The sequence below is a fragment of the Rhizobium sp. ERR 1071 genome, assembly GCF_007828675.1.
Taxonomy (GTDB): domain Bacteria; phylum Pseudomonadota; class Alphaproteobacteria; order Rhizobiales; family Rhizobiaceae; genus Rhizobium; species Rhizobium dioscoreae.
On record NZ_VITM01000001.1, the window covers coordinates 963,015 to 1,019,327 of the forward strand.

Consider the following 56,313-nt stretch of genomic DNA (forward strand, 5'->3'; position numbering starts at 1 on the left):
GAAAGTGTCAAGGCGGCCATTGGCGCCGGCAAGGAAGCCTTGGTCGATTGCGAGCACTTCTTCGACGGCTACAAGGCCAATCCGACCTATGCGCTTGCTTGCGCCAAGACGGCCTATGATGCCGGAGCGCGCTGGGTCGTGCTCTGTGACACCAACGGCGGCACACAGCCGCCGGAGATTCGCGCCATCGTCGAGGCCGTCATCGCCTGCGGCGTTCCTGGGCACTGTCTCGGCATCCATGCCCATAACGATACCGGCCAGGCGGTCGCCAATTCGCTCGCGGCGGTCGAGGCCGGCGTGCGGCAGATCCAGGGCACGCTGAACGGCATCGGCGAGCGCTGCGGCAATGCCAACCTGATCACACTGATCCCGACCCTGGCGCTGAAAAGAGCCTATAGCGAACGCTTCGAAACGACGATCGACGCCGAGCGGCTGGTGGGCTTGACCGGCCTTTCGCATGCCTTCGACGAGCTTCTGAACCGCTCACCCGACTATCAGGCGCCCTATGTCGGTGCCTCCGCCTTTGCCACCAAGGCTGGTATCCACGCCTCGGCGCTGCTGAAGGACCCGCGCACCTACGAGCATGTGCCGCCGGAAAGCGTCGGCAACTTCCGCAAGGTCATGGTCTCCGACCAGGGCGGCAAGTCGAACTTCATCAATGCGCTGAAGCGGCGCGGCATCGAGGTCGGCAAGGACGATCCGAAGCTCGACCAGCTGATCCACATCGTCAAGGAACGCGAAGCGACAGGCTATGCTTACGAAGGCGCGGATGCGAGCTTCGAACTTTTGGCGCGCCGCACGCTCGGTACCATCCCGGAATTCTTTGCGATCGATGGTTTCCGCGTCATGGTGGAACGCCGCTTCGATTCCCACGGCCGAGTGAAAATCGTCTCGGAAGCCGTCGTCAAGATCATCATCGATGGCGAAACCATCATGTCGGTTGCAGAGGGCGACGGCCCGGTTAATGCGCTCGACCTGGCGCTGCGCAAGAATTTCGGCAAATACCAGCACGAGATAGACGATCTGGAACTGGCCGACTTCAAGGTGCGTATCCTCAATGGTGGCACAGAGGCCATCACCCGAGTCCTGATCGAATCCACCGATAGCGATGGCGTACGCTGGTGGACGGTCGGTGTCTCCGAAAACATCATCGATGCGTCGTTCCAGGCCTTGATGGATTCCGTCATCTACAAGCTGATGAAAAACCGGCATATGGCAGGCAGGATTGCGGCGGAGTAATCCGCCGCCCATCAAAAAGCTTGACGATGCCGTCAATGAAATGAATTAGCCATGCCGCATGCATTGGGGTAATCCCGTCTCAAATAACAGAGAATGACGGGAAAATTCATGGCCACTGACGCGGTCAAACCTGAAATCAAGAACAACGACGCTATCCGCGGCTTCGGCTTTGCGATGACGGCCTATCTCTTCTGGGGCGTTCTGCCACTCTATATGAAGGCGTTGGCGCATATCCCGGCTTTCGAAGTCATCGCCCATCGCATCGTCTGGTCGGTTCCCGTCGCCGGCATCGTGCTGCTGGCGCTCGGCCGCCTGGGTGACGTGAAGGCGGCGTTTCGCAACCCGCGGACAATCGCCATGGCGTCGCTGACGGCAGCGCTCGTCACCATCAACTGGGGAACCTATGTCTGGGCCATCGGCGCCGGCCATTCGCTCGATGCGGCCCTCGGTTACTTCATCAATCCGCTGTTCAGCATCGCGCTCGGCGCCATTCTGCTCAAGGAAAAGCTGGCGCCGACGCAGATCGTCGCGATCTGCCTTGCAGCCGCCGCCGTCATCATTTTGACGGTGAAAGCCGGCACCCTGCCCTGGGTCGCGTTGTCGCTGACCTTCTCCTGGGGCTTCTATGCCTTTTTCCGCAAAACCCTGCCTGTTGGAGCCAACCAGGGCTTTTTCATCGAGGTGCTACTGCTCTGCATCCCGGCAGCATTTTACATCCTCTATCTGGAAGCGCGCGGCGAAGGCCACTTTTACCAGACCGGCCTTTCGGATACCGGGCTCCTGCTCGGCTGCGGGCTCGTGACGGCGCTGCCGTTGATGATCTTCGCCAATGGTGCGAAGCTTTTGAGGATGTCGACCATCGGCATCATGCAATACATCGTTCCCACAATGGTCTTCCTGATCGCCGTTTTCCTGTTCAAGGAACCCTTCGGCACGACACAGCTCGTTGCATTCTCGCTGATATGGGCCGGTCTCGTGCTCTACAGCTGGTCGATGCTGCGTCAGAGCAGAGGAGCATAACCAGGCGATATGGTTAGCAAATCGCTATTTGTGGCGGTTTGGCTTTCAAGAAAGCCGTGAACCGCCTCGTCCCTTGTCATCACGCAGCCCTAAGCGAAAACCGCTGCTCGTTTGCCGGAACAGCTTTTAGAGCTTGGAAATCACGGCCTCTTCTCCGCCGCGGTCGCCGCGCGTCTCTGCGGCATGCTTGCGGATGGCCGGAATGATATCGGCCACCTTGTCGATCACAAGCGGCTGGACACGATGGGCGGTATGGATGAAGCCCTCGTCCCGCATATGACGGACGATTTCCATCATCGAATCCCAAAAGCCGTTGATATTGGCAAAAACCATCGGCTTTTCGTGACGGCCCAGCTGGCCCCAGGTCATGATCTCGACGATCTCCTCCAGGGTGCCGATTCCGCCCGGCAAGGCCACGAAAGCGTCGGCGCGCTCGAACATGCCATGTTTGCGCGTATGCATGTCCGGCGTTATGATGAGTTCGTCGAGCTGACCGAGCGAGTGGCGCGTCGCTTCCATATCGACCAGAAATTCCGGAATGATGCCGGTGACCTGACCGCCGTGCGACAGCACGCCGCTTGCGACAGCGCCCATGATGCCCTTCGTTCCGCCGCCATAGATCAGGCGCAGGCCGTTTTCGGCAATGCTTTTGCCGAGTTCGCGGCCAGCGGCCATGTAGGAAGGATCGCGTCCCGGCTGTGAGCCACAATAGACGCAAATGGTTCGAATTGGCGCGGAATCGTCGGTCATGGATGCAAAGAACTATGCTGCAGGTGCGCAGTCAAGATTTTTCAAAGGAAAACTTGTGTCGGAACATGCGAAAATGGCTGAGAAAGCTTGTAAAAGCAGGCGAAATCGCTAGCAATTTCAGGAGTTGCGATGACTTCGCCGCGTGGAGATGAATGATGATGAAGAACCGTGCCGGTTGGCTGGCTCTGTTGGTGTTGGCAATTGCGACCTTGTTGATGGTCTTCTTCGTGATGCCGCGCATCAACGGTGACAAGACCCCGATCGGCAACGTGGTTAATCAAGCCGGCAATGCGGTGAAAAATACGATCGACCAAAACGCGCAGAAGGCTGGTGAGACCGCCGAGAACGCAACCAAGGCCACGCAGAATGCCGTGTCGACCGCCGTCAATACGGCAGACCTCGCGAAAAAGCTGACCGGCCTGACCGACGCGGCAACCGCTTCGCTGGCCGATTTGAAGGCGCTCTTCAAGGATGGCAATGGACCGGCCCAGGATGTCTTCACGGCTGCGAAGACAAAGGCGATTACTGCCCTGCAATCGATCGTCGGCTTCGCGCTTCCCGAAGGGATCGACGCAACGACAACGGGACTCGTTAAGAAAGCGCAGGACGGTGCAGGCAAGGCTCTCGCCATCATCCAATCTCTCCCCGAGAATGCTGCCGAAGCCAGTGCGGCGATCGACAAGGCTCTTGCAACGCTGACAGGGCAACAGGCGCCCGGGACCAACTCGGCTGCCAATCCTCGCGTACCATCATTCGACGTATTGCGCGTCGAGCCGGATGGCTCCACTGTTATCGCAGGCTCAGCCGAGCCGAATGCCAAGCTAGAGATCGTCGACGGCGAAAAGGTTGTCACGACGACCAATGTCGGCCCGAGCGGCGACTTTGCCGCCGTACTCGACAATCCGCTGCCGCCTGGAGACCACGAATTGGTGCTGCGCGCCACCGGCAAGGACGGTAAGGCCGTCAGTTCCGAGGAAATCGCAACCGTCTCCGTGCCGAAGGACAATTCCACCCAGGTTCTCGCGATGGTGTCGAAGCCAGGCGCTGCAAGTCGCATCATCACCGCGCCTTCCGCCAAGCAGGGCCGCGTGACCGCCGGCGAACAGGACGCGTCCGCAGCCGGCACTCAGGCCAAAGCGACCACGACAGATGCCAAGCCGCAACAGGATGGTACGGCGGTCGCATCCGCCAATCCCGCGGCAGGCACGGCAACACCGCCAGCAGCGAAGGTAGAGGCGAATCCAGACGTCATGGTCAATGCGGTGGAGATCGAAAACGATCATATCTTCGTTGCCGGCACCACGAAGCCGAATGCCAAGGTCCGCGCCTATGCCGACGACAAGCTCATCGGCGAGAACGTCGCGGGTGCGGACGGTCACTTCGTCGTGGACGGCCCCATGCCTCTTGCCGTCGGCGATCACAAGATCCGCGTCGACATACTCGATGGCGCAGGCAAAGTCGTCGTGCGGACCAGCGTCAACTTCACGCGCCCCGAGGGCAATCAGGTGACGGTCGCGGCGCAGACACCCGCCGCCGCAAATGGTCAAGGGCAGACGGCCACGGCAAACATGGTGCCGCTCGACGAGGGCGAGCTTGCCAAGCTCAAGGAAGGCGCGGGCAAGGCTTTTGCGCTGCTCAAGGGCCTCTTTACCGACGGCAAGCAGCCGAATACGGAGCAGCTCGCAGCCGCCCGCTCCGGCACGGAAATCGCGCTCAAGTCGCTGTCTGAATTCCGGCCGACCATCAACGCCAGTGCTGCGTTGAAGAAGGCTGCTTCCGACGCTTCGAGCACAGCCTCCAAGGCGCTTGCCACCTTGCTGGCTTTGCCGAAAGATCCGAAATCGGTCGGCGCGGCGCTGCCTGGGCTCGAACAGATGATCGCTGTTATCACGCAGCCTGCTCAGACGGCACCGGCGCAGCCGAACACAGAGGTCTCATCCAACGACAGTGGCCCGAAGACGCTCGAACAGGCACCGCTGTCGCAGGACACCAATGCCGTCATCATCCGTCGCGGCGATACGCTGTGGCAGATATCGCGCCGCATCTACGGTGCGGGCGTGCGCTACACGACGATCTATCTGGCCAACGAGGACAAGATCAACAATCCGGACCGCATCCTGCCGGGTCAGGTCTTCGGTCTGCCGAAGGATGCATTGCCGAATGCCGAGGAGCTTCACCGCAAGCGGCTTTCGGGCGAGCACCTCTAGCGCAACGACCGCCCATCGTGAACATTGGCAGCGCCCAGGCTCATCAACGCCTGGCCGCTGCTTTTATACCGCATGAAAATAGTATAAGCGTCGCCCGACCCCATAGCCTTCCCACAACGGCCATGTCTTGGCTATGAAGGCTTGCCAGTCGGCTGTGCAAACGCTGCCACATCCGGCTGCCCAATCATTCGCCGGAGACGGACATGGCAGGCCAGAAGAAAACCATATCGGCGGATTCCAGCAATCCATTGAACACGATCGTCAATCTCTGGCCCTATATGTGGCCGAGCGGGCGTATGGATCTGAAAATGCGGGTGGTCTGGGCAACCGTCTTCCTGCTGGTCTCGAAATTTTTCCTGCTGCTGGTCCCCTACTTCTTCAAATGGTCCGTCGATGCGCTGAACGGCAAGCTCGACATGCAAGGCATTCTGCCTGCTTTCCTGGTCGGCGCCATCGCTTTGATCATCGCCACGAACGCGACGCGTCTGATCCAGCTCGGCCTCAACCAGCTGCGCGATGCCCTGTTTGCGAGCGTCGGCCAATATGCGGTGCGCCAGCTCGCCTACAGAACCTTCGTGCACATGCACGAGCTCTCGCTGCGTTTCCATCTGGAGCGCAAGACCGGAGGCCTCTCGCGCATCATCGAGCGCGGCACCAAGGGCATCGAGACGATCGTCCGCTTCACGATCCTCAACACGTTTCCGACCTTCATCGAATTCCTGCTGACCGCCATCATCTTCTGGCGCGGCTATGGCTTTTCCTATCTCGCCGTCACGGCCGTCACGGTCTGGCTCTACATCTGGTTCACCGTCAAGGCGAGTGACTGGCGCATCTCCATCCGCCGGACGATGAACAACAGCGATACCGATGCCAACACCAAGGCGATCGATTCGCTGCTGAACTTCGAGACGGTCAAATATTTCGGCAACGAGGAGATGGAAGCCAAACGCTTCGATCAATCGATGGAGCGATATGAAAAGGCAGCCACCAGCGTCTGGACGTCGCTTGGTTGGCTTAACTTCGGCCAAGGCTTAATCTTTGGCCTTGGCACGACAGTGATGATGGTCATGTCGGGCTGGTCCGTCCTGAACGGCCATCACACGGTCGGCGACTTCGTCTTCATCAACGCGATGCTGCTGCAGCTCTCCGTACCGCTCAACTTCATCGGCTTCGTCTATCGCGAAATACGCCAGGGCCTGACCGATATCGAGGAGATGTTCGACCTGCTCGAGGTCAAGCCCGAGGTGGTCGATGCGCCTGACGCCAAGGAGCTCGTCATCGGTAATGGCGCAATCGCATTCAAGGACGTGCATTTCGCCTATGATCCCGCGCGGCCGATCCTGAAGGGCATTTCCTTTGAGGTGCCGGCTGGCAAGACGGTCGCCGTGGTCGGGCCTTCAGGCGCCGGTAAATCGACGCTGTCGCGCCTGCTCTATCGTTTCTACGATGTGCAGGACGGCACGATCACCATCGACGGCCAGGATCTGCGAACCGTCACGCAGAAGAGCCTGCGCAAGGTCATCGGCATGGTGCCGCAGGATACCGTGCTCTTCAACGATACCATCGCCTACAACATCCGCTATGGCCGTCCGAGCGCCAGCGAAGGGGAAGTTACCGCGGCCGCGGAGATCGCGCAGATCGGCGAGTTCATCCGCAATCTGCCGGAAGGCTTCGAGACCAAGGTCGGCGAGCGTGGCCTCAAATTGTCTGGCGGCGAGAAGCAGCGCGTCGCGATCGCGCGCACCATTCTCAAGGCGCCGCCGGTCCTGATCCTCGACGAGGCGACCTCGGCACTCGACACGACGACCGAGCGCGAAATACAGGCTGCCCTCGATGTCGTCTCCAAGAACCGTACGACGCTTGTCATCGCTCACCGCCTGTCGACCGTCATCGGAGCAGATGAGATCATCGTGCTGAAAAGCGGCGTGATCGCCGAGCGCGGCACGCATGCCGAGCTTCTGGCGCGGAACGGGCTTTATGCGTCCATGTGGAGCCGCCAGCGCGAGGCAACGCAGGCGGAGGAGCATCTGAAACAGGTACGCGAAAACGACGATCTCGGCGTTGTCGACCGACTGGCGCCGGCAAGCTGAGAAAACCCGTAGAAGCATGGAATTCCGCCGCCCATGACAGCATCGGGTGCGCAGCGGTTATGCACCGATTGTTGTCACGAGACTGAGATGACAGCTTGCTAGGTACGAGGGTCTTTTCAACGGAGCCCCTCAAATGCGTAGTTTTGCCAAAGCTTTCAGCCTGTTGCTCATCGTCGGCCTCGCCTCGCCGGTTTTCGCCGAAGATGCCAAGCCTTTCACCGATGCCAAGGAGATCAACCTCCTCGATCTGCTGCCGCCTCCGCCCGCCAATGATTCCGCACAGATGAAGGCTGAGCTCGGCGAAATCCTGACGATCCAGGTGACCCGCACGCCGGAAATGGCGGCTCGCGCCGTGGCCGATGCCGAAGAGAACGTCTGGCGCTTCTCCGACGTCATCGACAATCCGAAATTCACCAAGGAAAACCTGCCGAAGTTTTCGGCCTTCTTCGATCGCGTCGTCGAGACCGAAGGCGCCGTCGTCGATCCCGCCAAGGATGTCTGGAAGCGTCCGCGTCCGCATCTCTACAGCGACCTCGTCAAGCCGATCGTGCCGCTCTCCAAGTCCGGCTCCTATCCGTCCGGCCACACCACGGTCGGCACGCTGATGGGCATTGTGCTTGCCAACATGGTGCCGGAAAAGCGCGCCGCCATCATGGCTCGCGCCTGGGAATACGGCCACAACCGTATCGTCGGCGGCATCCACTATGCTTCCGATATCGAAGCTGGCCGCATTGCAGGCACCGTCATCGCCGAAACCATCATGACGCATGAGGACTACAAGACCGAGTATGAGGGCGCCAAGGCTGAACTGCGCGCTGCTCTCGGCCTCTGATTTCCGATCGGCCGACGCGGGACACAGGAGGCCGCCGCCATCGGCGGCCTTTTCATTGCGTCCCGCACGGGTTTCCACAGGCTGCACTTTTCAAGTCAGGGGAACGTTGGCATCTTGCTCGACGCGGATTGCGTTGAGGACGAGCGCGCGAAAGCATTGCCCATGACAGAGTTTGCCTGTAGTCACGCTCGACTGGTATTCAGAGCAAGACCGCTTATCTTGTTCTCATTCTTTTGACTGGCGTGATCTTGCCGAAGAACCGGAGCCCGGTTCCTGGTGAGCATGCCCTAACGGAGTAGGCCATAGATGAGCTTGATGAACAGCGTACGCAACGTCATCGTTCCCATACACAAGGAGGGCTATCCCTTCGTTGCAGGCTTCTTCGTCGCGTCGCTGGTGCTCGGTTGGATCTTCAAGCCGCTCTTCTGGATCGGCCTGATCCTGACGCTGTGGTGTGCCTATTTCTTCCGCGATCCCGAACGCATGACGCCTCAGGACGATGATCTGGCGATATCGCCTGCCGACGGCAAGGTTTCGAGCGTGCAGATGGTGACGCCGCCGGCCGAGCTCAATCTCGGCAGCCAGCCGATGCTGCGTATCTCGATCTTCATGAATGTCTTCGATTGCCATGTGAACCGTTCGCCGATGCGCGGTCGCATCACCAACGTCGCCTATCGCCAGGGCAGCTTCCTCAATGCCGAACTCGACAAGGCCAGCGAACAGAATGAACGCAACGGCCTCGTGATCGAAACGAAGCATGGCGAAATCGGCGTGGTGCAGATTGCCGGCCTCGTTGCCCGCCGCATTCTTTGCTTCGTCCATCCGAACGAGCCGCTGGATGCCGGCGAGCGCATCGGCCTCATCCGCTTCGGCTCGCGCCTCGATGTCTTCCTGCCGGAAGGCGCTGCGCCGCGCGTTGCCGTCGGTCAGCGGGCGATCGCCGGCGAAACCGTCATTGCCGAATTCGGCTCGGCCAAGGGCGCAACCCTTAGCCGCCGCAGCTGAAGTGTAGGAACACGAGCGAGATGAAGACGCCTTTTCCGCCTTTCGAGCCGCACGGGCCCAATGACGAAGCGCGTGGACCGCGTCTCCGGGAAATTCCGTTGCGGCTGATTGTGCCGAACATGATCACCGTGCTGGCGATCTGCTCGGGCCTGACGGGCATTCGCCTCGCTTTCGAAAACCGTTACGAGCTCGCCGTCGTGGCGGTGCTGGTTGCCGCCTTCCTCGACGGCATCGACGGGCGCGTCGCGCGGCTGATGAAGGCCACCTCGAAATTCGGCGCGCAGATGGATTCGCTCGCCGATATCGTCAATTTCGGCGTTGCGCCGGCCCTTGTCGTCTACGTGTTCCTGCTCGACCAGGCCCGCTCGCTCGGCTGGATCGCGGCGTTGATCTATACGATCGCCGCCGGATTGCGGCTCGCCCGCTTCAATGTCATGGCTGAACGCGAGCATAAAGCCTCGTGGCAATCCGAATATTTCGTCGGCGTACCGGCGCCTGCCGGCGCCATGCTGGTGCTGCTGCCTGTTTATCTCGGCTTTCTCGGCCTTACGCCGGACCGCACCTTCGCCTTATGGGGCGCAGCCTACACGGTTCTCATCGGCTTCCTGCTGGTCAGCCGTCTGCCCGTATGGTCCGGCAAATCGGAAGGCAACGGTGTAAGACGTGATCTGGTACTACCGATCATGCTCGGCCTCGTCGTCTATGTCGCGCTGCTGATGAGCTATACGTGGCATGTCATGGTCGTGACCGTCGTCATCTATTTGCTGTCCCTACCCTTCGGCGCGCGCTCCTGGGCAAAGAAATACGGCACCTATACCATCAATGGCCCCGCCGATCCCAATGTCGACGATTCCAACGACGACATCGGCCGGCATATCTAGCGCCGGCATATCAAACCGCTGCACAACAGTCCTCTGGCGGCATCGCCGGGCTGCAACCGCTAGTCTGTAAGTCTCCCTTATCAATCAGAGACATGACGGTCGCTCATCGGCGCAACGGAAGGCCAGCTCGGCGCGACATTTCCGCAGATTCAAACATTGCGGCAGTGCGGATTCTACACGAGGTTTCGGCGCTAATCTCTCGAAATATGGTCGTTGTTTACAAAAGCTGATTGGAAAACGCCTTCGATTTGTCATGATTTACGACAAAAAGCACTACTCGACTGTGAATCGAAAAATGCTCCGTGGGAGCATGGTGAGGAGTGAAACATGACGCAGAAAAAGGACCAGCCGGCACAACCGCAGGCAAAGATCGATCCCAGCAAGCATTATCGTCCGCTGGGGCTGAAAGCCGTTCTTGCAGCCCATCTGATGCTGAAGACAAAGCCTCTCAAGAAGAAGATCGCCTGAGAATATAGTTCTGCCCACCGCCGACCAATGCCGGCAGGCAGCATTTCCGCTCACTGGCCGCTAAAATGGCGGCCGCTCAGAGAAGGCTTAGTTGGCCATCGTCCGGATCCGTTTTCTTCGGCGGTTTCCTGACCGGATCGAGCACCACAGGTGTCTGCACATCCGGCCCCATATTGGCAACTTTGTTGACGCGATCCGAAACCGGGATCGCCTCGAAAAAATCTTCCTGGACCGGCTTCATCAGACCAAGCACCTCGCGAGGCTCCTGCGTCTTGCAATCGAGCCAGCGGGCGAAATCCTCCGGCTTGATGACGACGGGCATGCGGTCATGGATGGATCGAATGGCGCTGTTTGCCGCCGTCGTCAGGATCGCACCCGTATCAACTTCCGAACCGTCGGCCGACGACCAGGTTTCCATCAGCCCGGCAAAAGCGATGACGCCGCCGCTACGGGGGCGGATCCAGTAGGCTTGCGGCTTCTCGCCGCTTTCCTTCGGCGGCCGATGCCATTCGTAGAAGCCGGATGCCGGGATGAGGATGCGGCGATGGCGCATGGCCGCGCGGAAGGAGGCCTTGGCTATTGCCGTTTCCGCCCGCGCATTGATCAGAAGCGGGAAATCCTTGGGGTCCTTCACCCAGTCGGGCATAAAGCCCCAGCGCACGAGCAAGGCGCGACGATCCGGCAGATTGCTTCCCGGTCGCTGCCGATCGCCCAATATCACGACAAGGATCGGCTGCGTCGGCGCGATGTTGTAGCGCGCGGGAAAAGCCTCGTTCAGCAGGACGCCGAGCGCTTCCCCCACGTGATCTGCCGTCGATGTCAAAGCGAAACGTCCGCACATCAGGCCTGTGTTGCACCCGAAAAGCGGCTGGTCAAGCCTAACGTCAGCCGCGCGGACCGAGCAGAATGACCGCCGCCCCGACAAGGCAGATGACGGCGCCCGAAATATCCCATCGGTCCGGTAGCCGCCCTTCGGCGAACCAGAGCCAGAGAATGGAGGCAACAATATAGACGCCGCCATAGGCAGCAAAAGTGCGGCCGGCCGCCTCGCTCGGCACCAACGCCAGCAGCCATGCAAAGAGCACCAGCGAGACAAGGCCAGGTGCAAGCCACCAGACGGGCTTCGACAGACGCAGCCACGCCCAGAAAGCAAAGCAGCCCGCAATTTCGGCAAGAGCCGCCAAAGCATATAGCCCGTAAATCATTCCCGATCGTCCCCGTATTCGGCGCATTCAGAATCGCGGCTTCCGCTGGAAGCGAGTTAAGGGGCTTTCCCATGGGACAGCAAGCGCCGTTTCCTGTAGAAATGGGCCGCAGATGGCTCCTTGCCATCGCGCATCGATCTTCATCCGAATGCAAAGTGATCCATGACTTCCAACCCTCGCCCTGCCTCCTCCGCCATTCTCGAACGCAACGGTCGCTTCCTGCTTGTCTTGCGCAGCAATCCGCCGTCCGCCGATATGTACGCCTTTCCGGGAGGGCGGGCCGAAGACGGAGAGACACCGGCCGACGCGGCGTTGCGCGAGTTCAAGGAGGAGACAGGCATCTCAGCCCGCAATCCTCGCCTGTTCGAGACTTACGATCTCCGCTCTCACGCGGCGGACGGAACGTTGACGAGCCACTTCCTGCTCTCGGTCTTTCTTGTGGATGCCGATGAGGACGCGGTCGCCGAAGCCGCCGACGATGCAGCCGCCATTGGCTGGTACACGCTGGAAGAGGTGCGCACCCTGCCCGTTCCCGCCAGTGTGCTCGAATGCGTGGAACGACTTGCTGCAGAAAACGCATAGCTCGGCGCCGAAATTAACGATGCTGAGCAATATCGGCGTGGAAACCGCCCCTTGCGCCTTGTTCCCGTCATGCTTGTCCGGTCAACATGGTTACATGATTCATAACAGCCTTGGCCGACCGCTTCTGATCTGCATCGCGCTTGCCGCAGCCCTTCCCGCTGCCGCACAGCCAGCAGCAAGCGCGCCACCGGCACAGGCTGCCGACAATGCGAATGCCGAGCAGCCTGCGCCCTATGACGAGCAGCTTTCCCGGCTCTCCGAAATTCTCGGTTCGATCGACTATTTGCGCAATCTATGCAGCCCGACGCAGGAAGACGGATGGCGCGGCGACATGCAGCACTTGCTCGACACGGAGACCAAGAGCGAGCCGAAACGAAAGGAAAGGCTCACTGCCGCTTTCAACCGTGGATATCGGTCCTTTGCATCGGTTTACACGAATTGCACGCCGCAGGCCCGCGTCGCGGAAGAGCGATACCGTAACGAAGGTGCAACACTGGCGGCAGAAATCACCGCACGCTTTGGAAATTGACGATTTATTAACCTCTTTTCATAGCGAGCCGTGTCGTTTTGGGAAAAGGCTGATAGAGTTATTAAGCAAGTGGTAAGGACATGAACGTCTCGAGGAAAGAAACAATGGAAACCAGCCTGAACGAAATCGACGACATGATCGTTCATGAAAAGATGCAGGCAGCGCTGGAATACCAGAATGAAGCTTGGGCCGACGGCATGGCGGATGGCATCGAGCCCGAAATCATCGCCGACGCCGCCATCGCCCACGCGATTCGCGAGACGATCCGGAATCAAGGGGAACAGGGCGCCGAAGCCTTGCTCGAATCGCTGCGTGAACGCATGCTCGCTGGCGAGTTCTCTCCGAACCGTACCCTGCAATAACACTCAGAGATTGCTAATGCGTATCTTTCCAGGCAATGCGCTCACCTGTTCCATTGCCTCGTTCGCTGCCGTAACCCTGCTTTTGGGCAGCACCGCCTTGCCGCTACCGGCCAATGCCTTTTCCCAGCTCAACCCGCCGGCTCCCCAGGCGAAAGACGCAGCACAGTCCACTCCCCCCAAAAAGAACGAGAAGCCGATCGAGCAGGCGCTGGAAGCGCCTGCCAATAACGCGCTGCCAATGCCCGATCCGCTGATCAACAAGCAGGCAAGCCAGAGCAGCGGCGATGCTTCGAACACGAATAAGTCAGTCGAATTCCTCTACGATATCGACAAGGCGCCGGAGCCGGTAAAGAAGCTGCGTGCGGCGATCGTCGAGGCTGCCGCTTCCGGTGATCTCGAGCGCCTGCGCCCGCTGATGAATGTCGGCGGCGGGCTCAAGCAGACGCAGGTCACCGCCGACGACCCCGGCGAAGATCCGATCAAGACCCTGCATGATCTTTCAGGCGATCCCGACGGCATTGAGATCCTGTCCATTCTCCTCGACATCATGTCGACCGGCTTTGCCCATGTCGGCCAGGGAACCCCTGATGAGGTCTATGTCTGGCCCTATTTCGCCGAGAAGGACATCAAGACACTCTCCACGCCGGAGAAGGTCGATCTGATGCGTATCGTGACGGCCGGCGACTATGCCGACATGCAGGAATTCGGCGGCTATAATTTCTATCGCGTTGGCATCACGCCGGACGGCCGCTGGAAATTCTTTACCTCGGGCGAATGATCCGGCCGGGGAACTTGCGGTTCCCCACCGAAGGCCCTACCTCTGCGTGATGAAGCATGTCGCGCAAAAGTGCGCAGCGGTTTTGCGACAACGACATGCGCAAGATCAAAGACCTGAAGCGCAGGAAGCGACCTGAAAGATCGCGACGTGCTCTAGGCCAAATCAGCGGAACCATCATGCCAGCCGTATTCCTTAGAGAGCGCTCCTTCATCCGCATTGCCGGCGCGGAGGCGGAGACGTTCCTGCACAATCTCATTACCACCGATCTCGTCTCGCTCGGCACCGACGAGGCGCGCCCAGGCGGGCTGCTGACGCCGCAGGGCAAGATCCTGTTCGACTTCATGATCTGGCGGGATGGCACTGGCTTTCTGCTCGAAACGGACACGGCGCAGCGGGAGAGCCTGCTCAAGCGGCTCACCATGTATCGCCTGCGCGCCAAGGTCGATTTCGTCGCGGAGGAGATGCAGGGCGTCACGGTCGCATGGGGTGATGCCACAGGCGACAGTCCCAAGGACAGCCGCTTCGCGAGAGCGGGAATTGTGCTGACCCGGACGCCCGGCGTGCACGGCGGCGATCCCGAGACACTTTATGACGCCCTGCGTATCGACAACGGCATCGCCGTTTCCGGCCGCGATTTCGCATTGCAGGACGCGTTTCCGCATGACGTGCTGATGGATCTGAATGGCGGACTGGGCTTCCGCAAGGGCTGCTATATCGGCCAGGAAGTGGTTTCCCGCATGCACCATCGCGGAACGGCGCGCAGGCGTGTCGTCATCGTCAACGGCAGCGCCGAATTGCCGCCCTCCGGCACGGAATTGACTGTTGGCGGCAAACCGATCGGAACGCTCGGCTCGACCGCCGGCAATATGGGCCTAGCCATCATCCGCATAGACCGGGCCGGCGAAGCCATCGCCGAAGAGGTTCCTATAAAGGCTGGTGAGGTCGACGTCACCGTGTCTCTTCCAACCTGGTCCGGCCTCTCCTTCCCCACCCGCGCCGACGAGGCGTCGGCATGACATCGGCGACGACAGCGCGCGCCTGGCAGCGCATGTTATCCGGGCGCAGGCTCGACCTTCTCGATCCCTCGCCGCTCGACGTCGAGATCAGCGATATTGCGCATGGGCTTGCCCGTGTCGCGCGTTGGAATGGACAGACCTCCGGCGACCATGCCTTTTCGGTGGCGCAACACAGCCTTGTCGTCGAGGCGATCTTTCGCCATCTCAATCCGGCAACGCCCGACGAATTGCTTGCCGCCTTGCTGCATGACGCACCGGAATATGTGATCGGCGACATGATATCGCCGTTCAAGTCCGTCGTCGGCGGCGATTACAAGGTCGTGGAGAAGCGGCTCGAGGCGGCAATCTACCGGCGCTTCGCCCTGCCCCCGCATTGCGCGCCAAAGCTCAAGGAAAAGATCAAGAAGGCCGATACGATCTCGGCCTATTTCGAGGCGACGCTGCTTGCCGGCTTCACGCCCGATGAAGCCCGCAAATTCTTCGGCCAGCCGCGCGACATCACGCGCGAGATGCTGCCGATCGACCCCATGCCGGCAATCGAGGCACAACGGCTGTTCCTCAAGCGCTTCGAGGTGATCGAGGCGGAGCGTGCCGCCATGAGGGTCGGCGCGTGACAGCAATCATCGTATCGCCGCTTGCGCGCATCGCCGAAATGGCCGTTCGCCATGGCGCGCGCGAAATGATCAGCCTGATGGCCAAGGAGCAGAATTTTCACCGTCCCGCCGTCATCAAGGCGGATCGGCATCTGCTGCTCAATATGAACGACATCAGCTTTGCCGGAACCGGCGATCTCGTCGCCCCGCAGGAGACGCATGTTCGCGCCATCATCGATTTCGCTACCGGTTGGGATCGAGGCGCACCTTTGCTCATCCATTGCTGGATGGGTATTTCACGCTCGCCGGCGGCGGCACTGATTGCAGCTTTGGCCGTTCACCCGGAGGAGAACGACCTTGTGCTGGTCCGCCGCCTGCGCGCGAGCTCGCCATTCGTCACGCCGAATGCCCGGCTCGTTGCCATCGGCGACGACATGCTTGGACGCCGGGGGCGGCTGGTTGCTGCAGTCAAAGAGATCGGCCGTGGCGCAGATACTGACGGCAACGCACCTTTCATGCTGCCCTTGGCCGACTCGAGCACCGGCGCTTAAAAAGCGGAGACCGCGTTTCGCAATCTCCGCTCGCCTCACAGCAATGAACCACGGCGATCACGCGGCGACGACATCCGTTTGATCCGGGTCGTACTGACCATAAGTATTCTGGTAAAGCGACGACGGATCCTGCATGTCGTTCAACAAGACATCCAGCGCCTGATCCTTGGCAAGTGTCGCGTCATCCGTTGAACTGCTGCCGCTCGTATCGGGCTCCAGCGACAGCATATCGGCGGCTGAGGCATCCGACGATTTCAGGGCATCGAGACCCTCGGCGAACTGATCCTTGGTCAGGGAGCCGGCGTTTTGCGTATCCAGGCTCTTGAACAGGTTTTCAGCATCGCTCTCGCTCATATCCTTCGGACGGCCAGCGACGAACTCGTCCTGTGAGACTTTGCCGTCCTTGTCGGTGTCCAGGCTGGCAAACAGCTGGTCCATGGGCGATTCGCCGGAAGAGCCGTCGGCCGACGTGGAACCGCTTGACTGGCTGTTCTGCTGCATCTGCAACAGCATCGAGGCCAGATTGCCGGAAAAGACATCCGTTGCGCTGGGATCGCTGCTGCTGTTGCTATCCTCATCGTTGAGAATGCTCGCCGACAGAAGGCCGGACTGCGCCGCCTCCTCCAGCTCCTGAGCATCCACGACGCCGTCCTGATTCTTATCCAGGGGACTGTACGAGGCAGCCGTCATGCTGCTTCCAATTGAAGAAACCCCGCTCATCCAAATCTCCTACGGCAAATGCCATCGCGTGTTTGATAGACCCCGGCACGCTTAGTCATCTGCAGATAGGATAGGTCTGTTTGCCCTGCCGGTTGAAGATTGGTGTTAATTCACCATTAACCATAATTGACAGACACCGAATCATATCGCCGGTGGGCACCTACGCAGCGGAAACAACCGCTGCTTGGCATCCGCCGTTTCAGTGGCGCGAATCATCTTCGCTTCCTTATGGACCGCTTCCTATTGGATGACGGCACATGCCAGGCGCTTGCCGGCGCCGCCGACGGGCTGACTGCGGTAATCATCCGAGTCGGCATGGATCATCAGCGTGCGGCCGCGGATGCCGTTTTTCCCGTTCAGCGATACCATGCCATTGAAGACCTGGGCACGCAGCTTGCCATCCTGATCGACATACTGGTTGGGCATATCGCCGGCATGCGGACCGTTGGCGGCCAGAAAGCCGTGTTCCGCCTTGGTTGGGTTGAAATGACCACCAGCGGACTCGAAGCCGTGTGCATGGTCGCAACGGCTATTTTCATGGATATGGAAGGCGACCCAGCGATTGGCTGGCATGCCGGACACTTCCATCTCGATCAGCACGCCCTTTTTGCCCTCGGTCAAGGTCGCCCGGCCGGCTTGTTTACCGTCGAGGCCGACGAAATCAGCAGTGGCGGTGTTTTGACTTTGGGTTTGCGCTGCCGCGGGCGCGGCTGCGGCAAGGGCAAGGATAGCAACGATCGTCATCCGCTTCATGGAACACCCTCCCTGTTCTGCGTGGCAATGGCCCAACGCGTGGCAGGCACGAGGGTTCCGGCGAATGGAAAAAAATGACCCTAATCAAAATGATAAGGCGACTTGCCGGCATTACGGCAGGTCGCCTTGCATCGGACGAAAGTGCTTGTCAGGCCGCTATGCTGTCGACGTCATACTGGCCGTATGTGCTGTTATATGCATCCATCGGCGACAGCAGATCCAGGTCGGAATCGACATTGGATTCCGGTGACTTGGCCGTGGAAGCGATATCGGCGCTCGGCAATTGCATGAGCTTGGCAATGAAGCCGCTCAATGCACCATTCGAACCATTGGAAGCAGCGTCGGTATTACTGGCCTCGAGAATGCCGGGGCGCTCGTCCACCGCGCGTTCCTCTTGGCTCAAAAGACCATCGCCGTTCGAATCGAGGCGCGAAAGCGTGCCACGATACGGGTAGGAGCTGTTGGATACGGAAGAAACATGGGACATACAAACCTCCTAAGGTAGGAGCCGCCTCATGCGACGTCGTTTGTACGCAATACATTCAGAGTTGGACTATGAGCCGTTATTAAGCTGCTTCGCGCTGCCGGTAAAGACAAATTGTTAATGAGTATTAACCATAGTTCCCAAGCGGTAAATCTGAATTTCCTAATGTTGCCTTTGCAATCCGTTTTGAGGCGATCCGGCATAATCCACTGGAATCATAGGGGAATCTGACTATCTAATCTTACCCGGCGAGTGGTTTCGTATATGCTAAAGCGGATCGCCCATGGAGAAGACATGATGGAATTGTTACCGCTCGTCATCCTGGTCGTTGGTATCCTGGTACTGCGAGGCCACAACCTAAGGATAAGACAGCTGGAAGCGCGCGTTCAGGAGCTGCAAAATGCTCTCGCGGGCAAGGTGCTGACAGCGGAAACGGGCGAATCGATTCCTGCGACGGATTCGATGGCTCTTGCTGCTAGACAGCCTGTCGAAGAAGAGCCGAAAGCGGTGATCGAAGACACCTCCGCGCCCGATACCGAGCAACCGGCCCTCGCCGCAAACAATGTCGCGGATGTGGTCGAGGAAGAGACCACGCCTCTTGCCGGCCAGACATCCGTGCAGACGAAGGAAAGCCTGGAGAGCACGATCGGTGCACGCTGGGCCGTCTGGGTCGGCGGCATCGCGCTGGCGCTCGGCGGCGTCTTCATGGTCAAATATTCGATCGAGAGCGGTCTTCTCAGCCCCAGCGTCCGGCTTGTTCTTGCGGCGCTCTTCGGTCTCGTCCTGATTGCCGCCGGTGAAGTGATCCGCCGCCGCGCCGCACCGGTTCTGAACAATGCCTTCCAGAATGCGATGATCCCTGGCGTCTTGACGGCGGCTGGCGTCGTTGCCCTGTTCGGCGCGACCTATGCCGCGCATGCCATTTACGAATTCATCGGCCCCACGACCGCCTTCATTCTTCTCGCACTAATCTCGCTCGCGACGCTCGGACTATCGCTATTGCATGGGCAGGCGCTTGCCGGCCTTGGTCTGCTGGCATCAATGGCAACCCCTGCCCTGATCGCATCGACTGCGCCACGCCCTTGGACACTCTTCAGCTATCTCGTTCTGATCTGGCTTGCGACCCTATTGGCATCCCGCCTGCGCCGCTGGCTGATCGCGCCATCCCTAGCAAATGGGCTGCTGAGCCTCTGGCCTCTGCTCTACATCACCTTCAGCCCCACCGTCGATCTGACGCCGGTTACGCTTGCTATGCTTGCGATGATCGGCGGCACCATCTTCCTCTGGCCGGGGCGCTATCCGATCTCCGAGGCAGCAAAGGAAGACAGCGCAACGGCGCCCGCCGATGATGTGCCTCAGCAATTGAGTGCCGGCATGGGATGGGCGGCGTTTCTCGCCCGTCCGCCGCTCGGCATGACGCTGACGGCGGCGATTGGCGCGCTTACGGTATCGCTCTGCATCGTCAGCTACAGCCTTCGATATGGATATCCCATTGTCGACGCCACATTCATGTTTGCGGCGATCGTTGCGGCGGTAGCTGCCTTCGGTGCCGGTCGCCTGCATGCAGCCTGGGCAACGATCCTGTCGGCGCTTGTCGCCGTCATCGGCGCGTCCGGCATTCTGGCCAACTGGATTGCCGGGATCGAATCCACGGGTACGGACGGAACTGCCGGTCTGCAGAGCACGGTGCTCTATGAAGTGCTCGGCATCGGTGCCCTCTTCGTACTGATCGGCGCCTTTTTCCTCAGGCGCTTCGCCCAGGCGGAGAAACCCTATGCCGCACTTTGGAGCCTCGTCATGGCCGCCACGCCGCTGGCGATCGCGACGATCAGCTTCGTCAACTTCGGCAACTGGACGCTCGACTGGCTGCATGGGCTTTACGGCATCGGACTGGCCCTAGTTCTCATCGGGCTCGCGGAATGGCAGGATCGCCGAGACGGAGAAGCGTTGAAGCTGCCGACGAATATCCTGGCGGCCGGCTCTTTTGCCGCCGCAGTCTTTGCCCTGCATACGCTTGCGCATCATGCCACCGCGACGATCCTGCTGCCGGTTCTCGGCATCGTCTATCTGCTGGCGGAACGGCTGCGCAACTGGCCCGTTCTGCCATGGACCATGGTTGCTGCACTGGTCATCGCCATGGGGCGCATCGCCTGGCAGCCGACGATTGTCGATCCTTCGGAACTCGGCACGACACCGGTCTTCAACATGCTGCTTGCCGGCTACGGCATTCCGGCCGCCCTTGCCGTCCTAGCCACCTTCATCACCCGTCATTCGCAGAGCCCGCGGCTGCGCAACGCTTTGCAGGCGCTCGCCTGCTTCCTTGTGTTGCTGACGATCGCTATCCTCGTGCGCCATGCCATGAATGGCGGCGTCCTGAACGATGCGGTTCCGACGCTCGGCGAACAGTCGATCTACACGCTGCTGGCGATCGGTGCCTCGGCGACGCTGATGGCGCTCGATCTCAGCGCCGCAAGCCCTGTCTTCCGCTATGGCGGCATGGCGCTCGGCGTCATTTCGGTCTTCATGATCCTGACCCTGCATCTGCTGGGGCTGAACCCGTTCATGACGGGTGAGAGCACAGGTGGCATCCCGCTCTTCAATCTGCTGCTGCTCGCCTATCTCCTGCCAGCCATCGCTTATGCCGGCCTGGCGCTCTTTGCCCGCAATCGTCGTCCCCTGCCCTATGTCGGCATGTTGGCGGTCGCGGCGGCCGTCATGGCCTTCGCATGGGCGACCCTGTCGGTGCGGCGCTTCTGGCAGGGCGAGTACATTCCCTTCTGGAACGGTTTCATCCAGGGCGAGCTCTATTCCTATTCCGTCGTCTGGCTGCTGATCGGCATCGCGCTTCTCGGGCTCGGGACCCGCCTCGAGGCCCGGAGCCTGCGCATCGCCTCGGCGGTGCTGGTCTTCATCGCCGTCGTGAAGGCCTTCCTGATCGACATGGCGAACCTTGAAGGCTTCCTCCGGGCGCTATCCTTCATCGGCCTTGGCGCTGTCTTGATCGGTATCGGCCTGTTCTATCAGAGAATCCTGACGCGCAAGAAAGCGACGGAGTGATTGCGGCGAATCCATTCGCCCGGTAGGAGGAAAGAACCTGCCGACTGATCATCCCGGAGCAAGTGCGACCATGAATACCGACAAGATGGCGCGGGCTTTCGCCCCGTTCGAAGCACTGGCTGCGGATCTCATCCCCCACGCCGCGGATGGCGATGACGGTTCGCACGATATTGCCCATATCCTGCGCGTCTTCCGCAATGCCATGGCCATCCAGGCCGAAGAAGGTGGCAATGCCCGTATTCTCGCCGCGGCCGTGCTGCTGCACGATTGCGTTGCAGTCGAAAAAAATTCGCCGCATCGCGCGCAGGCCTCGCGGCTCGCAGCCGAGAAAGCTTCGGGCATTCTGCGGCAGCTCGGCTGGGCGGACGACGATATTGCGGCTGCCGCGCATGCGATCACCACGCATAGTTTCTCCGCCAACCTGCAGCCGGAAACGCTCGAAGCGAAGATCCTGCAGGATGCCGACCGGCTGGATGCCATCGGCATGATCGGTGCGGCACGTTGCTTCTACATTGCAGGCCGTCTCGGTTCCGGTCTTTACGACCCGTTCGATCCGCTTGCGACAGAGCGGCCGCTTGACGACAAGCGCTTCGCCATTGACCATTTCGAGACAAAGCTGTTCAAACTTGCGGATGGATTCCAGACCGAGACCGGGGCCAGGTTTGCCGAAGCGCGGCATGACCGGCTGAAGACCGTGCTGACAATGTTTATGGACGAAATCTGAGGGCCACCCATGCGCGTCAGCGATCTTTTCATCTATCCCCTCAAGAGCGCCCGCGGCATCGCCATTCCGTCGGCAGCCATCGATGCCTTCGGTCTCGCGGGTGACCGCCGCGCCATGCTGGTCGATCCCTCGGGCAACTTCATCACCCAGCGCGAATTGCAGGCACTGGCCCGGATCGATATCCAGCCGGCGCCTTCCTATCTGCGTCTGAAGATGGAGGGCAAGGCTGACATCATCGTGCCGCCACCCCACCCCGACAACCGCATGGATATCATCGTCTGGAAATCAGCCGTCAACGCCTCCGTCGCGGATGAAGAAACCAACAAGGCCCTGTCGGCCTGGCTGGATCGCGAGGTCAGGATGGTGTTCTTCGACAGGCTCGCGAAGCGCATCGCCAACCCGGAATGGGCCGGCGAGGATACGCCTGTCACCTTTGCAGACGGATACCAGATCCTCGTCACGACGACCGGCTCGCTAAAGGCACTCAACGCCAATCTTGCCGCTCACGGCGAAGGTGCAGTCGGCATGGAGCGCTTCCGCCCCAACATCGTCATCGATATCGACGAGGAATGGCCGGAGGATCGCTGGGCCGCCATCGAAATCGGCGGTATCCGCCTCGATCTCGTCAAGCCCTGTTCGCGCTGCATCATGACGACGCAGGATCAGCAGACAGGCTCGCGCGACGTGCCGAACCCGATGCCCGCCATGGGCCGTATCCGCATGTCCGCCGACCGGCGCGTGCCCGGCCCGCTCTTCGGCTGGAATGCCGTGCCGCGTGGCGAAGGCGCTGTGAAGATCGGCGATACGGTGACGGTGCTCGAGGAACGGCCGGAAGGCTGGGCACTCAAGCGGCGCTAAAACTGACCCTCTGTGCAGGCCTTTTACTGCTCAGCCTTTGGCGACAAGGCCCGGGGATGCCATGCCCTCGTTCAGCGAAGCGACGGCAACCGCCTTCAGCGCGGCTTGCATAAAGCCGTCGCGCGCCGCGGCAATCTCTATGCCGCGCGGTTCGTAGACGTGTCGATGCAGAAAGAAGCCAGTAAGACGGAAAGCGGCGGAAAGGCTTTCCCTATCTGCGGCGATCATGGCCCCTGTCGTCAGAAACGGCGGCAATGCCAACATCTTGTCCGCCCAGGGCATGCCGGCTGCCCGGCAGACGGCACGCCCGGACTTCGGCGAAACGAAAGCCAGATCCTCACGCACGCCAGTTGCCGCGCATTCCGTCAAATCGAGGCCGAAACCAAGATCATTCAACACGGCAAGCTCGAAGCGCACGAAGAGTTCACCCGCGTCGGCGGGATTCTGCAGGTTTTCAAGGATGACATCGAGCGCATCGTAAAGATGCGGGTGTGGATCGCGCTCCGGCAGCAGCCGCAGCAAAGCGGCCATCGCCTGTACGCCATAGACAGCGGTCGCTGTCTCCATCAGCCGCGCAGCCCTCAGTGTCACCGGCTCCATGCGAAATTCGCCGAGATGCTCATGCAGTCTTGCCCGCCAGGTGACTTCGACGAGATTGCCGGCCTGCAGCACCGGCTGCATGGCGCGCGAGCGGCCGGATCGCACCAATCCCATATGGCGACCGCGGGTACGCGTCATCACCTCGGCGACGACGCTGGTCTCGCCGAGACGTTTGACGCCCAGAATGATCGCATGGTCCTGCCATTGCATCGGCCGGTTGCCCCGAAAGATTTCTGCGATTCGAGTTTAGGACAAATGACTGCCGCTGTCACATGGCGAGCGGGGAACCGCCGGCCAGCGTCTCGACGAAGAGGCGCATGGATTGCTCGTCGAAAGGCTTGTTCAAAAGCGGCACATGCCGCAGATCTGCCGGAAAATCGAGTGTATCGGAATAGCCGCTGACGAAGCCGAAGGAAATGCCGCGTTCCATCAGCAATCGGGCAAAGCCGAAACTGGTCGACTCCCCAAGATTCACGTCGAGCATTGCAAAATCATAATGTTCCGAATGAATGGCGTTGACCGCCTGCTCCAGATTCGAAGCAATCTCAATTTGTTGAATTCCGACGAGGTGAAGAATTTCCTCCGCCTCCATGGCAATGATAAGATTATCTTCCAGTATAAGGACGCGCTGAAACGTCATATCAGCGCCATCCTTGCACGTACGCGCCAATTGGCGCACCCCGTAAAAAGTCCCGCATCTATCCCTCCGGCGCCAATCATCGGCCCGTCTTGAATGGATGGCTTTGCCCATCCGTTTTGGCTCAGTCTCTTGTGACATGACTTCGCCTCCAATCCGCTTCGCACTTTTTGCACTGCGGGACTATGGGCTCGTCACCATGCTCCAATCGCTTTTGCCGCCGCGGTTAGTAAAAGGTGAAACTGGTCGAAAAGTGACGATAACAATAATCTATGCTGATACAGTTGTCGTCAGCATTTAAAAAAGACATGTCGTTTGTGCAAAAGGCTGCCCTCAAATGAAGGGGCGCCTGACCGAATCAAGGCCGTCCCAACCGGCGAGCTCAGCAAGGCCTTCGCTGTCCAAAACCTCACAGCCTCGCTCGTTCCAGAGCAGCAGCTTCCGCGCCGCCAACTTTTTCAATGTCTTGTTGGTATGAACCACCGAAAGACCAAGCGTGTCGGCGACGTGCTGCTGCCGGATGGGGATGGTCTTGCTGCCATTGAACAAGCGGAGTGCGCGGGCACGCTGATGCAGATACGCGATCAGATAGGCTGCACGCTCGAGCGCGGAGCGGCGACCTATGCTTAGAAGATGTTCATCCAGTATCCGCTCCTCTCGCGATGCGATCCAGGTCAGATCATAGGCTAGCGAAGGATGGGAATTGTAGAGCGTCATCAATTCCGTGCGCTCGAAGACGCAAAGCGATATTGGCGAAAGCGCCTCCGTCGAGTGCTGCATCTCGCCCATGATCGAACCTTGCAATCCGATGAGGTCGCCGGGCATCACATAGTTCAGAATCTGGCGGCGCCCATCCTCCAGCGTCTTGTAGCGGAAGCCCCAGCCGGAGAGGATGGTGAAAAGGTGGGCGCTATGCGCGCCTTCAAGAAAGATCGTGGCACCGGCGTCGACGAGAAGTTCGCCCTTCTTGAAACCGCTGATGAAATTCAGCTCGTCGCGCTCGAATTCTCGGAAATGCGGCAGGGATCTTAGTGGACATTGCTGGCAGGGCGTGCGTTGTCCATGCACAGTCGCAGCTGCCTTCGTCATGAAATGCTCCCCTCAGTTGCAGCGGCAAAGCGACATGCCCGATAAACCGCTGCAATATAAAGCGCTCACGGAAGCAAAGTTCCATCAATGCGGGAAATCGAGCCCCATCTCCCGGAAACGCTCGGGATCGTCTCCCCAGTTTTCGCGGACCTTGATGAAGAGGAAAAGGTGCACGGGCTGTTCCAGAATTTCGGAGAGTTCCTTGCGCGACGCGGTTGAGATCGCCTTGATCGTCTCGCCGCCCTTGCCGAGCGCGATCTTCTTCTGGCTCTCGCGCTCGACATAGATCACCTGTTCGATGCGCACCGAGCCATCCTTGCGCTCCTCCCATTTCTCGGTCTCGACATGCGAGGAATAGGGAAGCTCCTGGTGCAGGCGCAGGAACAGCTTTTCCCGGGTAATTTCGGCGGCGAGCTGGCGCATCGGCAGGTCCGAAATCTGATCCTCGGGATAGTACCAGGGGCCTTCCGGCAAGGTCTTTGCCAGATAATCCATCACGTCGTCGCAGCCGGAGCCGTTCTCCGCCGAGATCATGAAGGTCTGCTCGAAGGCGATCTTCTCGTTGGCGGCGGCGGCAAGTGCCAGCAGATCCTCGCGGCGGACGCGGTCGATCTTGTTCAAAACCAGGATCTTCGGCTGGGAAACGTCCTTCAAGCCTTCCAGAATGGCCTCGGCATCGCCGCGCAAGCCGCGCTCGCTGTCGATCAACAGCATGATGAGGTCGGCATCCTTGGCTCCGCCCCAGGCAGACGTCACCATGGCGCGATCCAGCCGGCGGCGCGGCTTGAAGATGCCGGGCGTGTCCATGAAGACGATCTGCGCATTGTTGTGAATGGCAATGCCGCGCACGATGGCGCGTGTCGTCTGCACCTTGTGGCTGACGATCGAAACCTTGGCGCCCACAAGCCGGTTGACCAGCGTAGACTTGCCGGCATTGGTGGGGCCGATAAGGGCGACGAAGCCCGAATGCGTCGGACCGATATGTTCAGCCGCGCCGTCTTCGGCTGAGGTATCCTGCTGATTGCTCATTTGTCACTATTCCCCGGCAGTCACTTCTCAGTTAACTGAGGCTGCCATACACCTTCGCGCTCCAGGATCCGTGTCGCCGCCATCTGTTCGGCCGCACGTTTGGAGCGCTCTATTCCCGTTTCGGGCGCTGTACCCTTGACTTCCACGGTCACCGTGAAGCGCGGATCATGATCCGGTCCGCTGCGATCATCAACCCTATAGACCGGAGTGACGCCAAATTTCGCATGCGCCCATTCCTGCAATTCCGTCTTTGCATCGCGCCTTGCGCCTTCCGGCCGAATAGCCCGGCGCTCCCAGAAACGCAGGATGAACGCGCGGGCGACTTCAAGGCCGCCATCCAGATAAAGCGCGGCAATCAGGCTTTCGACGACATCGGCGCGCACGTTGAGCATGCGCTTGCCCGTGAGCTTCTTCACGTCGGCGCCGGTGCGGATGTAAAGATGCAACTCCATCTCATCGGCAACTTCGGCGCAGGTCTCTGCACTCACCAGCTGGTTGAGACGTACCGAAAGCTCGCCTTCCGTCGCCGCGCCGAAGGTCTTGAAAAGCAATTCTGCAATGCACAGGCCGAGAACACGGTCGCCGAGAAATTCCAGCCGTTCATAGTTGCCCGTCTTGTGCGTCCGCGCGCTGGCATGGGTCAGCGCGCGGTCGAGACGCTCCTTTTCGGCGAATTCATGGCCTATAACGACCTCAAGCCTGGCACGATCCGCCTGGGAGAGCGTCTGCGCCTTCGTCATTCGACAACCTTGAAAATACGGTCCCAACGCATGTTGGTCGGCCATTTCCAGACTTCGCGGAACGAGGTGTCGTGGCCCAGCGAGAAGAAGATGATGCTGGCGCGGCCGATCAGGTTCTCGGCAGGGACATAGCCGACATCGAAACGGCTATCGTCGGAATTGTCGCGATTGTCGCCCATCATGAAGTAATGGCCCGGCGGAACGACATATTCCTGGGTATTGTCGCCACGCGAATTCGGCGAAAGATCCAGCGTGTCATAGACCTTGCCGGTATCAGGCAGGCGCTCGCTGTAGACGGCGATGTTGTCGCCCGGCTCCTGGCTGTAGTCCGAGGAGAAGGTGCCATGCGGCTCGCGCGGAACGGCCTGACCGTTGATGTAGAGGATATCGCTCTTCACCTGGATGCGGTCGCCCGGCAGACCGATCACGCGCTTGATGTAGTCAACATCCGGATTCGGCGGGAAGCGGAAAACCACGACGTCGCCACGCTTCGGTTCGCTGCCCAGGATGCGGCCGCTGAACAGATCCGGCGAGAACGGCATTGAATACTTGGAATAGCCGTAGGCGAACTTGTTGACGAAGATGTAATCGCCGACAAGAAGCGTCGGCATCATTGAGCCTGACGGGATGGTGAATGGCTGAAAGAGAAACGTGCGGATGATCATGGCCAGGACGAGCGCCTGTACGATGACCTTGATGTTCTCCCACAGGGCGTTCTGCTGTTTTACGGCTTTCTCGGACACGCAGTCTTATTCCTTTTTCGCACCCCACCGGCGCACTTGCATTCAGGCACTGTCTACTCGCTTCACATCATCGCGGCAATGGCGCGGTTGCCAAAAGCGACATACAGTCGTGATTCAGGCATCCATCGGCAGCGCTTCGATGATCACAAAAGCCTGAGCAAGAGGAAAATCATCCGTTATAGTCAAATGAATGGCGGCGCGATGATTTGGTGGCAGCATGGCCGCCACTCTTTCGGCGGCACCGCCGGTCAATTGCATCGTCGGCTTACCGCTTGGCAGATTGACGACCCCCATGTCGCGCCAGAAAACACCCTGCGCCAACCCCGTGCCCAAAGCCTTGGAGCAGGCTTCCTTGGCAGCAAAACGCTTGGCATAGGAGGCCGCCTTGTTCTTGCGGCGCTCGGACTTGGCGCGCTCAATATCGGTAAAGCAGCGCTCGGTGAACCGGGCGCCGAAACGTTCGATCGTCTTCTCGACCCGGCGGATGTCGATAAGGTCGCTGCCTATGCCGATAATCATGGGAAGGCCCTCCTGGCGGCCCGGACACGGTCAGGCACGTCAGACGCTCGATGCGTTTTCGGCGAGCGCGAGCCGCTCGCGCGCACGTTCCATCAAACGCTCCTTGCGGCGCGTCTTGAAGGTCTTCACACCATAATAGGTAAGCGCATAGACGATCACACCCGTCACGATGGCGGGCGGAATGCCGCCGATCAGCATCGGCTTCAAAACCGGGTCCCAGATTTGCCTGAGATCGCCCTTGTGCCACAGCGCTGGCAGATCGATGCTGCCGCCCTGGCCACCACTGTCACGCGCCAGGATCAGATGACCGATTTCCCAGGTCAAAGCCCAGATGAAGGGGTAGGTAATCGGATTGCCGGCAGCCAGACAGCCGAGCGCGGAGGCAATGACATTGCCACCGACGAGATAGGCTATGATGATCGCCATGACGAAATGCACACCGATGAACGGCGTCCAGGACACGACAATGCCCGCCGCAAAGCCGGCCGCAACCGAATGCGGCGAGGCGGCGAGGCGAACGAGGCGCTTACCGAAATATTGGAACGAACGGACGAAACCCTTGCGGGGCCAAAGGTGTTCCCGCAGTTTTTCCTTGAATGTCAGTGGTTTTCGGCGACGAAACAGCATGCGGCTTATCTAGTGCAATGGAGGCCGTCGTGACAAGAGCGGCCAAACGTATCATGCACTGATTAAGAACCTAAAGTGCGGCTCTTTTTGGGAACGTCATCTGCACGGCGCGCAGAAAATGGACGCTCTCCTCATTTACAGGAAGCAATCCCGCAAGATCGGGATGCTCCAAGGGCGCAACAACGGCGCGCCCCTTCTGGTCTTTCAAGTATTAACAGCGATTAACGCGTGCGGAACAGACCGCGGTCGACCTGACGCTGACGATACTCAAGGTCAAAACGGTCATGCGAACCATTCAGGTAAGCCATTTCGCGTTCTTCAACACTCGGAACACGCAGGGCACGGGCGATTTTCTTGATCGGGCTAAACATTGTCTTCTCTCATCTCAGTTTCGTTTCTTCGATGACCAGAAGATAGGCCTGACAAAGGTTAATTACCACCGCTCTAAAATATACGCAGCCATGCACTCTATGCATATCTACCCAAAAATGCGCTCGAATTTGGTCATAAAATGATCACAAAATATGCAGCCTGCCTCGGATCGACAGCAATCCCGGCGGATCTCATTCGTAGAGGCGCTTTACTGTCGCGATGCAGTCGAGTTCCTTGAGCTGCACCAGAAGCTGGTTGAGCTGGCGCAGATCCCAGACTTCGACGTCGAGCGCCATTTCGGTGAAATCGGCTGCAACCCGAACGGTGTTGAGCACCCGGATATTGACGTCCACATCCGCCACGGTTTGCGCCACCTTCGCCAGGGTGCCCGGCTCATTGAGGGCATTGATCAGGATGCGGGCGGCAAAGCGGGACTTGTTGGCCTCGTCCAGATCCCAGCGCACATCGATCCACCGCTCCGGCTCGTCATCGAACCGCTGCAGAACAGGCGACTGGATCGGATATATGGTGATGCCCTTGCCCTTTTCCATGATGCCGACGATGCGGTCGCCGGGGACAGCGCCGGTCGGCGCGAAATGCACCTCGACATTCGAGGAGATGCCGCGGATCGGCGGCGCATCGAGATCGGCGCCGTCGGAAACCTCGGCCTTGTTCTTGCCGGGTATCTTGAAGATCATGCCCGAGGCGCTGCGGACGTTGAACCAGCCCTCGTCGCCGGCGGGCTTCACGGTCACCCGTTCGTCCTGATGATCGGGATAGACGGCGCGCAAGACATCAAGCGACGACATCTCCCCTCGCCCAACGGCGGCGATCGCATCCTCGACATCCTTCTGGCCGAGGCGATGCAGGGCCGGCTTCAGGGCATCGCGCGAGAAGACCTTGCCGGCGCGCTCGAAGGTGCGCTCCAGAATGCGATGGCCGAGGCCGGCATATTGCTTGCGGATGGCAAGGCGGGTTGCGCGGCGAATGGCGGCGCGCGCCTTGCCGGTGACCACGATCTCTTCCCAGGCGGCCGGCGGCACCTGCACGCCCGAGCGGATGATCTCGACCTCATCGCCATTGTTCAGCCGCGTGACGAGCGGCATGATGCGGCCGTTGATCTTGGCGCCGACCGTGGTGTCACCGATATTGGTGTGGACGGCATAGGCAAAGTCGATCGGCGTCGCGCCGCGCGGCAGGGCGATCAGCTTGCCCTTGGGCGTGAAACAGAAGACCTGGTCCTGGAACAGTTCGAGCTTCGTGTGCTCTAGGAACTCTTCAGGGCTATCGCCCTCGGCCAACGCCTCGATCGTATGGCGCAGCCAGGAATAGGCGTTGCTTTCCCTCGACAGGAGCTCGCTATCGCCATTGGTGTTGGCGCCATCCTTATAAAGCGTGTGGGCGGCAATGCCGAATTCGGCGATCTCATGCATGCGCTTGGTGCGGATCTGCAGTTCGATGCGCTGGCTCGAAGGGCCGACGATCGTCGTGTGCAGCGAGCGGTAATCATTCTGCTTAGGCGTCGAGATATAATCCTTGAAGCGGCCGGGAACGACGCGCCAGCGGGTATGGACGATGCCGAGCGCCCGATAGCAGGAGGGAATATCGTCGACCAGAAGGCGGAAGCCGTAGACGTCGGAGAGCTGCTCGAAGGAGAGCGACTTCGACTGCATCTTGCGAAAGACCGAATAGGGCTTTTTCAGCCGGCCCTTGACCATGGCGTTGGCAAGGCCATTGGCGACGAGCAGATCGCGCAGCTCGGTCTCGATCTTCTTGACCAGGCCCTCGTTACGACGCGACAGTTCCTCAAGGCGCTTGGTGACGGTATCATGCGCTTCGGGATTGATATGGCGGAAGGAAAGCTCCTCCAGCTCCTCGCGCATGTCCTGCATACCCATGCGGCCGGCAAGCGGCGCATAGATTTCCATCGTCTCCTCGGAGATGCGGGCGCGCTTTTCCGGCGACATGTGATCGAGCGTGCGCATATTGTGCAGGCGGTCGGCAAGCTTCACCAGAAGCACGCGCACATCGTCGGAAATGGCGAGCAGCAGTTTGCGCAGATTTTCGGCCTGCTTGGCCTTCTTGGTGACGAGATCCAGCTTCTTGATCTTCGTCAGACCCTCGACCAAGCGACCGATGTCTTCGCCGAACATCTCATCGATTTCGGCGCGCGTCGCCGTCGTATCCTCGATCGTGTCGTGGAGAAGAGCGACCGCAATGGTCGATTCATCCAGGCGCATATCCGTCAGGATCGCAGCAACTTCGAGAGGATGGGAAATATAGGGGTCGCCGCTGGCACGTTTCTGCTGGCCATGCTTCTGCATCGCATAAACATAGGCTTTGTTGAGGAGAGCTTCGTTGGCATCGGGCTTGTATTTCTGCACGCGCTCAACAAGCTCGTATTGCCGCATCATTCCAAAGCTACTCCAGCAAAAACAAAAGCGCGCCAGTCATATGACCGGCGCACGCATTTCCCCATCATATCGCTCCTGCCCGGAGCATCAAGATCGACGATCAGTAATCGTCGCTTTTTTCCGGCGGAACCAGACCTTCGATACCGGCCAGAAGCTCTTCTTCCGACATCTGATCGAACGTAACAGTTTCCGGCAGATCTTCTTCCTCGTCGCTGGAGGCGGAAGCGCCGGCGGCGAGCAGGCTTGCGGGATCGGGCTCAGGCTCATCCACTTCGACATGCTTCTGCAGCGAATGGATGAGATCTTCCTTGAGATCGTCCGGCGACAGCGTCTCGTCGGCGATTTCGCGCAGAGCAACAACAGGATTCTTGTCGTTGTCGCGATCGATGGTGATCGACGAGCCCTGCGAAATCAGGCGGGCGCGATGGCTGGCGAGCAGCACGAGCTCGAACCGGTTCTCTACTTTATCAATGCAATCTTCTACTGTGACACGGGCCATTGCCTGTCCTTTGCGGTCGTGATGTCGTCATCATGTCTCGGAGTAGCACGCCGATACAAGCAAACGATGGCAAATTCAAGTTTTTCCTGTTTCAGCGCCTTTGCACCCTTCCGGAAAGTGCTAAAATTCCCCCAGACAAACAACGATTTCTACCTTGGATTGCTTGGAATATCGCATTGCGTGCCCTAAATCTGGGTTATATGAATAATTCATAAAGTAATACGAATTATTCTGCAACGCCCTACAAGGCATTGTTTTAGCTTGTGTTTGAATGAAGTGATTACGTTTTTATAACAGTGGATATGTAAGAGATGTTTGACCCACGCGAAAAAATTGCACTCTTTATAGACGGCGCCAATCTCTACGCTGCATCCAAGAGCCTCGGCTTCGATATCGACTACCGGAAGCTCCTGAAAGCATTTCAGAAGCGCGGCTATCTGCTGCGCGCCTATTATTACACCGCCCTCATCGAAGATCAGGAATATTCCTCCATCCGGCCGCTGATCGATTGGCTCGATTACAACGGCTACAAGGTGATTACCAAGCCGGCCAAGGAATTCACCGATTCCATGGGACGCCGAAAGATCAAGGGCAATATGGACATCGAGCTGGCGATTGACGCCATGGAGCAGTCCGAAACCGTCGATCATCTGGTGATCTTTTCCGGCGACGGCGATTTCACGACCCTCGTTGAAGCTCTCCAGCGTCGCGGACGCAAGGTATCGGTCATCTCGACCATGGCGACCCAGCCGCCGATGATCGCCGACGATCTGCGCCGTCAGGCCGATCATTTCATCGATCTCGTATCGCTGAAGGCCGAAATCGGCCGCGAGGCTTCCGAGCGTCCACAACGTCCCGCCGAACCGACACCGGCCGCTTCGGATGACGAAGAATAATTGGGACTGGCTGCATCTGACAGGTTACTGGCCGCCGGAGAGTAGTTGCGCGCAGCGGAAGCGTTTGCAGTTGCCGCGGCAGTTGGCCCTTCGCTAGGGCATCCTGAGCTCGCCGAAGGGGCGTTCGTCGCTGCAATCGACTGACGCGCAGCTGTGGTTGCGCAGGGATGGTTGTGGACGCCGGGAAGCGTTTGTTGTTGCCGCGGCCGCCGGCCCTTCGCTAGGGCATCCTGAGCTCGCCGAAGGGGCGTTCGTCGCTGCAATCGATTCACTGGATCGATTGCTCGGGCTTTGCCCGACCGCTCCTCACCCTCACCCATTGTCCTTGAGCAGGCGGCTCTTCTGCCTGTTCCAATCGCGCTCCTTCTCGGACTCGCGCTTGTCATGCAGCTTCTTGCCCTTGGCGAGGGCCAGTTCCAACTTGGCGCGGCCGCTGTCGTTGAAGTAGATTTTCAGCGGCACGAGCGTCATGCCTTCGCGATTGATGGCCGAGCGCAGCCGGCCGATTTCGCGGCTGGAAAGCAGCAGCTTGCGGCGGCGGCGCGGCTCGTGATTGAAGCGGTTCGCCTGCAGGTATTCCGGCAGATAGGAGTTGATCAGCCAGATCTCGCCATCCTCGTCCGAAGCGTAGGACTCTGCAATATTCGCCTTGCCTTCGCGCAGCGACTTGACCTCGGTACCCTTCAGCACGAGCCCTGCTTCGTAAGTGTCAATGATCTCGTAGTTGAAGCGTGCCTTGCGGTTCTCCGCCACAATCTTCTTCACCACACGCTGGCTGCCTTTGGGTGCCATGATTCTTCTTCTTTTCTTGCGTCATTCCGGCAGCGGCCAGAGGCACGCCAAGTTCCTGCCCTCTAAATAAGCGAGACCGCTCTCCTTGTGAAGAGAGCGGCCTGCAGAGTTTCGGCAGCGCGCCTGTGACGCCGTTAGTTCAGGAGGCCGGCATGGCGCATGGCCGCGTCGATCGCTGCCTCAGTGCCCGGCTCCAGGGTCGACAGGAGCGGCGAGCGCACGTTGCGGCTCATGCGGCCAAGACGCGAAAGACCGTACTTGGCGCCGCAGAGACCGGGTTCAAGGAAGATCGCCTTGTGCAGAGGCATCAGGCGATCCTGATATTCGAGCGCCTTGGCATAGTCACCGCCAAGTGTGGCCGCCTGGAATTCGGCGCAAAGGCGCGGCGCGACATTGGCGGTGACCGAGATGCAGCCGACGCCGCCATGGGCATTGAAGCCGAGCGCCGTCGCATCCTCACCGGAAAGCTGGCGGAAATCGCGGCCGCAGCTGATGCGCTGTTCGGAGACGCGTTCGATCTTGCCGGTCGCATCCTTTACACCGACGATATTGGCGTAGGCCTTGGCGAGCGCGCCCATCGTCTCCGGCGTCATATCGACCACCGAGCGGCCGGGAATGTTGTAGATATAGATCGGCAACTTCACCGCTTCCGCGATCGCAGCGAAATGCGCGTAGAGGCCCTTCTGCGTCGGTTTGTTGTAATAGGGTGTCACGACCAGCACCGCATCGGCGCCGACCTTTTCGGCATGTTGCGCCAGCTCGATCGCCTCGCGCGTGTTGTTCGAGCCAGCGCCCGCCATCACCGGGACGCGCTTGTTGGCGATCTCGATGCAGAGCTCGACGACGCGCTTGTGTTCATCATGCGAGAGGGTGGGCGATTCACCCGTCGTTCCAACGGGCACCAGTCCCTTGCTGCCCTCTTTTATCTGCCAATCCACATGCGAGGCGAAGGATGCCTCGTCCACCTTGCCGGCGTCAGTAAAGGGCGTAACGAGAGCGGGAATGGATCCCTGGAACATGCAAGTCTCCTAGCGGCGCGGCATTCATGCTTCAGCCGCAATCCATGGTTATGAATCCGCGCACCATAAAGCGCCGGCTTGACGGCGACAAGCACGCTTTGAATGGTTAAGGGCAGTTTCCGATATCATAATTGATTGAAATTCGGACCACCGGTAAGGTTTCGTTAATATTGCATTTGGCAAATGGAAGGGGCCTGTTTGTTTTGTGAGTAGCCGGATGAAGAGACCTGTCATGATCTGGACCGCCGTGGGCTTGGCGGTCGCCTGGGGCGCGGTTGCCTCGCAACTTCCCGGCCAGCAGATACCGACGAGCGCCAACGCCTATGTCGCCATGGCGCCGGACCCCATGAGCACGGCCGCGATCCCGCGTGGCGGCACCATCGCGCCGGTGAGCGGAGACCTGAAGGCAGGCCTCGACGCCCTTTCCAACAAGAACCCGATGCAGGCGCTTGCCATCCGCAACGGCATGGGTGAAGGCACGCTTGATCGCCATATCCTGACCTGGGCAATCGCGACTTCGGGCCAACCAGGCATTCCCTCCGGCGAGATTGCTGCCGCGGCCCGCGAGCTGCAAGGCTGGCCGGGCCTCGGCAGCCTGCGCGCCAATTCCGAGCGGGCGCTCTACATAGAAAATCCGGCAACGGATCAAGTCCTTGCCGCCTTCGGCAGCTCGCAGCCGGAGACCGTGGAGGGCAGCATCATCCTCTCGCGTGCTCTTATGGCACGCGGCGCGTCGGCACAGGCCGGAAAGCTGATCCGCAAGATCTGGCGCGATGAGCCATTGGACAAGCCTCTCGAAGACAAGATCCTTGCGGAATTCCCCAGTCTGCTTTCGCCTGCCGATCACAAGGCGCGCATGGATTATCTGCTTTACCGCGACCGGACCGCGCAGGCCAAACGCTTCGGCGACCTCGGCAAAGCGCAATCGCTCTATAAGGCGTGGGCGGCGGTCAATGATCGCTCGCCGAAGGCCGATGCGCTGATCGCAGCCATCGACGCGCAATGGCGCAAGGACCCCGCCTATCTCTTCATGCGGATCGAAAACCTGCGTCGTCAGAACAAATATGACGATGCCGCCAATCTTCTGGCGCAAATGCCCAAAGATCGCAGCGTGCTTGTCAGCCCCGGCGCATGGTGGGCCGAGCAGCGCATCGTCAGCCGCGGCCTGGTGGATCAGGGTGAGTTCAAGGCCGCCTACCGCGTCGTCGATGCCAGCGTCGCAGAAAGCCCGCAGGATGTCGGCGAGGCCGAGTTCCATGCCGGCTGGTACGCTCTGCGCGGCCTGCAGGACGGCGCAAACGCGTCAGCCCATTTCCGCAAGATCCTGCAGGTCTCGAACGGCCCGATCTCGCAATCGCGCGGCTGGTATTGGCTCGGCCGTGCCGCCGAAGCGGGCGGACCGGGCAAGGCTGCCGATTTCTACGCGAAGGCCGCCTCTTATCCGAGCACCTTCTACGGCCAGCTTGCCGCCGAGAAGCTTGGCCGCCGCACCCTCAACGTCACCTATCCCTCGCCCTCGGCTACGGATCGCCAGCGCTTCCAGGGGCGTGAGGCGGTACAGGCGATTTCGCGGCTTGAGGCCGCAGGGCACGGATGGCGTGCCGATGCGCTCTATCGTGCGCTCGCGAAACAGCTGGATAGTCCCGGCGAAGTCGCCATGCTGGCTGCCCGCGCGGAGCGTTCCGGCAATCACCAGCTTTCGCTCCAGATCGGCAAGATCGCCTATGGGCGCGGCATCGACGTCGCTGCACTCGCCTTCCCGATCGGCGTCATTCCGGACAATGCGAATATTTCCGGCTCCGGCAAAGCGCTAGCCTATGCCATTGCCCGGCAGGAGAGCGCCTTCAATCCGGCCGCCGTTTCCTCTGCCAATGCCCGAGGCCTGCTGCAGCTGCTGCCGAAGACGGCAAAGGCGGTTGCCGGCCGGCACGGAATGGCCTTTTCAGCCGACAAGCTGACGCAGGATGCGGGCTACAATGCCACGCTTGGCGCTCATTACCTCGGCGAGCAGATCGACACCTTCGGCGGCTCCTACATTCTGACCTTCATCGCTTACAATGCAGGGCCGAACAAGGTGCCGGAATGGATCAGCCGCTATGGCGACCCGCGCGGCAAATCGCTCGACGATGTGATCGACTGGATCGAGCGCATCCCCTTCCCCGAGACCCGCAACTACGTGCAGCGCGTGATGGAAAACTATCAGGTCTACAAGGCGCGGCTGGGACAGAAGACCGACATCGTACACGATCTGGTTGACGGCCGCGGCTAAGCCCCAGTACTATCGCAAAGCCGCCGCCCGGCCTTACGCGATATGCTTCAGCCAACAACCGCAGTTGTGAAGGTTGAGAAAATGACGTTACATCACTCGTGATAGCCAGAGCACGAGGGATGACGCATGAGCAGCGACGACGAAAGCGGTTTTCTTGTCAGAACGATCGCAGCGGAAGATGGCCTGAAGCTCCATGTGCGGGACTATGCCGGTGACGAGACGACCACGAAGGCCAGAACACCCGTCTTCTGTCTGCCCGGCTTGACGCGAAACTCGCGGGACTTTCATCAACTGGCGCTGCTTCTGTCACAGGACCCGGTAGCCCCGCGCAGAGTGATCACGCTCGATGCCCGCGGGCGCGGAGCATCCGAATGGGATGAGGACAAATCTCACTACAATCTCATCGTGGAAGGGCAAGATGTCCTCGCGGTTTGCGCTGCGCTCGGGATTCATCAGGCCATCTTCATCGGCACCTCGCGCGGCGGCCTGGTCCTTCATATGCTAGCGGCCAGTCGGCCCGATATCCTCAAGGCGGTGATTCTCAACGATATCGGTCCAGTCCTTGAGAAGATCGGATTGGCGGATATCCGCGATTATCTCAACCGGGACAAGAAACCCGCCAATTGGGACGAGGTGATCGAGATCCTTCGGGAGAACCATGGCAGCGCCTTTGGCGCGCTTGACGAGGAGGATTGGCAGGACATGGCACGGGCAATCTATGCCTTTCGTGACGGCAAGCCGATTGCCGATTACGATCCCGCCATCGCAGCGCAGATGCAGGCACTCGACCTGGAGGCGCCGATTCCAGACCTCTGGCCGCAATTCCAAGCGTTTCAAGATATTCCACTGATGGTGATTCGCGGGGAGAATTCGAAGCTTCTGACACAGACCACAACAGACGAGATGGCAAGCCGCCATCCGGGAATGGCCATCAAGATCGCGAGAGGACAAGGACATGCTCCGATTTTACATTTGGGCGATGTTCCGGATGCGATCCGGCATTTCATCTCGGGGTTTTAACAACAGGCACCCGCGCACTATTCGACGTCTGGCCAAAGCAAAAGGCCCGGTTGGGAGACCGGGCCTTTCCTCTTCCGATCGGAGGTCTGACCAGAAGATTTATCAAACTTGTTCGGCGAACCGAATTAGAAGGTGCGCTGGAAGCGGAGGATACCAGCCCAGGTATCCTTGTTGACGGCGTCGTAGTTGACGTAGGTCACTTCCGGCTCGATCAGCAGGTCCTTGACGGGGTTGAACTTGACGTTCGTCGTCGCAGCGAAAGTCTTCAGATCGTCGTAGGCGAGCTGCAGGTTCCACTTCAGCTTGTCGTTGATCGGAACGCCAACGCCGCCCCAGACAGCCCAGTCACCCCAACCGAGACCAGCACCGCCGGCGCCGGCATACTTGTTGAGCTTGTCGCCATCAGTGTTCCAGCCGCCCATAACGAAAGCGGTGAGAACGCCGAAGTCGGCATCGACGCGAGCCTTAACCGCGCCTTCTTCAACGATGGAGTCATAGCCACCAACGACGCGGAACTGCCAGGCGCCGGCCTTGTAGCCAACACCGGCAACGACGTCCGGAGCATAGTGGTCGGAGCTGTCTTCGCCGTTTGCACCGGTCGCGCCCGTGCCGGAATTGGAATCTTCGAGCGAGATCACAGCCGTGAAGCCGTTGCCGGCGTCATATTTGTAGGTGATCTGGTTCAGTTCGTCGGTGTTATTGATGCCGTATTCGATCACGTCGTCGTTGATGACGTCGCCGGCATAGCCGAGGAAGGTCGAGTAGACCGAATCGGCCTTACCGACGAGGAAACCACCCAGGCTGATATTAGCCCAAAGCAGCTTGGTCGTGGTGGCGTTGCCGTCATTCCAGTCCCAACGAACAACGGTATTGGTCTTCAGCGGGCCGTATTCGGTGTCGGTGGCAGTGTCGAGAGAGAGTTCGGCGCGGGTATGCCAGTAGGTACCACGGGCACCTGCGTCCTGGCCAGCCTTGTAGGCGTTGTACCAGCCGCCTTCGGTACGGACGCGGCCGCCGATCTTGAGGCAGGTTTCCGTGCCCGGGATGAAGAAGTAGCCAGCGCCATAGGCATCGCAGATGCGGACGTATTCCAGCGGCTCCGGCTCAGCAGCGACGATCGCGTCAGCAGCATGAGCACCGGATACTGCTGCCAGCGCAGCAGCGGAGCCGAGAAGAAGGCTCTTGATGTTCATAGTAACTCCAGTTCCAATATCGATTAGGTATGACAATTCACGCCGAGAAAATCGACGCGCCCTACCCCACCTGGTTTTAAAGTTGACCCCTGATCTGGGAGAACCAAGACGCTAAGTCTCGCTTCCGATTTGGAACCTACAGATCGTTTTTTTCAGAGCAATATCAGAGATAAACTATGAACAATTGTGACGGCGGTTTCAAACGCGTGCGTTGCACAAAAATCACGTCGCAAAACTGTCATACTGCCGACACGTTAGCAGCCGAAAACTACTTCAGATTACTTGAAAGAGATGCGCAACCACGGGTTGATCACGCCGAAAAAGAGCATAGAGCGCTCTCAAGACTGAATTCTAATTGTCGATATTCTCAAATAAAGAAAGCCCAGCTATTCGCCGGGCTTTCCATCATCGTAGTGAACAATCTTAAATGACCGAGGTCAGATCAGATTAGAAGGTGCGCTCGAAGCGGAGGATACCAGCCCACTGGTCCTGATTGATGGAGTCCCAGTTGGTGTAGGAGACTTCCGGCTCGATGAGCAGGTTCTTGACCGGGTTCCACTTGACGTTCGTGGTAGCGGCAAAGATCTTCGAGTCGGTGTAGGCGAGCTGGAGGTTCCACTTCAGCTTTTCGTTGATCGGAACGCCAACGCCGCCCCAAACAGCCCAGTCACCCCAGCCGATACCGGCAGCATCGCCAGCGCCGTTCGAACCAGCATACTTGTTGAGCTTGTCGCCATCGGTGTTCCAGCCGCCCATCAAGAAGGCCGAGAATGCGCCGAAGTCGGCGTCAACACGAGCCTTAACGGCGCCTTCTTCGACGATCGAGTCGTAACCGCCGACGACCTTGAAGCCCCATGCGCCAGCCTTGTAGCCAACACCTGCGACAACGTCAGGAGCGTAGTGGTCGGAGCTGTCTTCGCCGTTGGAACCGGTCGCGCCCGTGCCGGAATTGGAATCTTCCAGCGAGATCACAGCCGTGAAGCCGTTGCCGGCGTCGTAGTTGTAGGTGATCTGGTTCAGTTCGTACGGGCCGTCATAGACCACGTCGTCGTTGATGACGTCGCCGGCATAACCGGTGAAGACGTTGAACTGCGAGTCCGTCTTACCAACCGTGAAGCCGCCGAGGCTGATGTAAGCCCACAGCAGGTTGGTCTTGGTGGCGTTGCCGTCGTTCCAGTCCCAACGGATGATGGTTTCCGTCTTCAGCGGACCGTATTCGGTGTCGGTCGCGGTGTTGACGTTCAACTCAGCGCGGGTATGCCAGAGAGTACCCAGACGAGAGTTCGGGTTGTAGGCGTCGTACCACTGACCTTCGGTACGAACCTTACCGCCGATCTTGAGGCAGGTTTCCGTGCCCGGGATGAAGAAGTAACCAGCACCGAATGCATCGCAGATACGGACGTATTCGAGCGGCTCCGGCTCAGCAGCGACGATAGCGTCAGCCGCATGAGCACCGGAAACTGCTACGAGTGCAGCAGCGGAGCCGAGAAGAAGGCTCTTGATGTTCATATTGACCTCCAGTCAAAGTTTTATCTCGAGAATGAAAACTACCCGAAGGTATTCCCTGTCCCATCCTCGTGTTTCAAGAAGTGGACGATCAATCGCCCTCGCTTCCGAGAGTGAAAATACAAGACGTGCACTGTCACGCAATCGACATTTTCGCGGAACAGGGGATTTGCGTAAGCCTTCCGCAAGTCCTGTTGCCGAAAGGACACAAGTCAGCAACACGGCGGCCGCAATTATTTATACTTCATTAAGAAACTCCTTAATCTACCGGCACTTACGCGCGCAGTGAAAATGGTCCCCGCTGATTGGAAAAAGGCATTCGAATGGCCTTTCCATGGCTAACCGGCGGATTTTGCTAGGTTTGGTAAGCTCTATATGACGCTTGCCTCGCCGACCCACCCGGGATCGACAGCCACTGGCGGGTCTGGCCCTCGTCCCAAAACGACGCAAGGACAGAGTGATTCCTTGAAATGGCCGATTCGACTGCGACGTGTAGGCATTGAGCAAGGCCAAGCCGCCAATGACCAGATATCGCCCTACATCGTCATTTCCTTCGATAGAGGATCATTCCGGCGTGATGAAGCACACCATCGATGAAATCGCCATCGGCGGTGAAACCGGTATCGTCCCAATAGTCGATATGATCGCCCGTCACCACGTAGCGCCCCTGATAGGCACGCTCACGGCTTCCCCGCGCTTCGATATATCGGCCATTTGGCAGGAGTTCATGACGGATATGATTGTCGGCCGTCGTCCACATGCCGACGTAAGCATGTATCGGTGTCTTCATTTCGATTCGATCCTCGGAAAGGGCAGGCAGCGGGAACACGACGCCGGACAGGGTGAGAGCAAAGAGAGCGCGAATCAATGTGCCGCCCGCGTCGGGCGAACGACGATCTCATTGACATCGACATCATCGGGCTGCTCGACGGCGAAGCGTACCGCGCGACCGATGGCATCGGGCGTTAGCGCGACGGCCCGATAGGACTTCATCGCTTCGGCGGCCACCGGGTCGGTGATCGTCTCGGCCAGCTCGCTCTCGACGACGCCCGGATGGATGCAGGTGACCCGGATATCGCGGCATTCCTGGCGCAGCCCGTCGGAGATTGCCCGAACGGCATATTTGGTCGCGCAATAGACGGCGGCGGTCGGAGAGACCGCCAGCGCGCCGATCGAAGCGATATTGATGATGTGGCCGGTGCCGCGTGCCGCCATTCCCGGCAGCACCGCCGCAATGCCGTGAAGCACGCCCTTGATATTGACGTCGACCATTCTGTCCCATTCCTCGACTTTCATCGAAGCCATCAAGGAAAGCGGCATGATGCCGGCATTGTTGACGATCACATCGACGCGTCCCCAGGCCAGGCGTGCCGCCTCAGCAAAGGCAGCTACGTCAGCCCTGTCGGTGACGTCGAGCCGGCGGGTCATGACCGTGCCGCCCATTTCTCGAATCTCGGCCGCCAATGTTTCCAATCTATCGATGCGCCTGGCGCCCAACATGACCCTTGCGCCGGCGGAAGCGAGTTCGCGGGCGATGCCCGCACCGATGCCGCTGGAGGCACCCGTGATGAGAATGACTTTATCGATAGGCATACGATCACTCCTTGCTATGCGAACGGTTCTCTCCTGGAACCGCTACAGGGAGGATACAGAGCCTCATTGTCGTGATAAGCCATCCATTCAGTGACAGCTTGGAAAGTAATAATTACCAATGTGGCCTGATCTCAATGCTCTCTCCGTCTTCATTCTCGTCGCTCAAGAGCGCAATTTTCGCGCCGCTGCCGATAGGCTCGGCGTCACCCGGTCGGCGGTCAGCCAGACGATCCGGCGATTGGAAGAGAACATGGGCATCGCGCTGCTGCAGCGCACAACCCGCAGCGTCAGCCTGACAGAGGCTGGCGAACGGCTTTATGCGGACATAGAGCCGGCGGTATCGGACATACGCACCGCGATGGAAAAGACGGACGCATTGCGGACGCGGCCCCGCGGTCAATTACGGCTCGCCGTTTCATCGATCGCGGAGCGATTTCTCTCCGGCGATTTTCTAGCGGGCTTTGCGGCCGCCAATCCCGAGATCCAGCTCGACATCACCGTCACGGACGAGGAATTCGACATCGTCTCGGAAGGCTATGACGCCGGCGTCCGGCTTGGTGAAGTCATCGATCAGGATATGATTGCCATACCCGTCGCCGGCAACGAGCGGCAACTGGCCGTCTGTTCGCCCGCTTATCGCGATCGATTCGGCATCCCCTTGCATCCGAAAGAACTCTCCCTGCATCGATGCATAGGCTGGCGCCCTGCGCCAAAGGCTGTCCCTTACCGCTGGGAGTTTGCGGAAGAGGGCAAGGAATTCCGGGTGGAGGTCGCACCCGAGGTGACGACGAATGACATGGGCGTGATGATCAAGCTGGCTGTCGCCGGAGCGGGAATCACATTCGGGATGGAGGAAAGCTTTCATGACTTCATCGGCAGAAACGAACTGGTGCCGATCCTGGAGGAATATTGCCCCTATTTCCCTGGTTTCTATCTCTACTATCCCAATCGACGAAACATGGCTCCGAAGCTTCGAGCGCTGATAGCGTATCTGAAGCGCTATGAGGGCTTTGCGGGCCGAAATTCCCGATAGAAACTTGCTTTAGGATTTGGCAGCGCCAAGATCGTGGGCCGTCGTCTGTAGGGTAAGATAAACGGGAAAATGGCGGAGAAGATGGGATTCGAACCCACGATACCATTTCTGGTATACTCCCTTAGCAGGGGAGCGCCTTCGACCACTCGGCCACCTCTCCGGTGCGGCCCTGATAGGGCCATTCATTTATCGACGCAAGCGCTTTTTCGCGCTTGTGTACGTTCTTTCCATGATTCAGCAACAGGCGATTGCCGGCCGAACCATGCTCCGGCCGGCTCGAAAATTCACATCAAGCCAGCAACTGCTTCAAATCCGCGGCCGGGTCGGCAAGGATCTCCCGGGACGGATTGGCGCCGGTTTCCAGGAGCTTTTTGCCGGTCACATAGGCCTTTGCGTCGTTTATCGCGTCGACGGCTATGAAACGACCCTGCTTGAAATACCAGACGGAAGCAGCACCCTCGCGCGCGCCGGGACGCAGAAGCGTCTCGTCGTAACCCAGATTGAAACCGGCGATCTGCAGCTTGACGTCATATTGATCCGACCAGAACCACGGCTTCGGGTCATAGGCCTTTTCGTTGCCGGCTATGATTCCCGCCGCGGCTTCCGCCTGGTCGACGGCATTCTGCACGGATTCGAGCCTGATACGGCCACCCTCCCATGGCAACTCCACGCAATCACCCATGGCGAAGATTGCGGGATCGGAGGTGCGGGCAAACGAATCGACGACGATGCCGTTGCCAACCTCAAGGCCGGCCTCCTTGGCAAGCCTATCATTGGGAGCTACGCCGATGCCGACGACGACGAAATCGACATCGATGGTAGACCCGTCGGACAATTCGGCGGCGGCAACATGGCCGTTGCGGCCGATGAGCTGCTTCAGGCCGGTCTTCTCGCGAATGACCACATCGTGCTTTTGATGGATGGCCCGGAAAATATCGGCCGTTTCCTTGGCCGCCACCCGCTGCAATATCCGGTCGCCCATCTCGATGAGCGTGACCTCAAGGCCGCGATGGCGCGCGACAGCGGCTGCCTCGAGCCCGATATAGCCGCCGCCGATGATAAGCACCCGGCGTCCAGGGCGCATCTCGCCGGCAAGAAGATCGGCATCGCGCTTGTCGCGGGCGAGATAGACGCCTTCGAGCGCGCCGCCGACGGAGGGCGGCAGGCGGCGGGGCGTCGAGCCCGTCGCAAGCGCCAGCGTCTCATAATCCAGCCTGGAGCCGTCCTGCATGACGATCTGCTTTGCGGCACGATCGATCTGCTCGACCCAGGTGGACACACGAATCTCGACATTATTGTCGGTGTACCAATGTTCGGGCCTGAACAGCAGGCGATCAAAAGTCATCTCGCCGAGCAGATACTTCTTGGTCAGTGGCGGTCGCTGATAGGGAAGATTCTCTTCAGCACCGACGATGGTGATCGGCCGCGAATCACCCAGCCCGCGCAATTTGGCTGCGAGGGCGAAACCCGCCTGCCCGGCCCCGATAATGACCAATCTGCCCGTCACGATCCGTACTCCATTGTTACTATGGCGAGCCCCAGTATGGACGCGCTCGTAGGATTCAGGGGTAACGCCTGCATCCGCAAGCGTCAATCACGACTGACCCTGCGCCCCGGATCGGGAGAAAGTTAGGCCGACAGGCTCAGCCTGATATTTCGACCCAGCGGCGCTCGTGGAAGGATTGCGCCATGGCGTGCACCGATTTCTCGATTCGCAGCCCATCCTTGAAAGCCACGACTGACGCAGCTTCGCCCCCTATGGCTCGGATCAGCTCGCGGCATTCGATGATCTTCAGATCGTTGAAGCCAAGGCCGTGGCCGGGCGCCGGGATGAAGCGGTCATAGGGCTTATGCGCGGGCGCGGCCAGCACCTTGCGGAAGCCCTGTTCGCTGTCCCTGCCCTCGGCTTGGTAGAGCTCGAATTCGTTCATGCGCTCCTGGTCATAGGAGATCGAGCCTTTGGAGCCGAAGATCTGCAACGCGATCCGTCCCTTGCGGCCCCAAGCGGAGCGGTTGGCCATGAGAACCACGGAAATGCCGCCGCCAAGCCGCATCAGCACATTGGCGAGATCGTGATTTTCGACCGCGCGGCTGCCACCATCCTTCAACGGCCGTTCGGCATAGGGCTTCACCATGTCGGTAATGACAGCTTCCACATGGCCGAACAGGAACCAGAGCAGCGAAAGCGGATGCACGGCGAAATCATCGAGAGCGCCATAACCAGAGGCAAGCTCACTCTTCCAATAGAATAGGCCATTCGGATCGGCCATGAAGTCCTCGTCCATCTCGACGCGGACGTGATTGACCGCTCCGATCGCGCCTTCCGCAATCAGCGCCTTGATGTGCCGCATAACCGGGTTCTGGATATAATTGTAGCCGAGAATGGCAACCTTGCCCGAGGCCTTGGCCGCAGCCAGCATGCGTTCGGCATCGCCATAGGATGGCGCCATCGGTTTTTCGCACCAGACGTGCTTGCCGGCTTCAAGGGCTGCGATCGCCATTTCCGGGTGGAACTGGTTGGGCGTCGTAACGGAGACGACATCGACATCCGGATCTGCGATGAGCTCGCGCCAGTCGGCCGTTGCCTTTTCGAAGCCGAATTCGTCGCCGCGCGCCTTTGCCAGATCGGCATTGGCTTCGGCAAGATGCACCAGGCGCGGCCGCGCGACATCGCCGAATACGGTTTTGACGGCATTCCATGCCAGCGCATGGCATTTGCCCATATAACCGGTGCCGATCAATCCAACGCCCAACGGCTTCATTTACCCTTCCTCCTCAAATCCGCTCCCGAAGTTGCGCGATTTTTGGAATATTTAAACCGTTTTGACAAGCACACTCATGGCATCGGCATCTCTTCCGCAGGCAGAAATTCATATTTACACGTTTAAAATCATAAACTTAAAATTATTCGTGCCGAACGATTCAAAATCCGGTATCGTTGGAAATATGGAACGTTTGTTTCATTACGGGCATTGGGGGAGCTAAAGGACGGTGCATGGACAACAATATCGAGACGCAGACCAAGGTACCACGCGACTTCGAAAGCCTGCGCAGCACCATTATAGAGCGCAAGAATGCCATGCCGAAGCGGTTGGCCCAGGTTGCCGCCTTTGCGCTCGGCAATCCCGATGAGATCGCCTTCGGCACGACGGCCAGCATCGCGGCTGCCGCCGAAGTTCAGCCTTCCACATTGGTGCGCCTTGCTCATCACCTCGGCTATGAGGGCTTTTCCGATCTTCAGAGCATCTTTCGTGAACGGCTGCGCGACCGGACGCTGAGCTATGAGGAGCGGCTGGTAACGCTCGAACGCTCCGGCATCGAGAACGAAGAGGCCAGCATTCTCTCGGGCTTCCTCTCTGCGGCGAGCCAATCCGTCAACAAGCTCGCCGCAACCATCGAGACCGACACCTTCGCCAAGGCCGTCGACGTGCTTGCAGCGGCCGAGACGATCTATCTCATCGCCAAGCGCCGCTCCTATCCGCTGACGGCACATATGACCTATGCCTTCTCCAAGCTGAACATTCGTCACCAGATCGTCGCCTCGCCGAACGGCATCGACGGCGAGATCACCCGCTTCGCAACGGAGAAGGACGCCGCCATCGCCGCGAGCTTTTCGCCCTATGCCGCCGATAGCCTGGCGCAGGCACAGGATCTCTCCTCGCGCAACGTCCCGGTCATCGCCATTACCGATTCGGCCTTTTCGCCGCTTACCGCTTGCACCGACTACTGGTTTGAAGTGGCGGAAGCCGATTTTGCCGGTTTCCGCTCGCTGTCGGCATCGATGGCGCTGATCATGGCCTTTCCTGTCGCCATCGCCGAGCGCCGTCGAAAAGCTGCGACAAAAGCCGATAAAACGAAAATGGAATAAACATTCCGAATTGACAAAATCTCGGAACCAATGTTTCACTACAACCAAGATCACGGCCGCGGGAGATGGTCGCCAGATCCATAGCAACCGGGACGAAACGAACACCGGCACTTTCAATAACGCATGATCTCGGCGCAGGCTGAAAAGCAAAAGAGGTCATGCTCCGACGGGAGGACATCATGGCACACGACAATTCTGGCGCTGGGCCGGACACAAAACTCGATGTGATCACCATCGGCCGCTCCTCCGTCGACCTTTATGGTCAGCAGATCGGCTCGAAGCTCGAAGATATCGCCTCTTTCGCCAAATCGGTCGGCGGCTGCCCGGCCAATATCGCCATCGGCACGGCGCGGCTCGGCCTGAAATCCGGCCTTATCACCCGTGTCGGCGACGAGCAGATGGGCCGCTTCATTCGCGAGCAGACAGCCCGCGAAGGTGTGGCCGTCGACGGGATCGCAACAGACAAGGAACGCCTGACGGCGCTGGTGCTGCTGGCGGTCGAGGCCGAAGGCGTCTCGCCGATGATCTTCTATCGGTCAGATTGCGCCGACATGGCGCTGAACGAAGACGATATCGACGAAGGCTTCATCAAGTCCTCGGGCGCCGTTCTGGTCTCCGGCACGCATTTCTCCAAGCCCAATACCGAAGCCGCCCAACGCAAGGCGATCCGTATCGCCAAGGCGAACGGCCGCAAGGTGATCTTCGATATCGATTACCGGCCGAACCTCTGGGGCCTCGCCGGCCATGCCGAAGGCTTCGAGCGCTATGTGAAGTCGGATCGCGTGTCCTCCAAAATGAAAGAGACCTTGCCGGATTGCGACCTGATCGTCGGCACGGAAGAAGAGATCATGATCGCCTCTGGCGCCGACAACGTGCTCGGCGCCTTGAAGGAAATTCGCCGTCTCTCGTCCGCCGTCATCGTGCTGAAACGCGGCGCCATGGGCTGCATCGTCTATGAAGGCCCGATTTCGGACGATCTCGAAGCCGGTATCGTCGGCCAGGGTTTCCCGATCGAGGTCTTCAACGTCCTCGGAGCGGGCGATGCCTTCATGTCCGGCTTCCTGCGCGGCTATCTGCGCGGCGAGCCCTTGAAGACCTGTGGCACCTGGGCGAATGCCTGCGGCGCCTTCGCCGTCTCGCGCTTGCTCTGCTCGCCGGAATATCCGACCTGGGCTGAGCTCGATTTCTTCCTGAAAACGGGCAGCAAGCATAGGGCGCTGCGCAAGGACGAGGCAATCAACCACATTCATTGGGCGACGACCCGCCGCGCCGATGAAATCCCGCTGCTGATGGCGCTTGCGATCGACCATCGCTCGCAGCTCGTCAGCGTCTGCGATGAACTCGGCATCGGCCATGACAAGATCGTCGCCTTCAAGCGACTGGCCGTCGAGGCGGCAGCTCGTGTGGCCGACGGCCGCCCCGGCTACGGCATGCTGATCGATGAGCGCTTCGGGCGCGACGCCTTCTTCGATGCGGCAACCAAGAATTTCTCCTGGATCGGCCGTCCTGTCGAACTGCCGGGATCGAAGCCGCTGAAATTCGAATTCAGCCAGGACATCGGCTCCCAGCTCGTCGAATGGCCGCTCAATCATTGCATCAAATGCCTATGCTTCTACCATCCGGACGATCCGCAAGAATTGAAGGCGGAGCAGCAGGAGAAGCTGCGGACCCTGTTCGAGGCCGCGCGCAAGGTAGGACGCGAACTGCTGGTGGAAATCATCGCCAGCAAGAACGGACCACTGACCGACGATACGATTCCGAGGGCAATGGAAGAGCTCTATGCACTCGGCATCAAGCCGGACTGGTGGAAGCTGGAGCCGCAGGAATCGACGGCTGCCTGGAAAAAAATCGATGCCGTGATCGCCAAAAATGATCCATGGTGCAGTGGTATCGTCCTGCTCGGCCTGGAGGCGCCGGCGGAAGAACTGATCCGCAGCTTCGAGGCGACGCTGGCGGCTCCCTCGGTCAAGGGCTTCGCCGTTGGGCGGACCATCTTCTCCGATGCGGCCCGTGCGTGGCTCTCGGGTGGCATGAACGACGAGGAAGCGATTGCCGACATGGCCGGCCGTTTCCGGCAACTGACGGACGCGTGGCTCAAGACTCGCGGCCTATGAGAATCTAGCATTTGGGAGGCGCCCGATGGGCAAGACGATCCGATTGACGATGGCACAGGCCGTCGCACATTTCCTCAAGAAGCAGATGACCATCATCGACGGACAGAAGCAGCCGATCTTCGGCGGCGTCTGGGCAATCTTCGGTCACGGCAATGTCGCGGGCATCGGCGAGGCGCTCTATCAGGTGCGCGAGGAACTGCCGACCTTCCGCGCCCACAATGAGCAGGGCATGGCCCATGCCGCCATCGCCTATGCCAAGGCGAGCTTTCGTCAGCGTTTCATGGCCTGCACGACCTCCATCGGTCCCGGCGCGCTGAATATGGTGACGGCCGCCGGCGTTGCGCATGTCAATCGTATTCCGGTTCTCTTCCTGCCGGGCGACGTCTTTGCCAACCGCGCGCCCGATCCAGTGCTGCAGCAGATCGAGGATTTTGGTGACGGCACCGTTTCGGCCAACGACGCCTTCCGCCCTGTCTCGCGCTATTTCGACCGCATCACCCGCCCGGAGCAGATCATGACGGCGCTGAAGCGCGCCATGCAGGTGCTGACCGATCCCCTCGATTGCGGCCCGGTGACGCTTTCACTCTGCCAGGACGTGCAGGCCGAAGCCTATGATTATCCCGAAAGCTTCTTCGAAGAGCATGTCTGGACGCAGCGCCGACCGCAGCCGGATGCCGACGAACTTGCCAATGCCATCTCGCTGATCCGTCGTTCGGAAAAGCCGGTCATTCTGGCCGGCGGCGGCGTGCTCTATTCGCAGGCGACGAGGGAACTCGTCGCTTTCGCCGAAGCGCATGACATCCCCGTCGTTGTCACACAGGCCGGCAAATCGGCGATCGACGAGACGCATCCCCTCGCACTCGGCTCCGTCGGCGTGACGGGCACATCGGCGGCCAATGCCATCGCCGAGGAGACCGATCTGGTGATCGCCGTCGGCACGCGCTGCCAGGACTTCACCACCGGCTCCTGGGCGCTGTTCAAGAACGAGAAGCTGGCCATGATCGGCCTCAACATTGCCGCCTACGACGCTCTCAAGCACAACAGTCACCCGCTGGTGACGGATGCGCGCGAAGGGCTGAAGGCGCTTTCCGCCGGCCTGACAGGCTGGCGCGCGCCGGCGTCGCTTGCCGAAAAGGCGACGAAAGAAAAGCAGATCTGGATGGAAGCCGCCGCAAAGGCCATGGCGACCACCAATGCCGCCCTGCCCTCCGACGCCCAGGTCATCGGCGCCGTCACCCGCACGCTCGGTGGCGAAAACAGCATTCTGGTCTGCGCAGCTGGCGGCCTGCCCGGCGAGCTGCACAAGCTCTGGCCGGCAACGGCTCCCGGCAGCTATCATATGGAATATGGCTTCTCCTGCATGGGCTATGAGATTGCCGGTGGCCTTGGCGTCAAGATGGCGCGACCCGAAAAGGATGTCGTCGTCATGGTCGGCGACGGCTCCTATATGATGCTGAATTCCGAACTGGCGACCTCCGTCATGCTCGGGCTGAAGATTACCGTCGTGCTGCTCGACAACCGTGGCTATGGCTGCATCAATCGCCTGCAGATGGCGACCGGCGGCGCGAACTTCAACAATCTCTTGAAGGATGCGCGCTTCGAGGTGATGCCGGAGATCGACTTCCGGGCGCATGCGGCCAGCATGGGCGCGATAGCCGTGAAGGTCTCGTCCATCACCGAGCTGGAACAGGCCATCGAGGCATCGAAGAAGAACGACCGCAGCTCGGTCATCGTCATCGACACCGATCCGCTGATCACCACGAATGAAGGCGGCCACTGGTGGGATGTCGCCGTTCCCGAAGTCAGCCCGCGCGCCGAGGTCAACAAGGCTCGCGCCGCCTACGAACAAGCCCGCACCGCCCAGCGCATCGGCTGATCCATTTCCGTCATTTTTCTGGAGGAGCTTTCGGCTCCTCCAATAGCTTTTCAAGGAGACCATTGATGAAGGCCAAACTCGGCATGTCGCCCATCGCCTGGTGGAACGACGATCTTCCGGAGCTCAGCGACGACGTATCTCTGGAAGAATGCTTACGCCAGTCGCGCGGCGCCGGCTTTACCGGCATGGAACAGGGCCGGCGCTTCCCGAGCAATCCCGATGAGATGCTGCCAATCCTGCGTGCCGCCGACGTGACGCTTTGCGGCGGCTGGTTTTCCGGCACACTCGTCAATGAGGAGCTAGCGGCAAACAAGGATCGCATCGCGCCGATGATCGAGCTGTTCAAGGCCGTCAACGCGCCCTGCATCGTCTATGGCGAAGTCGGCCGCTCCATCCAGGGCGACCGCTCCAAGCCGCTCGCCACCAAGCCGCGCCTTTCGGATGACGAGATGAAGACCTATGCCCGCCGCGTCACCGAATTCGGCGAATGGTGCGCCGAGCAAGGCATGCCGCTTTCCTATCATCATCATATGGCGGCCGTGGTCGAAACCGAGCCGGAACTCGACGCCTTCATGCGCAATTCCGGCGAAGGCATTCCGCTGCTGCTCGATGCCGGTCACCTGGCCTTTGCCGGCGGCGACGTGCTGCGCGCCATCGACAACCACCACGCCCGCATCAACCACGTTCACGTCAAGGATATCCGCAAGTCCATCGTCGACGGGCTGGATCGCAGCCGGCAGTCCTTCCTCGATGCCGTCGCGCTCGGCGCGTTCACGGTGCCGGGCGATGGCTCGCTCGATTTCGGCGCCATTGTCCAGCGCTTCGCCGATTACGGCTATGAAGGCTGGTTCGTGGTCGAGGCCGAACAGGATCCGCGCAAGGCGCCACCGCAGAAGATGGCCGAGATCGGCCATGCCGAGCTGATGCGTGTCATGACGGCCGCAGGCTACACGGTGGAAACCGAAGGCTTTCCCAAGGGATAGCTAGAGCGCTTCCGCTTTTCTTCGAATCGCGAAAACGCTCTAGCTCTTTGTTTTCACGCAATTCCGGACGGAAAACCGCTGCGCACTTTTCCTGGAATTGCTCGAGAGATGAGCGCCTCCTCGCCCACATCGAAGGCAGCGAGGAGCGTTTTCCCAAGCAATGGAGGAACAGACCCATGCCCAATCTCAAGGTCAAACCTGACGGCTCCCATGGCCGCGTCACCCATGTCACGCCCGAAAGCGCCGGCTGGACCTATGTCGGCTTCGATCTCCACCGGTTGAAGCCGGGCGAAACCGCCTCGGCCGAAACGGGCGATCGCGAGGTCTGCCTCGTCTGGGTCAGCGGCAAGGGCAGCGCCAAGGCGGGTACGAAGGATTTCGGCTCGCTCGGCGGCCGCATGAGCCCCTTCGAGGGCGCGCCGCATGCGCTCTATATTCCAGCAGGCTCGAGCTGGTCGGTGACCGCCGAGACCGATCTGGAACTCGCCGTCTGCTCGGCACCGGGCGGCGGCTCCTATGAAGCACGCGCCATCCCGCCGGGCACGCATCCGGCGCTGACGCGCGGCAAGGGCACCAATGTCCGCTACGTCAACAACATCATGCCGGAAGACGATGGCGCGGCCCATTCGCTGCTGGTCGTGGAAGTGATTACGCCCGGCGGACACACCTCCTCCTACCCTCCGCACAAGCACGATCAGGACGATCTTCCGAACGAAAGCTTCCTTGAGGAGACCTATTACCACCGCCTCAACCCGCCGCAGGGTTTTGGCTTCCAGCGGGTCTATACCGACGACCGGTCGCTCGATGAGGTGATGGTGCTGGAGGATGGCGATGTGACGCTGGTGCCAAAGGGATATCACCCTTGCGCTGCCTGCCACGGCTATGATCTCTATTACCTGAACGTTATGGCCGGGCCGAAGCGCATCTGGAAATTCCATAATGCCGTGGAACACGAATGGCTGCTGAAGTCCTGAGATTGCGCTGAGGTTCTCAACCATCCGCCCTCGTGCTTCGAGACGGCCCTTCGGGCCTCCTCAGCATGAGGGCTAATCTTTGCACCCAGCCGCTACGGGCTCATTTCTTCGTTGCCTCTGCATTGCGATAGCGACGAGCCTGCTCCATCCTCACCCTGGCAGGTCTATCGCGAGCTGAAATTGTTGCCACCTCCCCTTCTCCCCTCGGGGAGAAGGTGCCGACAGGCGGATGAGGGGGTGCCTGCCAAACGCACGAAAATCCATGAATTCAAATCGATAGCCCCCTCATCCGACCCTTCGGGCCACCTTCTCCCCGAGGGGAGAAGGAGCTTACGGTGCTCATCCGCTCCATATGCGATAGCCCTGCTCACCCTGAGGAGCGAAGCCTCGAAGGGCGAGGATGGCCCCGAGCTTTCAGCAAAAGGAGGCCGCGCCCTGAAAGCGCGGCCTTTCTCATATCATGCGGGCAACAAGCCGTAGCGCCATTTCCGATCCCTGGCATTGCGCGACAGCACCAGCCAGGTCAGCAGAATCATCCCCATTTCTGCAAAGATCGGCGTCATCCATATCCCGCGTTCGCCGAAGACAAGCGGCAGGAGGAATGTCAGCGGCAGGGTGAAGAGGTAAGACCGTGACAGGCCAAAGATCGCGCCGCGTTTCGCATCGCCGATCGACTGGAAATAGGACGACAGGATGATCGCCTGGCCGAAGAGGAAATAGGCGCCGATCGTCCAGGGCAGGATGCGGCCGACCTCCGCGACGATCAGGGGATCGGCGACGAAGACCGAGCCCAGATGCCCCGCCAGCAGCTCGACGACGAATTCGACGGCGGCGCAATAGACCAGAGCCGAAATCAGGGCGATGACAACGCTACGACCGACGCGCGCCGGAAGCGCTGCGCCATGGTTGTGGCCCGATATGGTCTGGAGAGCGATGCTCAAGCCCAGTAGTGGCAGATAGGCGAAGGTCATGACACGGGTCACGATGCCATAGGCGCCGACGGTTGCGACATAATCGCCCTGATGCCAGATCGACACATTGAAGAGGATGGCGGCCGAGCTTAGCGAAATGCCGATGAAGCCGAGGCTCATCGGCGCGCCGAAGGCAAAGATGCCGCGCCACTCGCGAACATGCAGCGCCATATCGACCCAGAGCCCGTTCGGCCGACGCAGGCGATAGATGACGACGAGCGCCAGGCAGATGAATTGCGCCAGGATCGAGCCGCCGGCGGAGCCGACCACGCCCCAATGAAGGACGGCCATCAGCAGCCAGTTTGCCACGATATTCAGCAGCGTCGAGGCAAGCGTCACCAGCGTCATGAAACCGAGCTTTCCTTCGCAGCGCAGCCCATCGAGATGCACCGACAGGAAGAAGCTGATCGGCGCGAAGGCGATCATGGTGCCCATGAAGGCCTCGGCGTTGCGGGCGACATCGACATTTCCCGCCGCAGCCACGGCAATGAACTGCCGACCGGCGAGCCAGTAGACGAGGTTGATTACGACCACGATGGCAAGTGCCAGCGTGTGGGCGCCGGTGAATACCGACTTCGCGCCCTGGCGATCACCGGCGCCGAGGCGGCGGGCGAGAATGCTCGCCATGCCGTTCGAAACCAGCGTCTGCAGCGCGATCAGCAGCATGAGCGCGGGAAAGATGAGGCTGACGGCGGACAGCGCGTCGCCGCCGACATAGACGCCAAGAAAATAGGCGTCGACGACGGCGAAGAGGCCGCTGACCGTGGTGATGATGATGATCGGCGCGGCCGTCCTGGCAAAGACGCCAGGCAGCCAGCCGGTGAGGAACATGTTGTTTTCGTTCGTGTGCGCCATGGTGGTATCCGGACGGAATCGCTCGCAAGCGACGAAGATAATGGTCTAGCGATGAAGTCAGATGTCGATAACGAGGTGCGGTAGGCCGTTCGACGTCCGGCGCGGCGAAATGCCGTCGGCATCGACCTGGGCGTTGATGCGCTGGCGGAATGCCGAGAAGCTCTCGAACTCCACCACATCGACCGGTTCGTCGAAATGGATCGTTATCCTGTAGAGCCCGCCAGACTTCGCCGACATCGCCAGAACCTTGCCCGTGAAGGGCTTGTTCAGATAGCGCCCGCGCACGGCAGAGCCGACATCGAAGGGCGCGTCCGGCCCATCGTTGGGTTTTGCGGCAAGCGCCGACAGCGTGTTCCAGTCGCGCAGCCCGTGTTGCTTGGCAATGAGTTCCAGTGCCGTCGAGTGGCTCATGTCGTCGCCGCGTTCGGCCATCGCCTGACGTAGACGCCGGGCCTGAGCCTTCAATTCATCTATGGACGGATACGTCGTCATAGGATCAGCCTTTGCTAAGGCACGCACTTACGACCGTGAAACGGGGCTCGCATTACCGTCAGTCAGCATGCCCTGAATGGCTGTGACCTAAAACAGCGAAGACTTCACCTTGGATTTTCATCCGCGAGCGGCAGGCGCCTCGAACCGAGCCCCCGTATGATCGAAGCCGCTCTCGCTGTCAAGATGCGCCCAAATCGGCACAAAAGACGAACCCGTTAAAATTCTACCAATGCAATTGACGCTTCCGCAAAATCTCCGTGCAAGGTTCGTGGTGTAACCGAGATGAATTCGGTCTGTTCTTCAACAGGGAATGACAATGCTTCGCGCAACCCATCTGGCGAAAGTCAAATCCGAAGTTTACGAACGCAGCTGGGAACGGTTCTACGTCCAGAGGCCGGCGCGCCTCGTAGCGGTTCGTCCCTGTCTGACGGGTATTTCCGTACGCAGCGCCGAAATTACCGACATTTCGCGCGGCGGCGCGAGCTTCACCGTCGCCACGACCGTCGGCCTGCCGACCCATTACTATCTGAACATCCTCGGCCTCGCCTACCGCATCGCCTGCGCTGAAACGAGCCGCAACGGCAACCGCGTCCATGTGCGCTTCATCAACCTGATCGAACCGGAGACGCTGCGCCGCGTCGTGCGCGCCGATTTCATGATCGGCAATGTTGAAGCGCTGGCTGCACGCGGCAAGAGGCGGCCGGTATAAATTCGGCTTCACATCCTCAATCGCTTCGCACGTCCCCGCGGGCATATCGTGCAGGCGGCATACCTGTGTAGCGCGCAAAGGCAACACTGAAAGTGCTTGCCGATCCGTAGCCAACGCGTTCAGCTACCTGATCCATCCGTAATTCGCGGCTGCGCAATAGCTGCTTTGCAAGAGCCA

At 59.8% G+C, this 56,313-nt stretch carries 56 protein-coding genes and 1 tRNA gene (2 of these 57 running past the window's edge); 28 read left to right on the plus strand and 29 right to left on the minus strand.

From position 1 onward, the window contains the following. Together cimA and rarD are read left to right on the plus strand one after the other, a co-directional pair. Positions 1-1,239, plus strand: the 3' portion of a protein-coding gene (gene cimA, locus FBZ99_RS04850; protein WP_113351677.1) for a citramalate synthase. 378 nt of this gene lie to the left of the window's left edge; the window shows 1,239 of its 1,617 coding nt (coding positions 379-1,617); its start codon lies off the left edge, out of view; the stop codon is at positions 1,237-1,239. A 108-nt stretch (positions 1,240-1,347) separates the two neighbouring features. After that, positions 1,348-2,259: an EamA family transporter RarD gene (gene rarD, locus FBZ99_RS04855; RefSeq protein WP_113351676.1), complete on the plus strand. Its 912-nt coding sequence runs from the start codon at positions 1,348-1,350 to the stop codon at positions 2,257-2,259. 126 nt (positions 2,260-2,385) lie between these two features. On the opposite strand, the gene FBZ99_RS04860 is transcribed toward rarD, so the two are convergent. Beyond that, entirely contained in the window at positions 2,386-3,009 is a 624-nt protein-coding gene (locus FBZ99_RS04860) for a TIGR00730 family Rossman fold protein (protein ID WP_113329107.1), read from the minus strand. Between the two features lie 155 nt (positions 3,010-3,164). Between FBZ99_RS04860 and FBZ99_RS04865 the strand changes: the two genes are divergently transcribed. From FBZ99_RS04865 to FBZ99_RS33035, 6 genes are all read left to right on the plus strand, one after another. Next, positions 3,165-5,216: a LysM peptidoglycan-binding domain-containing protein gene (locus FBZ99_RS04865; protein WP_113351675.1), complete on the plus strand. Its 2,052-nt coding sequence runs from the start codon at positions 3,165-3,167 to the stop codon at positions 5,214-5,216. A 203-nt stretch (positions 5,217-5,419) separates the two neighbouring features. Next, on the plus strand, positions 5,420-7,306 hold the full coding sequence (locus FBZ99_RS04870) for an ABCB family ABC transporter ATP-binding protein/permease (protein WP_113351674.1): 1,887 nt from the start codon (positions 5,420-5,422) through the stop codon (positions 7,304-7,306). Between the two features lie 133 nt (positions 7,307-7,439). Further along, on the plus strand, positions 7,440-8,138 hold the full coding sequence (locus tag FBZ99_RS04875) for an acid phosphatase (protein WP_113351673.1): 699 nt from the start codon (positions 7,440-7,442) through the stop codon (positions 8,136-8,138). Positions 8,139-8,444: 306 nt separating this feature from the next. Beyond that, complete coding sequence (locus FBZ99_RS04880; protein ID WP_113329110.1) at positions 8,445-9,143, plus strand: phosphatidylserine decarboxylase; 699 nt, start codon at positions 8,445-8,447, stop codon at positions 9,141-9,143. Between the two features lie 20 nt (positions 9,144-9,163). Continuing rightward, positions 9,164-10,024: a CDP-diacylglycerol--serine O-phosphatidyltransferase gene (gene pssA, locus FBZ99_RS04885; protein ID WP_015339321.1), complete on the plus strand. Its 861-nt coding sequence runs from the start codon at positions 9,164-9,166 to the stop codon at positions 10,022-10,024. A gap of 327 nt (positions 10,025-10,351) precedes the next feature. Beyond that, entirely contained in the window at positions 10,352-10,492 is a 141-nt protein-coding gene (locus FBZ99_RS33035; RefSeq protein WP_015339320.1) for a hypothetical protein, read from the plus strand. 76 nt (positions 10,493-10,568) lie between these two features. On the opposite strand, the gene FBZ99_RS04890 is transcribed toward FBZ99_RS33035, so the two are convergent. Both FBZ99_RS04890 and FBZ99_RS04895 read right to left on the minus strand, forming a co-directional pair. After that, a complete protein-coding gene (locus FBZ99_RS04890) occupies positions 10,569-11,333 on the minus strand; it encodes an SOS response-associated peptidase (RefSeq protein WP_145631692.1) in 765 nt (254 codons plus the stop codon). A gap of 43 nt (positions 11,334-11,376) precedes the next feature. Continuing rightward, entirely contained in the window at positions 11,377-11,697 is a 321-nt protein-coding gene (locus FBZ99_RS04895) for a YnfA family protein (protein ID WP_069616157.1), read from the minus strand. A gap of 162 nt (positions 11,698-11,859) precedes the next feature. Between FBZ99_RS04895 and FBZ99_RS04900 the strand changes: the two genes are divergently transcribed. The 7 genes from FBZ99_RS04900 (at position 11,860) to FBZ99_RS04930 (ending at position 16,108) form a co-directional block, all read left to right on the plus strand. Continuing rightward, entirely contained in the window at positions 11,860-12,279 is a 420-nt protein-coding gene (locus FBZ99_RS04900) for an NUDIX hydrolase (RefSeq protein WP_069616156.1), read from the plus strand. A 94-nt stretch (positions 12,280-12,373) separates the two neighbouring features. Continuing rightward, entirely contained in the window at positions 12,374-12,808 is a 435-nt protein-coding gene (locus tag FBZ99_RS04905; protein WP_162748783.1) for a TIGR02301 family protein, read from the plus strand. A gap of 104 nt (positions 12,809-12,912) precedes the next feature. Then, positions 12,913-13,170 (plus strand): hypothetical protein, encoded by a 258-nt coding sequence (locus FBZ99_RS04910; protein ID WP_068385602.1) that lies wholly within the window; start codon positions 12,913-12,915, stop codon positions 13,168-13,170. A 16-nt stretch (positions 13,171-13,186) separates the two neighbouring features. Next, positions 13,187-13,948, plus strand: coding sequence for a hypothetical protein (locus tag FBZ99_RS04915; RefSeq protein WP_145631695.1), 762 nt, complete (start codon positions 13,187-13,189; stop codon positions 13,946-13,948). Between the two features lie 176 nt (positions 13,949-14,124). Further along, positions 14,125-14,964, plus strand: a complete 840-nt coding sequence (ygfZ, locus tag FBZ99_RS04920) for a CAF17-like 4Fe-4S cluster assembly/insertion protein YgfZ (RefSeq protein ID WP_145631697.1) — start codon at positions 14,125-14,127, stop codon at positions 14,962-14,964. After that, complete coding sequence (locus FBZ99_RS04925) at positions 14,961-15,578, plus strand: YfbR-like 5'-deoxynucleotidase (RefSeq protein ID WP_145631699.1); 618 nt, start codon at positions 14,961-14,963, stop codon at positions 15,576-15,578. Before ygfZ ends, FBZ99_RS04925 begins: the two co-directional genes overlap by 4 nt. After that, the gene (locus FBZ99_RS04930) at positions 15,575-16,108 is read left to right on the plus strand and encodes a tyrosine phosphatase family protein (protein ID WP_145631700.1); all 534 of its coding nucleotides are present in this window, start codon (positions 15,575-15,577) and stop codon (positions 16,106-16,108) included. The genes FBZ99_RS04925 and FBZ99_RS04930 overlap by 4 nt, the downstream gene beginning before the upstream one ends. Before the next feature lie 57 nt (positions 16,109-16,165). Here FBZ99_RS04930 and FBZ99_RS04935 read toward each other — a convergent pair whose 3' ends face one another. The 3 genes from FBZ99_RS04935 to FBZ99_RS04945 all read right to left on the minus strand — a co-directional run bounded on the left by FBZ99_RS04935 (position 16,166) and on the right by FBZ99_RS04945 (position 18,068). Further along, positions 16,166-16,798 (minus strand): EF-hand domain-containing protein, encoded by a 633-nt coding sequence (locus tag FBZ99_RS04935; protein WP_246661071.1) that lies wholly within the window; start codon positions 16,796-16,798, stop codon positions 16,166-16,168. 270 nt (positions 16,799-17,068) lie between these two features. Further along, entirely contained in the window at positions 17,069-17,581 is a 513-nt protein-coding gene (locus FBZ99_RS04940; protein WP_113390074.1) for a superoxide dismutase family protein, read from the minus strand. A gap of 148 nt (positions 17,582-17,729) precedes the next feature. After that, complete coding sequence (locus FBZ99_RS04945; RefSeq protein WP_145631705.1) at positions 17,730-18,068, minus strand: hypothetical protein; 339 nt, start codon at positions 18,066-18,068, stop codon at positions 17,730-17,732. A 294-nt stretch (positions 18,069-18,362) separates the two neighbouring features. Between FBZ99_RS04945 and FBZ99_RS04950 the strand changes: the two genes are divergently transcribed. The 3 genes from FBZ99_RS04950 (at position 18,363) to FBZ99_RS04960 (ending at position 22,704) form a co-directional block, all read left to right on the plus strand. After that, entirely contained in the window at positions 18,363-21,122 is a 2,760-nt protein-coding gene (locus tag FBZ99_RS04950) for a DUF2339 domain-containing protein (RefSeq protein WP_113352015.1), read from the plus strand. A gap of 70 nt (positions 21,123-21,192) precedes the next feature. Next, entirely contained in the window at positions 21,193-21,846 is a 654-nt protein-coding gene (locus FBZ99_RS04955; RefSeq protein WP_371864907.1) for an HD domain-containing protein, read from the plus strand. A gap of 9 nt (positions 21,847-21,855) precedes the next feature. Further along, the gene (locus tag FBZ99_RS04960; protein WP_113351665.1) at positions 21,856-22,704 is read left to right on the plus strand and encodes an MOSC domain-containing protein; all 849 of its coding nucleotides are present in this window, start codon (positions 21,856-21,858) and stop codon (positions 22,702-22,704) included. A 30-nt stretch (positions 22,705-22,734) separates the two neighbouring features. On the opposite strand, the gene recO is transcribed toward FBZ99_RS04960, so the two are convergent. The 11 genes from recO to rpoZ all read right to left on the minus strand — a co-directional run bounded on the left by recO (position 22,735) and on the right by rpoZ (position 31,973). Continuing rightward, positions 22,735-23,514, minus strand: coding sequence for a DNA repair protein RecO (gene recO, locus FBZ99_RS04965; RefSeq protein WP_069616149.1), 780 nt, complete (start codon positions 23,512-23,514; stop codon positions 22,735-22,737). Positions 23,515-23,572: 58 nt separating this feature from the next. Continuing rightward, the gene (locus FBZ99_RS04970; RefSeq protein WP_233788697.1) at positions 23,573-24,055 is read right to left on the minus strand and encodes a response regulator; all 483 of its coding nucleotides are present in this window, start codon (positions 24,053-24,055) and stop codon (positions 23,573-23,575) included. 219 nt (positions 24,056-24,274) lie between these two features. Continuing rightward, positions 24,275-25,030 carry a Crp/Fnr family transcriptional regulator gene (locus FBZ99_RS04975; RefSeq protein ID WP_113351664.1) on the minus strand — a complete coding sequence of 252 codons (756 nt, stop codon included), beginning with the start codon at positions 25,028-25,030 and terminating at the stop codon, positions 24,275-24,277. An 84-nt stretch (positions 25,031-25,114) separates the two neighbouring features. Next, entirely contained in the window at positions 25,115-26,059 is a 945-nt protein-coding gene (era, locus tag FBZ99_RS04980) for a GTPase Era (protein WP_113329122.1), read from the minus strand. A 20-nt stretch (positions 26,060-26,079) separates the two neighbouring features. Continuing rightward, positions 26,080-26,799, minus strand: coding sequence for a ribonuclease III (gene rnc, locus FBZ99_RS04985; protein WP_145631707.1), 720 nt, complete (start codon positions 26,797-26,799; stop codon positions 26,080-26,082). Continuing rightward, positions 26,796-27,542, minus strand: a complete 747-nt coding sequence (gene lepB / locus FBZ99_RS04990) for a signal peptidase I (RefSeq protein WP_113351661.1) — start codon at positions 27,540-27,542, stop codon at positions 26,796-26,798. The genes rnc and lepB overlap by 4 nt, the downstream gene beginning before the upstream one ends. A 114-nt stretch (positions 27,543-27,656) precedes the next feature. Next, positions 27,657-28,061, minus strand: coding sequence for a holo-ACP synthase (gene acpS, locus FBZ99_RS04995; RefSeq protein WP_015339297.1), 405 nt, complete (start codon positions 28,059-28,061; stop codon positions 27,657-27,659). A 39-nt stretch (positions 28,062-28,100) separates the two neighbouring features. Next, the gene (locus tag FBZ99_RS05000) at positions 28,101-28,688 is read right to left on the minus strand and encodes a DUF2062 domain-containing protein (protein ID WP_145631710.1); all 588 of its coding nucleotides are present in this window, start codon (positions 28,686-28,688) and stop codon (positions 28,101-28,103) included. Positions 28,689-28,909: 221 nt separating this feature from the next. After that, entirely contained in the window at positions 28,910-29,059 is a 150-nt protein-coding gene (locus FBZ99_RS05005; protein ID WP_015339295.1) for a DUF3563 family protein, read from the minus strand. Between the two features lie 192 nt (positions 29,060-29,251). Then, on the minus strand, positions 29,252-31,474 hold the full coding sequence (locus tag FBZ99_RS05010) for a RelA/SpoT family protein (protein WP_113329125.1): 2,223 nt from the start codon (positions 31,472-31,474) through the stop codon (positions 29,252-29,254). Between the two features lie 100 nt (positions 31,475-31,574). Further along, positions 31,575-31,973 carry a DNA-directed RNA polymerase subunit omega gene (rpoZ, locus tag FBZ99_RS05015; RefSeq protein ID WP_069616142.1) on the minus strand — a complete coding sequence of 133 codons (399 nt, stop codon included), beginning with the start codon at positions 31,971-31,973 and terminating at the stop codon, positions 31,575-31,577. Positions 31,974-32,284: 311 nt separating this feature from the next. On the opposite strand from rpoZ, the gene FBZ99_RS05020 reads away from it, so the two are divergent. Then, positions 32,285-32,869 carry a LabA-like NYN domain-containing protein gene (locus FBZ99_RS05020; protein ID WP_069616141.1) on the plus strand — a complete coding sequence of 195 codons (585 nt, stop codon included), beginning with the start codon at positions 32,285-32,287 and terminating at the stop codon, positions 32,867-32,869. A gap of 312 nt (positions 32,870-33,181) precedes the next feature. Here the strand turns inward: FBZ99_RS05020 and smpB are convergent, their stop codons facing one another. Both smpB and dapA read right to left on the minus strand, forming a co-directional pair. Continuing rightward, positions 33,182-33,661 carry an SsrA-binding protein SmpB gene (gene smpB, locus FBZ99_RS05025; RefSeq protein ID WP_069616140.1) on the minus strand — a complete coding sequence of 160 codons (480 nt, stop codon included), beginning with the start codon at positions 33,659-33,661 and terminating at the stop codon, positions 33,182-33,184. Positions 33,662-33,795: 134 nt separating this feature from the next. Further along, positions 33,796-34,680, minus strand: coding sequence for a 4-hydroxy-tetrahydrodipicolinate synthase (gene dapA, locus FBZ99_RS05030; RefSeq protein WP_113333821.1), 885 nt, complete (start codon positions 34,678-34,680; stop codon positions 33,796-33,798). Between the two features lie 217 nt (positions 34,681-34,897). Between dapA and FBZ99_RS05035 the strand changes: the two genes are divergently transcribed. Next, positions 34,898-36,949 carry a lytic transglycosylase domain-containing protein gene (locus FBZ99_RS05035; protein WP_113333820.1) on the plus strand — a complete coding sequence of 684 codons (2,052 nt, stop codon included), beginning with the start codon at positions 34,898-34,900 and terminating at the stop codon, positions 36,947-36,949. Positions 36,950-37,075: 126 nt separating this feature from the next. Then, positions 37,076-37,969 (plus strand): alpha/beta fold hydrolase, encoded by an 894-nt coding sequence (locus tag FBZ99_RS05040; protein ID WP_113333819.1) that lies wholly within the window; start codon positions 37,076-37,078, stop codon positions 37,967-37,969. Between the two features lie 125 nt (positions 37,970-38,094). On the opposite strand, the gene FBZ99_RS05045 is transcribed toward FBZ99_RS05040, so the two are convergent. The 4 genes from FBZ99_RS05045 to FBZ99_RS05060 all read right to left on the minus strand — a co-directional run bounded on the left by FBZ99_RS05045 (position 38,095) and on the right by FBZ99_RS05060 (position 42,261). Continuing rightward, on the minus strand, positions 38,095-39,162 hold the full coding sequence (locus tag FBZ99_RS05045) for a porin (RefSeq protein WP_112723018.1): 1,068 nt from the start codon (positions 39,160-39,162) through the stop codon (positions 38,095-38,097). A 447-nt stretch (positions 39,163-39,609) separates the two neighbouring features. Then, the gene (locus tag FBZ99_RS05050; protein WP_113333818.1) at positions 39,610-40,671 is read right to left on the minus strand and encodes a porin; all 1,062 of its coding nucleotides are present in this window, start codon (positions 40,669-40,671) and stop codon (positions 39,610-39,612) included. Between the two features lie 541 nt (positions 40,672-41,212). Further along, the gene (locus FBZ99_RS05055; protein ID WP_233788696.1) at positions 41,213-41,497 is read right to left on the minus strand and encodes an Atu4866 domain-containing protein; all 285 of its coding nucleotides are present in this window, start codon (positions 41,495-41,497) and stop codon (positions 41,213-41,215) included. Positions 41,498-41,532: 35 nt separating this feature from the next. Next, entirely contained in the window at positions 41,533-42,261 is a 729-nt protein-coding gene (locus FBZ99_RS05060; RefSeq protein ID WP_145631712.1) for an SDR family oxidoreductase, read from the minus strand. Positions 42,262-42,379: 118 nt separating this feature from the next. On the opposite strand from FBZ99_RS05060, the gene FBZ99_RS05065 reads away from it, so the two are divergent. Beyond that, complete coding sequence (locus tag FBZ99_RS05065; protein ID WP_145631713.1) at positions 42,380-43,294, plus strand: LysR family transcriptional regulator; 915 nt, start codon at positions 42,380-42,382, stop codon at positions 43,292-43,294. A gap of 70 nt (positions 43,295-43,364) precedes the next feature. On the opposite strand, the gene FBZ99_RS05070 is transcribed toward FBZ99_RS05065, so the two are convergent. From FBZ99_RS05070 to FBZ99_RS05080, 3 genes are all read right to left on the minus strand, one after another. After that, positions 43,365-43,454 (minus strand) — tRNA-Ser (locus FBZ99_RS05070). A gap of 129 nt (positions 43,455-43,583) precedes the next feature. Further along, positions 43,584-44,801 (minus strand): NAD(P)/FAD-dependent oxidoreductase, encoded by a 1,218-nt coding sequence (locus FBZ99_RS05075; protein WP_145631715.1) that lies wholly within the window; start codon positions 44,799-44,801, stop codon positions 43,584-43,586. Positions 44,802-44,937: 136 nt separating this feature from the next. Beyond that, positions 44,938-46,056, minus strand: coding sequence for a Gfo/Idh/MocA family protein (locus tag FBZ99_RS05080; protein ID WP_145631718.1), 1,119 nt, complete (start codon positions 46,054-46,056; stop codon positions 44,938-44,940). Between the two features lie 233 nt (positions 46,057-46,289). Between FBZ99_RS05080 and FBZ99_RS05085 the strand changes: the two genes are divergently transcribed. The 5 genes from FBZ99_RS05085 (at position 46,290) to iolB (ending at position 53,109) form a co-directional block, all read left to right on the plus strand. Further along, positions 46,290-47,162, plus strand: coding sequence for a MurR/RpiR family transcriptional regulator (locus FBZ99_RS05085; protein WP_145631720.1), 873 nt, complete (start codon positions 46,290-46,292; stop codon positions 47,160-47,162). A gap of 179 nt (positions 47,163-47,341) precedes the next feature. Continuing rightward, positions 47,342-49,276, plus strand: coding sequence for a bifunctional 5-dehydro-2-deoxygluconokinase/5-dehydro-2-deoxyphosphogluconate aldolase (locus tag FBZ99_RS05090; RefSeq protein WP_145631722.1), 1,935 nt, complete (start codon positions 47,342-47,344; stop codon positions 49,274-49,276). A gap of 25 nt (positions 49,277-49,301) precedes the next feature. Continuing rightward, complete coding sequence (gene iolD / locus FBZ99_RS05095) at positions 49,302-51,152, plus strand: 3D-(3,5/4)-trihydroxycyclohexane-1,2-dione acylhydrolase (decyclizing) (protein WP_145631724.1); 1,851 nt, start codon at positions 49,302-49,304, stop codon at positions 51,150-51,152. 65 nt (positions 51,153-51,217) lie between these two features. Continuing rightward, positions 51,218-52,135 (plus strand): myo-inosose-2 dehydratase, encoded by a 918-nt coding sequence (gene iolE, locus FBZ99_RS05100; protein ID WP_145631726.1) that lies wholly within the window; start codon positions 51,218-51,220, stop codon positions 52,133-52,135. A 176-nt stretch (positions 52,136-52,311) separates the two neighbouring features. After that, positions 52,312-53,109 (plus strand): 5-deoxy-glucuronate isomerase, encoded by a 798-nt coding sequence (iolB, locus tag FBZ99_RS05110; protein WP_113354087.1) that lies wholly within the window; start codon positions 52,312-52,314, stop codon positions 53,107-53,109. Positions 53,110-53,567: 458 nt separating this feature from the next. On the opposite strand, the gene FBZ99_RS05115 is transcribed toward iolB, so the two are convergent. Continuing rightward, the gene (locus tag FBZ99_RS05115; RefSeq protein ID WP_145631728.1) at positions 53,568-54,935 is read right to left on the minus strand and encodes an MATE family efflux transporter; all 1,368 of its coding nucleotides are present in this window, start codon (positions 54,933-54,935) and stop codon (positions 53,568-53,570) included. Between the two features lie 57 nt (positions 54,936-54,992). Then, positions 54,993-55,427, minus strand: coding sequence for a glyoxalase superfamily protein (locus FBZ99_RS05120; RefSeq protein ID WP_145631730.1), 435 nt, complete (start codon positions 55,425-55,427; stop codon positions 54,993-54,995). A gap of 310 nt (positions 55,428-55,737) precedes the next feature. On the opposite strand from FBZ99_RS05120, the gene FBZ99_RS05125 reads away from it, so the two are divergent. After that, positions 55,738-56,136, plus strand: a complete 399-nt coding sequence (locus FBZ99_RS05125; RefSeq protein ID WP_173002491.1) for a PilZ domain-containing protein — start codon at positions 55,738-55,740, stop codon at positions 56,134-56,136. Between the two features lie 16 nt (positions 56,137-56,152). Here FBZ99_RS05125 and FBZ99_RS05130 read toward each other — a convergent pair whose 3' ends face one another. Beyond that, on the minus strand, positions 56,153-56,313 hold the 3' end of the coding sequence (locus tag FBZ99_RS05130) for an AraC family transcriptional regulator (protein ID WP_145631732.1). It continues 748 nt past the right edge of the window; the window shows 161 of its 909 coding nt (coding positions 749-909); its start codon lies beyond the right edge, outside the window; it ends in the stop codon at positions 56,153-56,155.

Excerpts from the sequence above, each read along its gene's own strand:
- rarD (WP_113351676.1), top strand. The coding sequence starts at position 1,348 with ATGGCCACTGACGCGGTCAAACCTGAAATCAAGAACAACGACGCTATC.
- FBZ99_RS04860 (WP_113329107.1), bottom strand. The coding sequence starts at position 3,009 with ATGACCGACGATTCCGCGCCAATTCGAACCATTTGCGTCTATTGTGGC.
- FBZ99_RS04865 (WP_113351675.1), top strand. The coding sequence starts at position 3,165 with ATGATGAAGAACCGTGCCGGTTGGCTGGCTCTGTTGGTGTTGGCAATT.
- FBZ99_RS04870 (WP_113351674.1), top strand. The coding sequence starts at position 5,420 with ATGGCAGGCCAGAAGAAAACCATATCGGCGGATTCCAGCAATCCATTG.
- FBZ99_RS04875 (WP_113351673.1), top strand. The coding sequence starts at position 7,440 with ATGCGTAGTTTTGCCAAAGCTTTCAGCCTGTTGCTCATCGTCGGCCTC.
- FBZ99_RS04880 (WP_113329110.1), top strand. The coding sequence starts at position 8,445 with ATGAGCTTGATGAACAGCGTACGCAACGTCATCGTTCCCATACACAAG.
- pssA (WP_015339321.1), top strand. The coding sequence starts at position 9,164 with ATGAAGACGCCTTTTCCGCCTTTCGAGCCGCACGGGCCCAATGACGAA.
- FBZ99_RS33035 (WP_015339320.1), top strand. The coding sequence starts at position 10,352 with ATGACGCAGAAAAAGGACCAGCCGGCACAACCGCAGGCAAAGATCGAT.
- FBZ99_RS04890 (WP_145631692.1), bottom strand. The coding sequence starts at position 11,333 with ATGTGCGGACGTTTCGCTTTGACATCGACGGCAGATCACGTGGGGGAA.
- FBZ99_RS04895 (WP_069616157.1), bottom strand. The coding sequence starts at position 11,697 with ATGATTTACGGGCTATATGCTTTGGCGGCTCTTGCCGAAATTGCGGGC.
- FBZ99_RS04900 (WP_069616156.1), top strand. The coding sequence starts at position 11,860 with ATGACTTCCAACCCTCGCCCTGCCTCCTCCGCCATTCTCGAACGCAAC.
- FBZ99_RS04905 (WP_162748783.1), top strand. The coding sequence starts at position 12,374 with ATGATTCATAACAGCCTTGGCCGACCGCTTCTGATCTGCATCGCGCTT.
- FBZ99_RS04910 (WP_068385602.1), top strand. The coding sequence starts at position 12,913 with ATGGAAACCAGCCTGAACGAAATCGACGACATGATCGTTCATGAAAAG.
- FBZ99_RS04915 (WP_145631695.1), top strand. The coding sequence starts at position 13,187 with ATGCGTATCTTTCCAGGCAATGCGCTCACCTGTTCCATTGCCTCGTTC.
- ygfZ (WP_145631697.1), top strand. The coding sequence starts at position 14,125 with ATGCCAGCCGTATTCCTTAGAGAGCGCTCCTTCATCCGCATTGCCGGC.
- FBZ99_RS04925 (WP_145631699.1), top strand. The coding sequence starts at position 14,961 with ATGACATCGGCGACGACAGCGCGCGCCTGGCAGCGCATGTTATCCGGG.
- FBZ99_RS04935 (WP_246661071.1), bottom strand. The coding sequence starts at position 16,798 with ATGACGGCTGCCTCGTACAGTCCCCTGGATAAGAATCAGGACGGCGTC.
- FBZ99_RS04940 (WP_113390074.1), bottom strand. The coding sequence starts at position 17,581 with ATGAAGCGGATGACGATCGTTGCTATCCTTGCCCTTGCCGCAGCCGCG.
- FBZ99_RS04945 (WP_145631705.1), bottom strand. The coding sequence starts at position 18,068 with ATGTCCCATGTTTCTTCCGTATCCAACAGCTCCTACCCGTATCGTGGC.
- FBZ99_RS04950 (WP_113352015.1), top strand. The coding sequence starts at position 18,363 with ATGGAATTGTTACCGCTCGTCATCCTGGTCGTTGGTATCCTGGTACTG.
- FBZ99_RS04955 (WP_371864907.1), top strand. The coding sequence starts at position 21,193 with ATGAATACCGACAAGATGGCGCGGGCTTTCGCCCCGTTCGAAGCACTG.
- FBZ99_RS04960 (WP_113351665.1), top strand. The coding sequence starts at position 21,856 with ATGCGCGTCAGCGATCTTTTCATCTATCCCCTCAAGAGCGCCCGCGGC.
- recO (WP_069616149.1), bottom strand. The coding sequence starts at position 23,514 with ATGCAATGGCAGGACCATGCGATCATTCTGGGCGTCAAACGTCTCGGC.
- FBZ99_RS04970 (WP_233788697.1), bottom strand. The coding sequence starts at position 24,055 with ATGGGCAAAGCCATCCATTCAAGACGGGCCGATGATTGGCGCCGGAGG.
- FBZ99_RS04975 (WP_113351664.1), bottom strand. The coding sequence starts at position 25,030 with ATGACGAAGGCAGCTGCGACTGTGCATGGACAACGCACGCCCTGCCAG.
- era (WP_113329122.1), bottom strand. The coding sequence starts at position 26,059 with ATGAGCAATCAGCAGGATACCTCAGCCGAAGACGGCGCGGCTGAACAT.
- rnc (WP_145631707.1), bottom strand. The coding sequence starts at position 26,799 with ATGACGAAGGCGCAGACGCTCTCCCAGGCGGATCGTGCCAGGCTTGAG.
- acpS (WP_015339297.1), bottom strand. The coding sequence starts at position 28,061 with ATGATTATCGGCATAGGCAGCGACCTTATCGACATCCGCCGGGTCGAG.
- FBZ99_RS05000 (WP_145631710.1), bottom strand. The coding sequence starts at position 28,688 with ATGCTGTTTCGTCGCCGAAAACCACTGACATTCAAGGAAAAACTGCGG.
- FBZ99_RS05005 (WP_015339295.1), bottom strand. The coding sequence starts at position 29,059 with ATGTTTAGCCCGATCAAGAAAATCGCCCGTGCCCTGCGTGTTCCGAGT.
- FBZ99_RS05010 (WP_113329125.1), bottom strand. The coding sequence starts at position 31,474 with ATGATGCGGCAATACGAGCTTGTTGAGCGCGTGCAGAAATACAAGCCC.
- rpoZ (WP_069616142.1), bottom strand. The coding sequence starts at position 31,973 with ATGGCCCGTGTCACAGTAGAAGATTGCATTGATAAAGTAGAGAACCGG.
- FBZ99_RS05020 (WP_069616141.1), top strand. The coding sequence starts at position 32,285 with ATGTTTGACCCACGCGAAAAAATTGCACTCTTTATAGACGGCGCCAAT.
- smpB (WP_069616140.1), bottom strand. The coding sequence starts at position 33,661 with ATGGCACCCAAAGGCAGCCAGCGTGTGGTGAAGAAGATTGTGGCGGAG.
- dapA (WP_113333821.1), bottom strand. The coding sequence starts at position 34,680 with ATGTTCCAGGGATCCATTCCCGCTCTCGTTACGCCCTTTACTGACGCC.
- FBZ99_RS05035 (WP_113333820.1), top strand. The coding sequence starts at position 34,898 with ATGAAGAGACCTGTCATGATCTGGACCGCCGTGGGCTTGGCGGTCGCC.
- FBZ99_RS05040 (WP_113333819.1), top strand. The coding sequence starts at position 37,076 with ATGAGCAGCGACGACGAAAGCGGTTTTCTTGTCAGAACGATCGCAGCG.
- FBZ99_RS05045 (WP_112723018.1), bottom strand. The coding sequence starts at position 39,162 with ATGAACATCAAGAGCCTTCTTCTCGGCTCCGCTGCTGCGCTGGCAGCA.
- FBZ99_RS05050 (WP_113333818.1), bottom strand. The coding sequence starts at position 40,671 with ATGAACATCAAGAGCCTTCTTCTCGGCTCCGCTGCTGCACTCGTAGCA.
- FBZ99_RS05060 (WP_145631712.1), bottom strand. The coding sequence starts at position 42,261 with ATGCCTATCGATAAAGTCATTCTCATCACGGGTGCCTCCAGCGGCATC.
- FBZ99_RS05065 (WP_145631713.1), top strand. The coding sequence starts at position 42,380 with ATGTGGCCTGATCTCAATGCTCTCTCCGTCTTCATTCTCGTCGCTCAA.
- FBZ99_RS05080 (WP_145631718.1), bottom strand. The coding sequence starts at position 46,056 with ATGAAGCCGTTGGGCGTTGGATTGATCGGCACCGGTTATATGGGCAAA.
- FBZ99_RS05085 (WP_145631720.1), top strand. The coding sequence starts at position 46,290 with ATGGACAACAATATCGAGACGCAGACCAAGGTACCACGCGACTTCGAA.
- FBZ99_RS05090 (WP_145631722.1), top strand. The coding sequence starts at position 47,342 with ATGGCACACGACAATTCTGGCGCTGGGCCGGACACAAAACTCGATGTG.
- iolD (WP_145631724.1), top strand. The coding sequence starts at position 49,302 with ATGGGCAAGACGATCCGATTGACGATGGCACAGGCCGTCGCACATTTC.
- iolE (WP_145631726.1), top strand. The coding sequence starts at position 51,218 with ATGAAGGCCAAACTCGGCATGTCGCCCATCGCCTGGTGGAACGACGAT.
- iolB (WP_113354087.1), top strand. The coding sequence starts at position 52,312 with ATGCCCAATCTCAAGGTCAAACCTGACGGCTCCCATGGCCGCGTCACC.
- FBZ99_RS05115 (WP_145631728.1), bottom strand. The coding sequence starts at position 54,935 with ATGGCGCACACGAACGAAAACAACATGTTCCTCACCGGCTGGCTGCCT.
- FBZ99_RS05120 (WP_145631730.1), bottom strand. The coding sequence starts at position 55,427 with ATGACGACGTATCCGTCCATAGATGAATTGAAGGCTCAGGCCCGGCGT.
- FBZ99_RS05125 (WP_173002491.1), top strand. The coding sequence starts at position 55,738 with ATGACAATGCTTCGCGCAACCCATCTGGCGAAAGTCAAATCCGAAGTT.